Genomic DNA, 57671 nt, shown 5'->3' on the forward strand with positions numbered 1-57671 from the left:
GAAAAGCGCCGCCTTCGGCCGGGCGCATGTGGTTGGTGGAGATGAGGTTTTAAGAGGCAGCGAGAATGATCAAGCCGTCGCTCCATTCCAAATCGTCAAGGAAATCAGCGCAGCGAGAGCCGTCGGCCAAGGCGAGTTTGTGGTGAAACCATCATGAGCCAGCGCGACAATGACCTTCGTGTTCGCCCTGGCCGCATTCGCGACAGCGGACGTAGTTCCTCGCGTCCGAAGAGCTTTGTCGGCCAGGTCATGCGAGCGGCCAAGAAGGCCGGGCATGTCGGCGACGGTTTTGGGCGCGGTAAAGGTGGAGCGAGCCGGTCGCACTTCGACGAGGCCGGCGTGCCGCGCTATCCTTGTCACTCCGCTCGACCTCGCGGCGCGTGGTAATGAAGGCGCGCGTGGTCCGTCACCACGGCACGCGCTTTCGCTCGGCACCGCTGACCAAGCACATCACCTATTTGAAGCGCGAGGGCGTGACGCGTGACGGTACGGACGCCCGGATGTTCGATGCGACGTCGGATGCGGCGGAAGAGCGCGCCTTTGCTGAACGATGTGAGGACGACCGCCATCATTTTCGATTTATCATTTCTCCGGAGGATGCCGCCGAGCTCGGCGACCTCCGCACCTTTACCCGCGAGCTGATGACTGACGTCGCGCGGGATCTCGGAACCAAACTGGACTGGATTGCGGTCGACCACTGGAACACCGACAATCCACATATTCATGTCCTGATCCGCGGCCGCGCGGAGGACAGCCAGGATCTGGTCATCAGTCGGGATTACATCAGCCGCGGGTTTCGGGATCGCGCGGCCGAGCGCGTCACGCTCGAGCTCGGCCGCGCAGCGAGCGAGACATCCAGTCCGCCCTGGAACGGGAGGTTACGGCCGAACGCTGGACCAGCCTCGATCGGGCGCTGCGTGTCGCCGCCGACGAGGGCGCCGGCGTGGCGGACCTTCGGCCAAATGCGTCAGGCGAAGACTTAAGCCTCCGCCGCCTGATGGTCGGCCGGGCAGCCAGGTTGGAGCGTCTCGGTCTTGCCGATCAAGTTGCACCCGGCTGCTGGACGCTGAAGCCTGGTATCGAGGACAAGCTGCGTGACCTCTCGATTCGCGGCGATGTCATCAAGACCATGCATCGGGCGATGAGCGTTCGTGGCCGCGAGCCGGATGTCTCCGGCTTTACCTTGCACGGCGAGGTACCGACAGATCCGGTGCTCGGCCGGCTGGTCGAGCGCGGACTGCATGACGAACTGAAAGGCTCGGCCTATGCAATCGTCGAGGGAATCGATGGACGAACGCATCACGTCAGGTTCACCGATATCGAAATGACCGGCGATGCCGCGCCCGGCGCGATCGTGGAGGCACGGTCTTACGACGATGCGCAGGGCCGTAAACGTCTCTCGCTCGCCACCCGATCGGATCTCAGTATTGAGGCCCAGGTCACGGCGCCGGGAGCGACCTGGATTGACCGGCAATTACTCGCGCGGGATTCGATCTTCGCGAGCGGTGGTTTTGGATCCGAAGTGCGCGAAGCCATGGACCGTCGGGTTGACTATCTCGCAGGCGAGGGCCTTGCGCGGCGGCAGGGAGCCAGGGTCATCTTTGCCCGCGATCTCCTCAACACGCTAAGGCGGCGGGAGCTCGATGCTACGGTTGCAAGACTCTCGGCCGAGACGGCGTTACCGCATACTCCTTCGTCGGAGGGTGAACGCATCGTGGGCGTCTATCGTCAGCGCGTAACGCTGGCGTCAGGCCGGTTTGCCATGATTGACGACGGACTTGGATTCCAGCTCGTCCCCTGGCGGCCAGCATTGGAGCAGCATCTCGATCGACAGGTATTCGGGGTCGCGGCACGCGGAGGCGGGGTGACCTGGAGCTTTGGAAGGAAAATTGGCCTGGGAATCTGATTGGTGGGCTGCCCAGCACTTCCGCGCCAGCGGACGAGGCGCTTGATGTGAAATCGGTTGAACGCAATCGCACTTCGCGCTGCCGGTCAGATACCATGCAATCTCGATCGGCTTTTGTACGACAATCTATCCGAACACACGATGGTTGCGATTGAGCGGTTGCTCAGGGTCGCGAGGAACCCTTTGATGGCCAACGTTCAGCGCGTCGGGTCTGCTTCAGGGCCGCACTGCTGGAAGCAACGTTAGAAGGTCCAACGATGAAGCCCAGAATTGGCGTCTACCTCTCGGAGCAAATGGCCGCGCGGCTAGCGGCAGCTGCCAAGCGTCCCGGCGCCACCAAATCAGCGCTCGTTGAGGCCGCCCTCGCTCAGTTCCTCGGTTCGGATGATGAAACCAACAACATCCCGGTAGACCGTCGCCTTTCCCTTATGAGCCGCCAACTTGAAGAGCTCGATCGCGGTCTTAGAATCGTTAATGAGACTGTGGCCCTTCAGGCGCGCTTCCATCTCGCCGTAACGCCAGTGCTTCCCGCAGCGGACCAACGTGCTGCCTGCGTACTTGGGTCCGAGCGTTTCGACGAATTTGCCGCGCAGGTCGGGCGACGCGTTCGGTTGGGAACATCGCTCATGCAGGAGACGATGGATCGGCTCAGCACACCGAAACGCGAGGCTCATTCGCGTGGCCCGTGCGAGGGAACGTCGGAAAAGTGCTTCTCAACCCATGAGCCAGATTTCCGCGCATCAAACACGGTTGGCATCGAATTAGAGCACTCCAGTGCCGTCCGGGAGGGCGGCAGCCTGTTTAACTTTCCAGGGAAGGCAGGATTGCCTCTGCACTAGGCCTGTTGCAAGGCAGACAGCTGCTCACCAAGGATCGGTCGAACAGCAACTACGGTCTCGACCGCCCAGCCATGCGACTCGACGCCGACTTGCCGGCGACTTGACAGAAAGCTGGCGCCTGATTCTGCGGGTGTTCCTGCCGTTCGTTGCCGCTTACTATCTCTCATTTCTGTTCCGGACTATCAACGCGACGGTCGCCGGCTCCTTGACTGCGGAATTTGGCCTCGGCGCCGGCGATCTAGGTCTACTTACGTCTGTGTACTACCTGACCTTCGCGGCTGCTCAGATTCCGATCGGCATCCTGTTGGACCGATATGGTCCGGGCTTGATCCAGGGTACCGTGATGGTTGCCGCGGCTGTGGGTGCAGCGCTATTTGCCGTCTCGGACAATTTTTGGCTGCTCCTCGGCGGCCGAGCACTGATCGGCCTTGGTGTGGCCGCATCATTGACGGCCGGCTTGAAGGCCCTCGTGCTCTGGTTTCCCTGCGAACGTATCCCACTGCTCAACGGCCTGATGATTATGCTGGGAGCCCTGGGCGCGCTGACGGCAACTTTGCCTGCGGAATTTCTGCTGGTCTCGATGGGCTGGCGAGCATTATTTGAGCTGCTCGCGATCGTCTCGGCCGGATGCGCTCTTGTCATCTACCTTGCTGTCCCAGAGGTACCGGCAGTTATGTCGGTGGGGGGCAGACCAACCCCCATTAGTCTAAAGACGGTTTATGCCGATCCACACTTCTGGCGCCTGGCTCCACTTTCGGCCACCTGCATCGGGACGGCATGGGCGTTGCAGGGACTGTGGGCGGCGCCATGGCTCAGCGATGTTGAGGGCCTCGACCGGTCGGGACTACTCTGGCATTTGCTCATCATGGCTATCGCATTGAGTTTGGGCGGGCTTCTGTGGGGCATTGCGGTCGATCGGGCGCGCCGACGTGGGATTGGACCGCGGCCGCTGTTGGGTCTTGTCGCCGTGATGTTCATCGCGGCTCAGTTGGCATTGATCCTGCGATGGCCGCTCCCCTCGTATGTCCCGTGGATCGTCGTGGCGGCAGTCGGTGCTGGAACTGTCCTCAGTTACGCGATCCTGGCCGAGTATTTCCCCAAGGAGCTGGCGGGCAGGGCCAATGCAGCGCTGAACGTCTTCCACATCGGCGGCGCGTTTGTCGTGCAATATATGACGGGGTTATTGGTTCAGCTTTGGACTCCCACAAATGGGCACTATCCTGAGATAGCTTACCAGACTGCGTTTGCTTTCAACATCGGCCTCCAGATCGTAGCTGGAGTTTGGTTTGTGCTAACTTGGATTCTGACGCGACGAGGCGAGCGGCATGAACTTGATGCATTCTCCCTCAAGCCGCTGCACGCATTCGAACTTGGGGTAGGCGGCGTGCAGGATCGCGAGAGCACGCGATAAGAGAACGGTGCCGCCGAAAGTCTGAGCCGCATAAACGTAGCGGTTGCCTTTGTATGACGTGCCAGGAACGATGGGAATGCTAGAACCAATGCGCTTAAGACATGACGGGGCATCCTGAGCAGGTCCGTTCTTAAGGCCAAAGCAGATTCCGCCTATTTGGCCGTCGATGCCGCCTTCTGGCACTTCTCGGACCTGCCCGACCTCGCCGATGATGTCCGGTCATTGTGATAGAGAGGACATGATCTGGGACACTTAGCCCTCTGGCAGCCCCGCCAGACGCATGACCTGATAGGATCGCCCGCGGCTATGCCGAAGATGTTGGCTGACTGTGAAGTACTTACATCCGTGTGTTCTTGGCCCGGGCTAAGACGGCAAAGGCTTCTTACTTTGAAGGAGGCATCCGATGCTCGCGACAATCAAATGGAACTCCCGATACAGCGCTCGCGAATGGGTGATGATGGCTGGGGCGCTCGTCGTCCAACTCAGCGCGCTGAACGCAAAACGGCAGAAGGGTGAAAGCAAACCAAGGCGGCCACTTTGGAAACACTTCGACGACACCCATCATTGGGACTCAACCGCGGAGGAATGGGTCCCCAACCTTGATCGGTGATCGTGCAACGCATTGTGCGTCCCGCAGGCCGAATTTCGAGACTTCAAGATTCCTCTCGCTGGCGGGCCTGTCGAGCGGTGCGGTCGCGTACAAGTAGCTGGATCGGGATGTGAGTTCCTGCCGGCCGCTTAATAATAATCAAGCAATTGCTTTGGGCCGTTTGCCGACCGCTTCGGTAAACCATCTGGATGGCCGATCGTGGCACCTTTACGCGGGCCATGGGCTGATGTCCGTTGGCGGCGCTAAAGGGGACGTGCTGGGACGCCGTCGGGATCGACGCGAATGACCCTGACTGTGTGAAAGACCCACAGCGGACGTTTCATCACGTTTCAGGCATCAAAGGCTTTGCAGTGAAAATTCAGCTACAGAAGAGCCCATCTGTATTCTCAATAAAGGGCACATCAGAGCAATCGGTCAATGCTGCTGATTGATCTAAGAACTCGCGCGCCAGAAACTGATTGGTCGCAGCCTCAGCAAAAAGGGGGTGAAGGGTCAGCATGCCGATGGAACGCGCGCGTGAGCCCGACTCTTTCACCGCCCTCGAGGGGAGGGCCAGTCACCAGAGGAGCGCACCATGTCGTCGATCGCATCCGTTGACCGTGCCGCAGCCGAGCTCGCGGCCAACTTTGGGGGACAGCTCCAGAAACCTGCCGATGCCGGGTACGAGGAAGCCCGCAAGGTTCACAATGGCCTCGTCGACAAACGCCCCGCGTTGATAGTCAGATGTCGCGGCGTTGCCGACGTCGTTGACGCCGTCAACCTAACTCGCAGGCTTGGCTTGGAAGTGGCGGTTCGTGGCGGCGGCCACAACGTTGCGGGCCGCGCCACGATTGATGGCGGGGTGATGATCGACCTAAGCCCAATGAAGGGGATTCACGTTGACGCTAAGAGCCATCTGGCGCGCGCGCAAGCGGGCGTGACCTGGGCCGAATTCAATCGCGAGACGCAGCTGCATGGTTTAGCGGTCACGGGCGGGGTGGTCTCCAGCACGGGGATCGCAGGGCTCACGCTCGGTGGCGGGCTTGGCTGGCTTATGGGCAAGTATGGCCTTGCCCTCGACAATCTCAAGGCTGTCGACCTCGTGACAGCTGACGGCAAAATTCTCCGCGCTAGCCAGGAAGAAGAGCCCGACCTCTTTTGGGCTGTTCGTGGCGGGGGTGGAAACTTTGGCGTCGTGACCTCGTTCGAATATCAGCTGCATCCGGTGGGGCCAACCGTCACGGCCGGCCTCATCGTCCACGCGATTGATCGTGCGCGCGACCTGCTCGAGTTCTACCGCGACAAGACCCGATCGCTACCCGATGAGCACGCGCTGTTTGCAACCCTCGCGCATGCCCCGGATGGGTCTGGCACGGAAGTGGCGGCGCTGGTGACCTGTCATTGCGGTCCGCCTGCCGATGCCGAGAAGGCCGTGCGGCCGCTGAAGGAGTTCGGGTCGCCCGCGTTGGATGGAGTCGGTCCGATGCCCTACTGCCAGCTCAACAGCATGCTCGATGCCGGCTTTCCCAAGGGCGCCCTCAACTACTGGAAATCGAATTTCCTCACGGAGCTCAGTGACGCTGCAATCAGCGCGATGATCGACTGTTTCGCGCGCTGTCCCGCGCCCATGGGTCAATTGCTCCTCGAGCATATCCATGGTGCAGCGACTCGCGTCGGGGTCGGTGACACGGCGTTCCCACATCGCAGGGAAGGCTACAACTTCCTCGTGCTCGCGCAATGGATGCGGCCGGCCGACACGAGCCGCTGCGTCGCGTGGGCGCGAGAAACCTACGAACTGATGCAGCCCTTCTACGCCCCAGGCCGGTATGTGAACTATCTCGACGACGACGAGACAGCAGATGCTGTCGCCGCGGCGTATGGCGCCAACTACCGGCGGCTGCAGCGGATCAAGGAGAAGTACGATCCGAAAAACTTCTTCCGCATGAACCAGAACATTCGGCCCTTGGCCTAAGGGTGACCGGGTGCCGTCCATTGCCCTCGCGCTCGGGTTTACTAACGAGTGCAACCTCGCCCGCGCGGAGACGTCGAGAGCAACGTCGAGATGGCGGAGGTCATCGCTGCTCGCGTCAACGCCCTTCCAGGACACGACTTCGGTCCAATCTCGAATGACCGCTGTTGTGAAGGGTTTCGGATGCCGGCCGCTTGAAGGACGGCGCCGCGAGTTCGGCGGCCGGCGTCCGAAAGCCTCCAAAGGAGGAAACCGCGCTGGGGGGACGTAGGATGGTGCCGCGTGCGCGAGCTAAGTCGCGGCGCACCCGCAAACAACCTTCAGACGATCAGGAAGATCGCCCATGGGATTTAATGTTCCGTGGCATCCGTACTTTCAATGGCTTGGCCGTAGCAAAAATAACACACCACACAATCTAGACGTGAGTTCACCGATGTTTGGATCGCGGAGGCAAACTAATCTCTCGCGACCTGGAAAGCCCGGAGCTATGTGAGCCGAAACTGTTTCGAGCTGCTCGTCAAGAGCATCACCGCATTTGTAATTCTGCTTGCATCGAGATCTGGACTGGGTGCAATTAGCGCGACAGTGCGCACAATCGCGATCGAGAGTGCCCGGGGTTCGAGTTGGCTCTTGTGCAATGGTTGGTGCTCCGCCACGAACTCAAGAGTAGCACGTCTTCAATCATGGGATCATCGCGCGCAACGGGCAATTGCCCCGCTCGTCCGGATGCCTTGTCGCCTATTGCTTCGCCGTGGCGTCTGCCGCAGCGTCCTACCGCGCGAGCGGTTTAGTCCGTTGGCACCTTTGAGACATGCCGACCGACCCTGACGATGTCCGTTTCCAGGGGAAGACCGGAAGTAGTGGGCCGACGGCTAAAGTGACGCGATTGACCCCCAGCGGACATCAGGGCACAGGAATTACACCCGGCTCGGGCTTACTGCACTTCCAAAGCTTTACCAAGCTGTTACATTAAATGTCGCTTTAAATGTCGCTTTCGGCGAAACGCCATGCTTAGTGCAGATTTCAATCGAGTCCGTCAGAAGAAACGGTGGAGCAACACCAGTGCCAATTTTCCTCGACCGACACGATCTCTCGGGCCTGACAGCTTCCGATATCGCCGAGGCGCATCGAAAAGACCTGGAAGTGCAAGATCAATACGGAGTTCGTTTCTTGACGTATTGGTTTGATGAATCGCGCGGCACGGGCTTCTGTCTCATTGACGCACCGGATATCCAAACTGCGATGCGGGTTCATGACGAAGCTCACGGCGAGGTGGCGAAAGACGTGATCGAAGTGGACCTCTCAGCCGTCCAGGCATTTCTGGGGAGAGTGTCTGATCCGGAACCGAGCGGCGAGGCAAACAACGTCAGAATCGATTCGGCCCTGCGGGCCATTATGTTCACCGACATCGTTGGCTCTACCAGCATGACAGAGCGTCTTGGCGATGCTCGATCTGTAGAGATGGTTCGGGCACATGACGCGCTGGTTCGCCGCGCATTGAAGGACAAGGGTGGGCATGTGGTGAAGCACACTGGCGACGGCATCATGGCATCCTTCGCCGACGCGGCTGCCTCCGTGCAATGCGCCCGCTCCATCCAGAAAGCGTTTGAAGCCTTCAATCTGGCAAGCAAGGAGAAGCTTCAGGTGCGAATTGGTATTGACGTCGGAGAGCCGATTGCGGACAGCAACGACCTTTTTGGTGCGACGGTTCAACTGGCTGCTCGCTTGTGTCAGTTGGCCGAGCCCGATGCCATTCTTGTGTCAAGTGCCGTTCAGGATCGCATCCGGGATCGCTTGCATGTCACAAACATTGGTCCCTGCCATCTCAAAGGCTTCCTGCAGCCTGTTGACGTATACGGGATCGAATGGCGCTAACTGTCGCGACTCTGCCGACGACGTATCGATTGAGGCGACGATGTCCGCTGTTGTGAAGGGTTTCGGATGCCGGCCGCTTGAAGGACGGCGCCGCGAGTTCGGCGGCCGGCGTCCGAAAGCCTCCAAAGGAGGAAACCGCGCTGGGGGGACGTAGGATGGTGCCGCGTGCGCGAGCTAAGTCGCGGCGCACCCGCAAACAACCTTCAGACGATCAGGAAGATCGCCCATGGGGATTTAATGTTCCGTGGCATCCGTACTTTCAATGGCTTGGCCGTAGCAAAAATAACACACCACACAATCTAGACGTGAGTTCACCGATGTTTGGATCGCGGAGGCAAACTAATCTCTCGCGACCTGGAAAGCCCGGAGCTATGTGAGCCGAAACTGTTTCGAGCTGCTCGTCAAGAGCATCACCGCATTTGTAATTCTGCTTGCATCGAGATCCTGGACTGGGTGCAATTAGCGCGACAGTGCGCACAATCGCGATCGAGAGTGCCCGGGGTTCGAGTTGGCTCTTGTGCAATGGTTGGTGCTCCGCCACGAACTCAAGAGTAGCACGTCTTCAATCATGGGATCATCGCGCGCAATGGGCAATTGCCCCGCTCGTCCGGATGCCTTGTCGCCTATTGCTTCGCCGTGGCGTCTGCCGCAGCGTCCTACCGCGCGAGCGGTTTAGTCCTTTGGCACCAAACGGACATGGCTGGCCGTCCTGAGGATGTCCGCTCCTAGGGGGATAGTGTTGCAAAAGTCGAAAATCGAACGACACCGAAAATCGCGCAAAAGTTGATTTTCAGCCGACTCCGCCACGGCAATACTCCGTAGCGCCTTGCGAAGCGCCGGGGGTCGTTTTTGTGTGAAACGATGTGGTTCCCTCATATCGCCGCGCGCGAAACGCATCAGCGGCTCTTAAAATTTTCGTTCGTCACCCCAAAAGGACTTTTTCAACACTATCAGGGGTAAAGGAGACTTCGACTAATCGGCCGCCGATGTCGCCTTCTGACCCAGACTTCGGGCCGATCGCCGAACAAGCTGCAGTTTTGGACAAAGCCTATTTCGCCACTAGATGCTTAGTGGGCGTTATCGCGGTGGGGCGGTCGGGGAAATGGCGAAGGTCAGCAAAGTGTTCCAGCCATGGGCCCGGTTGGCCGTATCGAATTCGCCATAATTCCTGCTTGGGGTCGCCCGACATGTTACTGAAACGGTCAGCACGGCGAAGGAAGGTTTGTCGGGAGCGCTCGCGATGAATCCGGCCAAAGTGCTCGCGGTCGGAATTAGACCGCCATTCGACTGTCGCGCGAAAGCCGTCCCTTCGTAGTCACTCACGTTGACTGGGCTCAACTCGCCCCCAAACGACGGCGCCACCGCTTGAATAGCGCCGAATTGGCCAGTCCCTGCGGGCAGCGTGGCATCCCGAAGGATCGCCGCCCGGGTCACATCGGGTGCAACCTCGTTGAGCAACTCCAGCGATTTTCCACTCATACCATATTCGAAATCAATGAATCCTGTGATGTTGCTGCCGGGCCGCGGCCCGCTTTTCTGCCATTCCGCGCCGGACCAGTCGTAAAGGCGGTGCAGGATTCGCCGTTCCCCACCAGATGATGTTGGTTTCAGGATTGTAGCGTTTAGCTTTGCGCGACTGCTGAGAATAACAAGCCACCAACTGTTGGGACGCGGTCGTTCACGATCTGGCGCAAGCGCACAGAGTAGCGCGCTGTCAGCAATCGGCATCGACCCCGTCGGTCCGGTCCCCGTCGGCGGCCGCCGAGATTAACAAGTGCGACGCGGCCCCGCGGGATCGAAATAAATAAGCGACGGTTGTATGAGCGATCTAAAGGTCGCTTGGATCAAATGCCAATGGTGCAGCCATTTTTGAGGAGGACGAATGCAATCGGCGCTAAAATTGCAGTAGAGGCAAGCCTTTGCAGAACTTCGGCTCAGACCCTCGCCGCCCATTTAATTTTTATTTAATTTTTTATATTTTAAGTTTAATTCATACCTTTAATGTGGTATTTTAATGGCATTTAAAGGATCGGCTTCCAAGATTTTGACGAGCTCGTTTTGATGGCAGGAGGTGCCGGACGACAATCGATTTGCGCTCTGCGGGGTGAACCCTTTACTCGGAGAAAAACTATGGAGCAGAAAAGTTCTCATTCGACACGCATCCCAAAATCCGGCTCAATTAGCTTCGGCCGTTCGAAAGCAGATTGCTTGATTCGCAGCATCTCTGCATACGGTGCCGCCCTTGATATTGCTGGAGATGAAAAAGATTCCCGACGAATTCGCGCTGACTGTCATTCCGGACGGTGGCCCGCGTCGCTGTTCAGTCGTCTGGCGTAAAGAAAAACGTATCGCCGTCGCATTCTATTGATACGCCACCAACTCATGCGGATGCAGGTGGAAGATCTTAGGGCCATAAGCGCGCCGGGGGCTTTCTCGAACAGGAGCTGCGTGCACGGAAGACCGGTTTTAACATAACTAATCAACCCTACCTGCCGACCGTGCGTGTATCCAACCGCATCCGGTGAGATGTTAGTTTTCTTGGAAGTTACCCAAACGGCTCTGGTCAGGCCTGTCAACAGCAGGAGAGAGCTTTGGCCGACAAACGGATGCAGCCCACTTGGGATCCGACTGCCCTTGCGGTGCAACTGCGGAATATCGCGGAACAAAACCAGCTACTGATGCAGCGCTTCGCGTCTCATCAGCCGGGCGCGATCAATTTCGAAATGGGCGGCACGTCAACGCTCAAGTTCGATTTTTTCGAGCTCATGACCAGGATGATGACCGACCCGGTGGCAGTCGCCCGCGCCCAGATCGACCTATTCTACGACTCTCTAGGTATCTGGCAGAAAATGGCGGAACGCATGCTCATGCTGCGTGCACGCGAGGCCGATGCCCCGAAAGACAAACGCTTCAGGCATCCGGACTGGAGCGAGAATGCTATCTTCGACTTTGTGAAGGACAGTTATCTCGTTGCTGCCAAGTCGATTCTTTCTGCTATCCGCGAAGTCAAAGGCATGGACGAGGCCTCTGCTCGCAGGGTCGATTTCTACACGCGCCAGTTCGTTGATGCCTTGTCGCCTTCCAATTTCGTCACCACCAATCCGGAGGTCCTCACCGCAACCCTGGAATCCGGCGGACAGAACCTACTGCGTGGTTTGGAGAACCTTCTTGCCGATCTGGAGCGCGGCAATGGCCGGCTTGCGATTACAATGACCGACATGAAGGCTTTCCGCCTCGGCGAAAACATCGCAACGAGCCCAGGAAAAATCGTCTACCAGAACGAGCTCATGCAATTGATCCAGTATACACAGTCGACAAGAGAAGTCCGGAGGCGGCCACTGCTGATCGTCCCGCCATGGATCAACAAGTTCTATGTTCTCGATCTACAGCCGAAGAACTCCTTCATCAAATGGGCCGTCGATCAGGGACATACGGTGTTCGCCATCTCCTGGGTGAATCCCGATGAGAAGCTCGCTGAAAAGGGCTTTGAAAATTACATGCTCGAGGGACCTTTGGCGGCACTGGACGCGATCGAGTCCGCGACCGGTGAGCATAACGTCAACGCAATTGGCTATTGCCTCGGCGGAACCCTGCTCGCCTCGACGGCGGCATATTCGGCCGCGAAGGGCGACGACCGGATTGCAAGCGCCACCTACTTCGCGACGCTTGTCGATTTTACCGAAGTCGGGGATATGGCCGTCTTCATCGACGAAGGGCAGCTGGCGTCTCTCGAAAGACGAATGCGCGAGCGCGGCTATTTGGAAGCGCAGGATATGGCGGCGGCGTTCAATATGTTGCGCGCCAATGACCTGATCTGGTCCTTCGTCGTCAGCAATTACCTGCTCGGCAAGGAGCAAATTCCCGTTGATCTTTTGTTCTGGAATTCCGATTCGACGCGCATGCCAGCGGCGATGCATTCGTTTTATTTGCGTAGGATGTATCAGCAAAATCTCCTGGCAAAACCCGGCGGCATCACGTTGGCGGATGCGCCGATCGATCTATCGAAAATCAGGACTCCGACCTTCATTCTGGCTACGCGCGAAGACCACATTGCGCCGTGGAAATCGACCTATGCCGCGACACGCTTGTACTCCGGGCCGATCAAATTCGTTCTAAGCGATGCGGGCCATATGGCTGGCGTGATCAGCCCACCGGGCAGCAAATATGGACACTGGGCGAACGACAATTTGCCGCTCAGTCCCGACGAATGGTTCGCCGGCGCGACGTCTCATCAAGGGTCGTGGTGGCCGGTCTGGGACGAATGGGTAACGCAACTCGATTCGGGCCGCGTTCCTGCGCGTGAACCTGGCGGTGGCAAGCTCACGATTATCGAAGACGCGCCGGGCTCTTACGGGCGGGTGAGATGGGCAGCGTAGAAAACAAAGCCCTCAAGATAACCGCACTCGTGAGGGCGGCGCATGGCCGTTAGGTCGCCGGCTCCAACGAAGGACCGCCTCGGTGCGATTATGCGCGGAACATTTTCGCATGATACGCTGAAGATGCATTTTTATGGTGTTTTCCGAAAGGTTGAGCCTGACGGCAATCAACTTGTTGGGAAGGCCGAGCTTCAGCGCCTCGAGCACGTGGGTGTTCGCGTGGCGTAAGGTCGACCATCGTCCGCTCCGGCACAGGCTTGGTGGCGCCGTTGCCGTCGTGCATTCCGGATGGCTCGGGAACGTCGTCGTGTTCCGATATCGTCTTGAGGCTCGACGCCCCATTTTGCCCAACGATCGGTAAGGGTCGGTAGACCCCACCGGCAAGAACCAGGCGTAATCCGGCGATAGCAACTTCGACCGGGATCGATGTCGGAAAAAAGCCACGGACTCCCCGTTGCATCGCGGCCGAAGCCGTCGCCTCGTCGTCGCGATTTGACAACAGGGCAACCGCTGCGTTCGGACAGGATTTTGCGAGAAACGCGAGACTATCCTCAATCGAAGGGTCAGTGATCTCCTTGCCCCCGACATTTAACGCGATCAAGCGGATATCTCTGCCTGATAGCCAGTTCAGATCACTCGTCGTTGCCATTTCGACGATTTCAGATCCAGTGAGTTCTCTCTTGAGGATATTGAGGATGGAGGTACGCGCCAGCACATGTTGTGCGATGATCACGAGCACCGGCGAATTTTGTAGGCCCTGGGCTGGTTCTACAGGATGGGTAAAGTCGTCCATGATGTCCCCGAATTGAGAAGAATGCTGGGTTTCCACACCATTTCCATTTCCATTTCCAATTTCTATTTCTATGGAATAAAGCCTGCCTTACATGCACTGCAGCGAATTGCTGCTGATCGCTGCGTTGCTCTCGATTTTCGAGCGAGCCGGAGCGTGGCTCAGGGGACCTTCCGGTCGGTTGCAACGGATCCTGGCGGCGGTTCTGTCGTTCCAGGCTCGCTGCAAATATTGCGATACGCCGTGTCCGTCGCTGAACCAGCGGGTCCATAGACGACAAATCCGGCATCGTTCTTCACGAAATACAGAAACGGCCTATTTCCGGCTTCTTCGTCCGACGTAATTCTTGCTTTGACGCGGCCGCAAATGGTGTCGACGGGCTGTCCGACCATATTTTTTCGAATGGCTCGTTTCATCTCAATGAACTCGGCGGACGCCGGGTCCTTCAACTTCGCGGCAATCGTGGTCTTGGCCTTGACAATGACTGGGTCGGACGTCTCGGCAGGCCGACCTGATGCGGGAGCTTCGACTTTCGCTTCGATCACGGTGGACGTCGGCTTTTTTTCGGGGGCCCCGGCCTGTCGCGGACGGCGGCAGTCGACCGCTCTTCCGCCCTCGCCGCGATAGTGGACTTGACTTTTGTTGCCGCGGAATTGGCCTTGGACGACGCTGGCGCCGGTTCAATCGGCCGACTGGCCGCCATCTTGTTGAGACCGCCGAACCCGTTTGGGTCCGCGCATGCTTCCATGCTGGCTTGCGGCGATAAAGGGTTGCTACAGCCAACCAGGGTCGCAGCCAGAACACCAATGAGAAGCGTTCTCATGCTAATCCCTCATGAGGGGCCTGAGGGCCGCTCGCACTTCTTGCGGCGATCTAATAATGTTGCGCTGGTCGTCTATCATTTGCGCAAAACCATTAACTGCTTGCTAAACGCCCGGCCTTTCGCCGCGGCAAGCTTTGCATGGTTAATGTCGACGCAATTCCACCGTCCTCATCACGGCATTGCTGAACATCGTTGCGAAGCGTGCGCTCCGATCCCAAGAGACCGCTGGAGCGCCGGCGTCAATTCGTATGCCCCATGTCCGCCACTGTCAGGAACCGGCCCTGCCGGGGCGGCCTGGCGACGTCCGCTCTTGAGGGTACAACGGATGTGCGGTGCAAGCGGGGACACTTCCGAGTTTGACCCGAAGCGGACATATGGGGCGCTTGCAAGCGCGTACCTAGCTTATTTCAGCGACTTTGCGTTGTCGGCATGCGCTCGGGCGGCCATGTCACGCATTATTATTCGGACCGCCCCAGTTGCGAATTGTTGTAACGTGGCAAGCCCGATCGGTCCGCGGAATGCGATATGAATTGGTTCCTAAGATTTATCGCCATTGTCGCTGTACTTTCAGCATCAATCAGTTCTGCAACCGCTAATCCTAAGCGGATCATGATCCTTCAGTCGAGCGGTCAGAATTTCAAGCCCTGGAGCGAATACGTGAAAGGTTTCCGGCAAGAGCTGGAACGTCAGTCACCCATACCGATCGAAGTGCAGAGCTTCCCTGTAGTAATTGCTTCCGGTAGCGAAAGTGCTGAGAACCGACTTGCGGAGTATCTGAATGCGCTGTTCTCCAGCCATCCGCCCGACCTGATCGTAGCCTTTGGGGCGCCAGCCGCGGCGTTCGCGCAGCGGCATCGACGCGACCTATTTCCCTCTACACCAATGCTGCTTACGGCTATCGATCAGCGGCGTGTCCAGCAAATGAACGTCACCGAAAATGATACCGTGGTGGCCGTTTGGATAGACGTCCCGGCTCTCTTTGAGAACATTCTAAAGGTGCTGCCGAGGACGAAAACCATTGCTGTAGTGATCGGAAGCTCGCCGAACGAGCAGTTTTGGGTGCAGGAGATGAAGAACCAGCTCGAACCCCTGAAGGGTCGGGTTGACCTTCTCTTTTGGAATGAACTCTCGTTCGAGGAAATCTTGAAACAGGCGGCAACGCTTCCAAAGGACAGCGCTATCTTTTGGATTCAGCCTCAGATCGATGTGACTGGTGCCGTTCACGAGGGCGAGCGAGCTCTAAAAAGGCTTTATGCCGTGGCGAACTCGCCAATCTTTTCCCACGACGACTCATTCTTTGCTGGCGAGATTGTAGGCGGGCCGATGACGTCGGTCTCACAGGGTTCCCAAACTGCTGCCGCAGTCGCCGCCAAGATACTTGGAGGCACGAAGCCCCGAGCGATCGAGACGCCGGTTCTGCAATACGGTCCGGCAAAATATGATTGGCGTGAGCTCAGACGCTGGGCCATTCCTGAAAGTCGGTTGCCCAAAGGAAGTGAGATCCTCTTTCGCGAGCCAACCCTTTGGGAGCTTTACCGCTGGCAAATCCTTGCAATTTGCGCAGCAGTATTGTCGCAGGCGGCTATGATCACGGGCCTGCTTTATCAGAGGCGTCGGCGGTTTTTGGCCGAGGTTCAGGCACGCCAGCGGATGTCCGAACTGGCGCGTATCAACCGCTACTCTATGGCAGGCGAATTATGCACATCTATCGCACACGAGCTAAATCAACCGCTCGGTGCTATTCTGCTTAACGCAGAAACGATGGAGCAGATGTTGCGATCATCTCCGCTGTCAGATGCAACTGAACTGCTTGGAATTGTCTCTGAAATAAGAAGAGACGATGAACGAGCTGGCAAAGTGCTTCAGCACATTCGCAGCTTGGTCAGAAGGGTTCCCATTGATGTTAAGCCGCTTGATCTCAATGAGGTCGTCAGCGAAACGTTGGATTTCTTATCCAGCCTTGCAATCGCCCGAAAAGTGCAAATCCGCCACAGTCTTGCTGAGCTGCCCCTGCCCGTGAAAGGTGATTACACGCAACTTCAGCAGGTGCTTCTAAATCTCGTTGTGAACGCGTTAGATGCCACCGCCCACAAGGCGGTAAACGAGCGGGTCATTACTGTCCAAACGAAGCGCTCGGACAATTGGGCTGAATTTTCGACTGCAGATACCGGTCCCGGCGTACCCCCTGAACAATTGTCAAGAATATTCGAGCCGTTCTTCTCAACAAAGCCCAACGGGATGGGCATGGGCTTGTCGATCGCTCGAACGATTGTGGAATTTCACGGAGGGATAATAAATATTCAGAACCGATCGAGCGGCGGAGCTATCGTTATCGTGAGGCTGCCGCTCATCAGGTAACTCGGCAGATCTTGGTTAGAAAACACCTTCGTACCGGTTGCTAACGCAAAGCGAGGCGAAAGGGAAAGTCTGCTTGTGGCACCTTTGAGACATGCCGACGCACCCTGCGAATGTCTGCTTATCGGGGTAGATCGGAAGTGGTCAGTGCACCGGCAAATCGCCGCGAATGACCCACCGGATATCGTTGCGTCGCGAGACCCGCACTGCGTGGGGACGTCCTGTTACCCAAAGTGCGGACATCAAGAGCCAACGGTTAAGCTATATCATCCGTGGCTGGAGTCTGCCGCGCGGCTTTTTCTTGTGCGATAATTCCTTCTAGCCGCGAGATGTTCTCCAGCAGGCGCTGGCTGGTCAGCACGAGAAAGTAGTAACCGAATTGCGGATTTTGAAAGTAGATCTCGAGCAGCCTATCATAAGTTATAGTCATCACCTGCCCGTCTTCAATGCATTCGACGGTCGCGGTTCGCCGTTTATTGGGAGTAAGGAAACCAAGCTCGCCCATCAGTCGTCCCGGCGGAAGTTCGACGTCGATTTCCCTGACCAAAAACTTTCCTGTGACCGTCAAGAACATTTCGGTGGCCGCATCATCCTTCTTGAACAATTTATCGCCCCGGCGATATTTGCGCTCGGTCATGAAAGGTTTGAGCCATTCCAATGAGGTATCGCCCTCCGTCGCGATACGTGCCCTCTTGATCAGATTGAGCATTTGACGGAGGCGAATTGCATTGATAGGCAGCAACAGCAGATACAAGATAAAAGTCGCGACGTTTCCTGAAAGCGCGCCAAAGGCGACGAAGAATGTACAGCCGGCCATGTTCGCGACGCGCAGCGGCACCATTGTATGCATCAGCAAGGTAGCGACAAGAAAGATGGCGCCAACCAGAGCGAACATGTTGGCAAGCGTAATGTTGGCTAGCACAATTTCCAGCAGCCGATTGAATAGTGCGTCGTAGGTGATGCTGTTGGGATCGAGGCCCATCTGAACCAGAATCTTTGCGATCCTGAGGTTGTCCGCCGCCGTATCAAGAATGCGGTTTAGTATCGTCGAAAAATCTGCACTGCTCGACTCCATCGGATCTTCCCCCGCGCAAAAGCCGTCGGTATTTCGGTCGGATAACGCTTGCTGAGAACGCTGTTCAAAGAACGCAGCGCTTCCGACGAGGTGATCGATTAACCCTTAACGTTTCGCCTGCCATTTGGGCTCCTTCTGGAGCATTCGTTTGGCCTTCTTCTCCGCACGCTTCTTGAGATCGGCCTTAATCTTATCGATCAAAGTCCGTGTTCCCGGCGTCCAAACTTTGAGGGTCGAGTTCACTTTCGCCTCGACTTCATCGCTTCGTTTTCTTTGCAACCTTCTTAGCGGTCGTTGCTGACTTCTTGACGGTTTTCTTAGCCGCGTTCTTACCAGACTCTTTTTGGCGCGTTCTTCGAAGTTGATTTCTTTCGACGAGGAATTACCACAAATGGCGGCATCATAGGGTCGGCTAGTAAACCGTCACCGGCCATCGGCATATAGGTAACGGGTTGTTCGCCCGGCTTCACGGGGTCTGGCTCCATTGCATGTTGCACGGCGTCCGATACCGTGGTTGTTATGTTTTCGACGGCGTCGTTGATCTTATCGACCAACTTCTCGATTACGTTTTTATCCTTGTCGTCGTCCATCGCGCCCTCCAGGAGTGGAATGCGGGCATGACACTGTTGGCCGCCCGTCGGTAGCTATTGATTCTTTGCTGGTGCGCCCGGAAGCACGGCTGCCACACCTTCCGGATTGATGTTGAAGGCCAAGAATATCAACGGCTCGTCGCCTGGGTTTCCCCATTGGTGCACGAGGCCGTAGGGTTCATAGATCAAAGAACCCGGTCCCCTTGCTTCTGTCTTACCGTCGACCGTGTTGGCCCCGGTGCCGGAGATGATAAAATATAGAGCCGCGCCTGACCGATGGTGTGGAGGGTTGGAGGGCATCCGCGCCGGAAATGTGACTCGCGTGAGATTGAGATCATAACCGCCTGGCTTCAGGTCGGGGATCGGATTCGCTGTGCGATACAATCCTCTCACGGCGGCAGGTGCCGTCTCGGCAGGCCGACCCAAGTCCACGGCGGGCGCGAGGAAGAAGTGGAGGAAAGTCGATGGCCCTCCGCTGCCCGCCGTTAGCGCCGCGGTCTTTCCGCCGGCGATGAACAGCCCCTCTCCGGCGTTGAGCATTTTGGCCTCGCCATCGAGCGCGACCTCGGTCGATCCTGACATCTGGTAGAGGATGCCGTTGGCTCCCAAAACGCCGCTCTTCTCATCCGGCTGAAGAGTGACGCTCACTGCTTTGAAATGGAGCGGCACGTCTGTGACGGTCGGCAGTTTGGTTGCGGCGATCACTGTTCGTGTAATTGCCGGTGGAGCGGGGGTGATTTGTGCGGTCCCGGAGGCGGGAAGCGCCATCGCGCCGAGCAACAGTAGTCCGGTTGTCCTGAATTGCATGATTGCCTCCCAGGTTCAGCGGATAATCGGAGCACCATACGCTCTCCCAGCGCTTCTTGGAATGGGAGGCCGCTTCGAGCTGCTATTGGACGGAAACCGGGAGCAAAGGCCGAGCGAAACTGAGTTCGTGGCCGTCGGGGTCAATTAGGTGGAAGAAGCGCTCACCCCATTCGGCATCGCGGGGCACGGTAGCTGGCTGGCATCCCGCTGCGAGCGCACGGTCGTAAAGTGCGTCAACATCGGCAACGTAGAAGATTACCCGCCCCCACCAGGACCAGCGCCGCTCGGCTGGCTGGGCGATGAGGTTAAGAAAGCTCGCCCCTGCTCGAAAGCTGGTGAGGGACGACCCTTCGCCGCCATGCAGGACCTCAAACCCCAGCGCGCCGTAGAACCGGACAGCTCGTGGCATTTCGTGGGTGCCCAGTGTGACCGCGCTGATCCCCTCGATCATGGACAGAACTCTCCTGTTTCATTTCCCCGCGCCGCTTGTAGCCGACACTTCTCCACGTGTCAGAACAAAGCCAAGTGCGCGACGTACGGGCTGACCGTCGCCTCATGGATCGACTGGGGCAGGAATAACCGCAATGGACGAAGCCGGTTCATCGGATAACCTAAACGAACGGCGCTCAACAGCTAGTGGCCACGTCGTCGCTTGCGCAAGAGTTGGCGTCGAACAGCCAGCCTGCATCAAGGGTTCAGATCCTCAGTGGTCACTACAACACCGCGGTCAGAGTGCCCCTCCCGCTGCAACTTCGCGCGAGCGAGATGTTCGATCTCGGCTCGGTGCCTTACAAAGATAGCGATGAGTTGTGCATGGCCTGCGTCCCTTCTGCTCATACGCTCTCTGTTCAGAAGGGCAGTCTCCGTTACCCGGCACTTTTCGATTTTGCCGCCGTACTCCACCACGAAATGGACGTAATCGCCGCCAGCAACAACCATGAGAATGGTCCTCAGACGGGGGTAAGACTAACATATGGTGGTTTATCCGGCCTCCTACAAGCGAGGGCTGCATGAGCGCATCAATCTGCCAGCGCCCATCTTCCCTAGACCGCCGCGATAAGCGTTTGGGCAATGGCCAAGCCCGCTCGCGTCGGCATCGGATCAAGCCTGCCGTAGGTCCAATTCGGCCCCGTTCCTTTAGGGAACAGGCGAATTAACGCGCTAAATGCATCGCGTGTGCGGATCCATCGCCAGAAGCCGAAGGCACTCGGCCAAAAGTTCGGCTGCGGATTTATGCGGCGTCTCTCCATCAAGGTTCTCCGGCTTCGGGAGTGCTGCGGGGTGCCGTGGCGCGCCTTTTTCTTTGCAGTAATGGGTTGCTCCGGACTTGCCCGGACCGGAATCGCACCAATCTAATAGGCATCGCTTTATATGGAGTAGCAGCGATGGCAGGGCTCAAGACCCCGCGTCAGCTGGCGGACCGGATGCGCGATCATCGCGCGCAGCACCGCGCCCGCGATGGTTTCGTGCGAGAGACCTTCACCCAGCGCCGTGACGACGCCCGCCAAACGGTCAGGGAGTTCCTCGATCACTACCCGAAGCCGGCCTACATGAGCGAGGTCGAGCACTGGCGCGAGCTGCCAGGCGGGGAGATCGAGTTCACGATGAGGCGGCTGCGAACGGCAGTCTGAACGGGGACGACCCCGAAATCAGATAGTCGCATCGTGCATGAAGAGACCTGTGGAAATTGCCGCTGCTGCCGCAGCTCTAGCTTCGGCCGTCGTGACGCTTGCATCCTGCCGGCTTGCATCCTGCCGAATTCGGATCGTTCGTGGTCATGGTGAACCGCCCCGAAACTGCGGGACGATGGCGCCTGAGGCTGGTTGGCTGCGGCCGGCATGACGAAGGAAGCAGCGTTGCTGCTTTTTTGACTCAGTCCCTGTCACCGTAAGCACAATCTGCCGGATCAGCTTCGTGTGCGCCCAAGCTCGGATCGAAGCGGAATAGCGTAGAGCAATAGGGGCAGACGATCTCACTGGCATCGCCCATCTTGAGGAAGATGTGTGGGTGATCTTGTGACGGTTTATCCCCAATGCACTTGAACTCGCGGCAGCCAATGCGGACGATCGGCACCCCGACTTCGTTATGAAACGTCGGATAACTTTCCATCTGCAGTGCGCGGCTTAGGCGCCCGATCGATGATGCGAAGTGCCGTGCATGGATCGTCGAACGAGGGCTCGATCAGCACCCGGTGAGCGGCGCCCCTCTCGCGTCGTTCGGTTGCCGTAAAACGTACCCATAGCGACACGTCCATCGTCAGTTTCTCCCACCAAGGGAGAGGGTTGGAAGCTAACGCACCTGTAGAGACGCCGGGGTCGCCATCGCCGCGACGGGGTGCTTCACTGCGTTCTGCACCTTCTCGAAGGCGCTCACCTCGATCTGGCGCACGCGCTCGCGCGAGACGCCGAATTCCTCGGCCAGCTCCACAAGCGTGATCTGTTCCTCGGCGAGCCGGCGCGTCTCGAAGATGCGCCGCTCGCGCTTGTTGAGCACGGTGAGCGCATCGGACAGCGTCTTGCGGCGGTTATCGAACTCCTCGCCCGCGGCGAGCGTCGTCTCCTGGTCCGGGGATTCGTCCACCAGCCAGTCTTGCCACTCGCCGGAATCGCCGTCCTCGCGGATCGCAGCGTTGAGCGAGGCGTCGCCGCCGAGCCGCCGGTTCATGCAAATCACGTCCGTTTCGGTGACGCCGATCCGCCGGGCGATGATCTTCACCTGGTCCAGCCGCATATCGCCATCGTCGAGGATGGAGATTTTGCTCTGGGCCTTGCGGAGGTTGAAGAACACCTTCTTCTGGTTGGCCGTGGTGCCCATCTTCACCAGCGACCACGAGCGCAGGATGTATTCCTGGATCGCCGCCTTGATCCACCACACGGCGTACGTGGCGAACCGGAAGCCCTTCTCCGGCTCGAAGCGCTCGACCGCCTGCATCAGGCCGACATTGCCCTCGGAGATCGCCTCGGAGATCGGCAGGCCGTAGCCGCGATGGTCCCTGGCGATCTTGGTCACGAGCCGCAGATGGCTGGTAACCAGCTTGTGCGCCGCGTCGCGATCGCCGTGCTCGCGCCAGCGCTTGGCTAGCATGTATTCTTCCCGGCGTTCCAACATCGGGAACCGCCGGATTTCCTCAAGATAACGGGTGAGGCCGGGTTCGGCTGTAAGGATCGGCAGGGCCGCGTTGCGGGCCATGATCAAGCCCTCAAACTAGTTTCGAAACAAATTATCTGCATCCAGTCGGTTGTCAAGTTAATTTCGAAACGCTATTATATCTCGAAGAGGCAAACATGTCAGCGCGCGAAACGGCAGAGCTCCTGCTGCAGGCGGGACGGCTCGTACAAGCTGAGGGCTATGACGGCGAGCTCAGTCCGGCCCAATGGATGGCGCTCCGCTTCTTCGCCCGTGCCAACGCGTTCTCGCGGACCCCGTCGGCATTCGCGGAATTTCAAGCGACAACCCGCGGCACCGCAACACAAGCCATTAAGGCGCTTGAAGCGGGCGGGTACTTGGTCCGACAGCCATTCAAGACGGACGGGCGAAGCGTAAGTCTGCGACTGACGAGCAAGGGCAAAAAAGCCCTTGCACGCGATCCGTTCGAAGTTCTGGTGCGCGCCGTGGATTCGCTCGACGCGACAGAGCGAACTGCGATGCGTCGCGCCCTGCACCAAGTGTTGTCCACTCTAGCTACGAGTGGGGCGCATCGGCGCTTCGGTGTCTGCCAGGACTGCACGTACTTCGGCAGAGAGATGTGCGGCAACCTGCCGAGCACGGGCCCCTCGGCCGCTGAATGCCTGCTCCTCGGTGTTCCGATTCAGCCAGAGGACGTAGGTCTTCTGTGCGTCCATTTTCAACCAATGAACGAGCACCGCAAGGACGGACACCATGAATGAGTTCACCACTGCGATCTGCTGAAAGGACGCTTAATTGACCTTCGTCGTCAACGAGAGGGCGCAGAGCTTTGGGGTGATTTCTGTCGCTCATGCGCAAATCGCTTTCGGGAAATCTACTCTCTTCACGCGGGCCAATTCGGCGAGATCACAATCCCGCATTTTCTGTTCGCCGAAGTGATCGAATAATTTTAGTTGTTTGCTGCGGTGCATGAGTCTCCGAATCTGGCACGAGACGGACATCGCATCGGCTGTCGCCGATGTCCGTTCTTCGGGGTAGAGCGGAAATCGCTGGGATTTGCGCCGAAGTCCGAAGGTGACTGCGATAAAGCAGACATAGGAATGGAGCTAGCGGGCTTCCGATGATCGTTTGTTCCTGCAACGTCCTAAGCGACACCGAGGTGCGAACTGTCGCCAACACTGCGACGCGCCGAACCACCAGCTATGTCTATAGCTGCCTTGGCTGCAGAGCCCGCTGCGGTCGCTGCGCCCGCAACATCCGAGAAATCATGGACGAGGTTTTTGACGGAGCGAAAGTCGGTCGTGCGGATGGCGGCGCCGTACTCGCTGCGCCCGCGGACAAGCAGCCCTAGGCTTCAATGGTGCCGCCATCCAGTGGCATCGTTCAGACTAAATTTTCTAGAGTCTGAACCATGGCCAAAACAGGAGCGTGGTTATGAAGGGTGATGCAAAGGTCGTCGAATTTCTAAATAAGGCGCTGCGGCATGAATTGACCGCGGTCAACCAATATTTGGTTGCACTACCGGCTGCTCGACAATTGGGGTTACAAGGATCTTGCCAAGCAGTGGCGTAAGGAATCGATCGAAGAAATGGAGCACGCTGACAAGCTGGTCGTGCGAATCATTTTCCTCGAAGGTTTCCCGAACCTGCAACTGCTCGATCCCCTGCGCATCGGTCAGAACGTCAAAGAGGTGCTTGACTGCGACCTGGCGGCGGAGATTTCCGCCCGCACGCTCGACCAGGAAGCCGCAACGGGTTGAAATTCCGCAGCGCAGGGTCTCCTGCACCACCGAGGTGTGCTATCCTTTCCCTGGAGGACAAGAGGCCGACCAGGTGCGAATGAAACGACGCGCGTTCATCACGCTGCTCGACGGCGCTGCAGCCGCGCCGGATTGGCGTCATGATCGCCCTCCCGGAGGGAGATCCGGAATTGAAAAAGCGGCTCGCGGCGTTCCGGCAACGGCTCCGGTCAAACTGAGAAGACGCAGCACCACGACGGCACAGCGAGGAGCCTAGCAAGATGGTCTAGTAGGGGCCTCCATTCAAAGGCACTCGCGCTGAATGACTAGACTCTGCAACACAAGGAGGAAAAAATGAAAATGTTACCTCAAGTCTTGTTTTGGTTGGGACTAATTTCTATCCCGTTCGCATGGGTGGTATGGTACTTTGGGCCACAGCTTGAAGTCCTAAGGCCAGTCCTTGCCAGTATTAGCGATCCTGCTTTAAGAGCGGCTTTGCAAGAAGCCCACGCAGAGCGGTTGGGAATTTGGGTCGGTGTTTGGCCAGTATCACTCCTGGTATTGAGTCAAATCCTGGAAACGAAAATGCGGGGATAAAAACGCCGTCGCCGCTGCTGACGAACGATTGGCTCTCGATTGGTAGAGTTGAACGATCTTCGCGTATGCGCGGCAATATCCCGAGCACTTTGGAATCGAGCGCAATGTAGTTGCGTATACGTCTGCCCCAGCGTTGCGCGAACTCGATCGCTTTCGGAGGAGATGGAGAGCTAGACAAGCCGGTCGCCTTCCTCCACGACGACCTCCATCGCTTTCGTATCGACCATCCGCTCTTCAGCGCCAAGACCAATCGGCGGTTCCCGCCCGTCGCACTGCCCAGGCTCGATACCAGCACTATCTCTTTCCATCGAGCGTGACGCAGTAGAACAGCGCCGATCAGTATCGAGGCAAAAGGAATTGTCATCGATACTATGAAGATCAATGCGATGATCCCGACCGTGAAGAGCAGGTAAGTGCGCTCGGGCATCGCTTCCTGTAGATAAAACTTGCATCGCAGTCTCTAATTACGATGCGAGGACCAAATATTAATACGCCCCCAAGCACCAATAGAATTGACCTGGCTCAAAGTGCACATCGAGTAAAATCACTGCAATCCTACGCACGTCGTTTGCTGCGGTGCATGAGTCCGGAATTGGCACTTTTGAGACATGCCGACGGTCCGCGATTATGTCTGCTTGCGGGGTTAGACCGGAAGTGAGCTGCACGCGGTCAATGCGACGCGATTGACCCAACTCGGACATCACGCAGGGTCCAATTGGATATACAGGTAGCTGTTAAGCGGCTAAAACAGGCACCGGAAACCACGTTGGGCTTCGGGCAATTAAATGAATAGCCGCGCTTCATTGCTCTCAGGGACAAAGATGAAACGGCGTGAATTTCTCTTAAGCCTCGGCGGAGCCGTAATATGTCCCTTTGCTGCGTTTGGGCAGCAAATCAAAGTTCCGACAATCGGCGTACTCGTTTTGGGGAATCCTAATCCCGGTCCCTTTTTGAAAGCTCTTCGAGAAGCGCTGGGAAAAATTGGCTACATCGAAGGCCAGAGTTTTCGCCTAGAGCTGCGATCCGCGGGTGGCGATGCGGCAGCCCTTGGAGATTTGGCTAGTGAATTGGTTCGCCTCAAAGCCGACGTTATTGTCGCTTGGCAAACGCCATCTGCCATGGCGGCGAAGCAAGCCACGAACAGCATTCCCATCATCATGGCGGCAGTCGGCGATGCGGTTGCTACCGGACTTGTGAAGAACCTGGCACGGCCTGAAGGTAACATCACCGGAAATACGGCCATCGCTGCAGAAGTCATGGCTAAGAACGTCGAACTCATTCGTGAGACGTTGCCGGCCGCTCGCCGCGTTGCAGTTCTGGCGAACACGGTGGACCCCTTCAGCAAGCCCTTTCTCAGTCAGATCGAGCTCGCAGCACCGGCCCTTGGCATCGAGATCAATCGGGTAATGATGCATCCAACGGAGAATGCCGAGGGTCATTTTGAGGGAATGAGCCAAAGCAAGGTGGATGCAGTTATTATTCAACCAACCTTGGTACGGAGGGATGTCATCGAACTCACACTGAAGCATCAGATGCCTTCGTTCTCGATGGTTGGTTCGTTTCCTTCTTCGGGGGGTCTGATGTCGTACGGCGCCTCTGATCCCGACCAGTGGCGGGAAGTGGCCATATACGTGGACAAGATACTGAAGGGCTTACGCCCGGCCGATTTGCCAGTCGCGCAACCGACCCGGTTTGAGCTAATCGTGAATCTCAAGACCGCCAAAACGCTTGGCATCACCATTCCTCCGTCGCTGCTTACGCGCGCGGATGAGGTGATCGAATAGCGTTTTCTTGCTGTGGCGCATGAGTCCGGTTTTGGCACCTTTGAGACATGGGGACCGACCCTGACGATGTCCGTTTCCGGGGGGATAGTGTTGCAAAAGTCCCAGAAGGCGCTGCTGCTAATTTTCCGCCAAAGCACGAAACAAGCGATAGTCGCCGATCAATGCGGCCTAAAACCCGCTACCGGAATCGCCTGTGAGTTTGGCGCATGGAGGCGTGGTCCCCCACATCATTTTTTCAATCGCCGCGCCTACGGCTCGGAGAATTTGAGTCCCATCCCGCGAAAAGACTTTTGCAACAGTATCGGGGGAAGAGCGGCAGTGGTCGGCCGGCGACCAAAATTGCGCGATTGACCCGCAAGAGACATTTGGCGCGAGAGAAAAAGCCAAGGAGTGTCAATCCGAATTGGTCAGAACCGCGCATTCACCGTTCGACTGCAAAGATGCGCCAATCTCCGGGGACACCCTTGAGCGAATGATTGCCGCGATCACCAAAACGCAAGCCGGAACCCGCCACTAGGTCCTTGACCGTGCCCGACACCAACACCTCACTCGCGCCGGCGAGCGCTGCCACACGCGCTCCGATGTGAACGGCAATGCCGCCGATATCATCGCCGATCACTTCGCACTCGCCGGTATGAAGCCCGGCGCGGACTTCAATGCCCAGCGGCCTGATTTCGTCGGCGATGGCGCAAGCGCAGCGCACGCCGCGTGCCGGACCGTCGAAAGTGGCAAGAACGCCGTCGCCGGTCGTCTTGATTTCGTGGCCGCGGAAGCGTGAGAGGGTGCGCCGTATCGCGGTGTGATGGGTGTCAAGGAGGTTGTGCCAACGATGGTCGCCGAGCGCGGCGGCTTTCTCGGTCGAGCCAACGATGTCTGTGAAGAGCACCGTGGCAAGCACCCGGTCGACCGCGACGGGCGCAAGCGAGCCGGTCAGAAACTCCTCGATCGCATCAGCGATGTCGTCGGCATTGTCGCCGACGAAGGGGATGTGGTCGACCCCTGGGAACTCGAGATAGCGAGCACCTGGAGTATGCGTGGCCAGAAACCGGCCGCCCTCGACGCTGATGTTCCTGTCGTCCGTCCGATGGATGACGAGGGTCGGGACCCGGATCGTCGAGACGATGTCGCTGATGTCAATCAGACGGTTCATGCGCGCGTACGCGGCGGCGCCAGCAGGGCTATTGGACACTCGCTCGTTCTTGCCCCACCAGCGTTTGAACGCGCAGTCATTGACGCGGGAGGGCGCAAACCTTGCCACGCTACCGCCGCTGCCCCAGTCACGCTCGATATAGTCGAGAGACTGCGCCAGCGTCGACAGAGCAAATGTTGATGCGGGATAGGCGTTGCAGAGCACCAGCGCGCGGCAGCGACTGGGATAGGTCGCGGCGAACAGCGCCGACATCGTGCCGCCTTCTGAAATGCCGAGAAGCGCCGCCTGTTCCATGCCGGCGGCGTCCGTAACCGCACGCAGGTCGTCCATGCGCTGGTCTAGGCCCGGGTAGTCGGCGACCCGATCCGATAGGCCCGTGCCGCGCTTGTCGAACATCACCACCCGGCCGTAGCGCGCCAGGCGCAGCAGCCAACGACTCACCTCGGGTTCGTCCCACCAGTGCTCGACGTTGGTAAAGCCCGGCGGAGCGAAAACAACGTTGAGCGGACCCTCGCCGAACACTTGATAGGCGATGTGAACGTCGCCGCTCTTGGCGTACCGGGTGTCTGGCTGCATTGACGGACCACCCACGCTTGCCGGGACTTTCCGGCCGGCCGGAACTATAGCAGCAGCTTAGATTGTCGGGAACGGCTCAATGTCCCCTGTTGGGCACCTTTGAGACATGCCCGCCTATCCTGAGAATGTCCGTTCACCGGGGTTGACCGGAAGTCGCCGTGGTCCGGCCAAACCGACGCGAATGATCCATCTCGGACTCACGGTTATTTAGCCACTCACCCATTCAAAATTCCGAGTTACGGGTTCATAATGTGGCGGTAAGGCGCGCCGCGAGGTGACGAATGAATCGCCGCGATTTTGCCACGCTTCTCGGCGGCGCGGTGGTAGCGTGGCCACTCGCAACGCGCGCGCAGCAACTAGCGGTGCCACGGATCGGCTACGTCTGGAGCGGCGCCCGCGGGACGGACGTGTATACCCAGACCGGATTCCGTCAGGGACTTGCGGACCGGGGGTACGTCGTCGGGCGCAACCTGGTTTTAGAAGAACGCTACGCCGACGGAAAACCGGAGCGCGCACCTGCGCTGATCGCCGAACTTCTCACGCTCAATGTCGATGTTCTCGTGACTCCAGGCACGCCCACTTCGCTGGCTGCGCAACGTGCAACATCCACGGTGCCGATCGTCTGCATTAGCGGAGATCCCGTCAGAACCGGTCTTGTGGCAAGTCTTGCTCGACCAGGCGGCAACATCACTGGGCTGTCGCCGCTCTCCGGCGAATATGGCGTCAAGTGGTTGGAACTGCTGAAGGAGGCGGCACCGAAGGTGCATCGTGTCGCCGTGTTGTGGAATCCTGACAATCCGACGAATGCTAACCAAGTCGAACTTGTGCAGAAAGCGGCACCCGCGCTCGGTCTCGAGCTGACAGCGCTCTCGGTGCGGCTGGCGGACATCGAGAACAGCTTCGCCGCTCTGGCAGAGACGGGCCTCGACGGCCTCATCGTCACCGACGATCCATCTCTGTTACCCCTCATCCCCCGGCTGATCGCGCTCACCGCAGAGCGGCGCTTGCCGGCGATCTATCCATTCACCGACTCGGTCCGGCGAGGGGGACTAATGTCGTACTCGACCAACCTTTTCAAGCTATGGCAACGCGCCGCGGGCTATGTTGATCGCATCCTCAAAGGCGCGCGTCCGGCGGAGCTTCCCGTCGAGCAGGCGACGGACATTACCCTGAGTATCAACCTCAAGACCGCTAACGCTCTCGGCCTCGACATTCCAATTACGCTGCTCGGCCGCGCCGACGAGGTGATCGAATAGCAACGACAATTCCTGCGGTGCCTGAGTCCGTTCCTGGCACCTTTGAGGCATGCGGACGGACTTTGAAATTGTCTGCTTATCGGGGTAGACCGGAAGTCGTCGGCACCCAGTCAGAATGGCGCAATTGACCCAACTGAGACATTGGGCACCCCAAAGATATCATATTGGACCGGTCCCAAAGTCTTCCAAGTATCGGGTCTAGGTTGATACTCTGCCGCATTCTGATCCTCGGAGGCAGGCATGAAGCGACGAGACGTTATTGCGCTTTTCGCGGGTGCAACTTTCGCAGCCCCGTTTGTCGCTCACGCGCAGAATACCAACAAAGCTCGCAGACGGATCACCTTCCTGCCAGATCTCCACCCGGCAACGCTCGAAGCCTGGCGGGCAGAAATGCGCGTCCTCGGCTGGATCGAGGGGCAGGACTTCGTCATTATGCAGTCAGGGAAAGAGCTGGGAAGCCGCGGCTCATTAGATGAAGCCGCACAGCGCGTGGTAGAGAACAAGCCTGACCTCGTTTTCACTACCACAACCGCCTACGCGCTCGCTCTGCAACGCGCAACGGGGTCAATTCCTATTGTGATGCTGGGTTCTGGATACCCGGTCGAGGCTGGCGCGGCTGACAGCCTCGCCAAGCCCGGAAGGAATGTCACAGGCAACGCGATCTATACGGAGACGGGGGTCTGGGGCAAGATGTTGCAACTGCTCCGCGAGGCCAAGCCGGACATCAAACGAGTCGCCGCCTTGTGGAGTTACGTCATACCCGCGTTTCCTAAAGAGGAGATCGAGCCAGCCTACGCTGAGCTCAATAGCGCCGCACGCTCGCTTAACCTGGAGCTTCACATCGTCGAGGTCGCGAACTCCGATCAGCCACAGGCTGCGCTCGCCGAGATCGACGAATTGAAACCAGGCGGCCTACTGCTGACCTCTTTTTTTCCGAGAAGGCGAGGTCGGTCGTGATGCAGTTTGCCGTGGGCAAAGGCCTGCCCACTATCGCCGATGTTGATGTTTGGACACGCTTCGCCGCGCCACTCTATCCCCTTCTGTTTTACGGACCCACAAATCGAGAGCTTGTGCAGAATGCGGTCGCTTCGGTCGACAAAATTTTGCGGGGTTCTAGTCCGGGCGACCTGCCGATCCAGCGGCCTCGCCGATTTGAACTGATCGTCAACCTTAAAACCGCGAAAGCAATTGGCCTCGATCTTCCACCCGTCCTTGTCGCGCGAGCGGACCGTGTGATCGAATAGGGGCTCTTCGTCGCGGCGCACGAGTCTGAAATTGGCACGTCTCGGGCATGGCCCAATGACCGACTTGAGTCCGCTTTCGGGGGAAGAGCGAAAGTTGCATTTCGGGTCATCAGGTCCGTAGATTATCCAGCACGGACAATTGTGATCCGCCGGTGGGCCTGAAGCTGCTATAATTTAGACTTCTCGGGGCCAAGGCGCACGGCCTCGCGAGCGCGGGATCTTCCTGTACGAAGACACGGTGATCGAATGAGACGATCTGCCGCCACGGTTCTGATCCTTCGAGTTGTGCTGCTTGTTTTCGCGTCGGCTGCCGAAACCCAAGCAGCGCCGAGGGTGCCGCGTTTCGGAATGCTGTGCACCCACTCGTGCAGCGGCAACATTAATGACGCTTTTTTGGACGAGCTTCGTAAGCTCGGCTGGGTCGAGGGTAGCACCATCGTTATCGAGCGTAAGGGTGCGGGTGGTCGCTTCGATCAGCTACCGGCGCTTGCCGCCGATCTTGTGCGATCGAAACCCGATCTCTTGGTCGCCTTCGCTCCTCAGCCCGTGCGCGCCGCTAAGAACGCGACCTCCGAGATACCAATTGTGATGCTCTTCGTCGCCGATCCGGTCGGTTTGGGACTTGCGTCAAGCCTGGCTCGCCCTGGCGGAAATCTGACTGGTGTCGCCACGCTGGTTCCGGGCGGTTTCGGCGGGAAGGCCCTTGGCTTTCTTCGGGAACTCTTGCCACAAGCGAAGCGCGTGGCAGCTTTCATCAATCCTTCAAACGACATCCATCGGCTGACTTTCCCAAGAGAACACCTACCTGCGGCCGACCAGCTCGGCTTTCAGCTCGACATTATCGAGATGCGCGAAGCTGAGGAAATTCCTGGCGCAATTGCCGCCGCTAAAGCCCGAGGGGCGGAAGCTTTATACATAGCGGGTGACCCGATGCTGAACTCCCCAACGAGCCGCGTGTCCGAACTTGCGGCGCAAGCTAGGCTGCCGTCGATCTACTTGGCGGGCTCCCGAGAGAGGGTGGAAGCCGGTGGATTACTTTCTTTCGGCCCTGACTACGCGGCCTTGGCGCGGCGCGGCGCCTACTATGTCGATCGAATTCTCAAAGGCGCTAAACCGGCCGAGCTTCCTATTGAGCAGCCCACCAAATTCCTGCTTCTCATTAATCTCAAGACAGCGAAACTGCTCGGTATCGAGATTCCGGCGTCCGTTCTCGCCGGTGCTGACGAGGTGATCGAATAAGGCTTGTCACTTCCGGTTTTGGCACACCTTTCGGACCTGCCGATCCTCGCAGCGAACGTCGGCTATGAGGGTAAAGCGGAAGTGGCTCGGAAATCGCCAAACCGACGCGATTGACCCTTAGCGGTCATGGCGCAACGCAGAATGGCGAGCTGCCGCGCTCGACATCTTGCGCCTCCAACTCCCCGGACTCCCATGCTGCGATGTGGTATGCTTCAACTTGGATTTAGCGTGGTCCTGAGCCTCCTTGGAGGGCTGCATGAGACGGCGCGATTTCATCAGTCTTCTTGGCCGTGCGGCGATCGCGTGGCCGCTCGTTGCGGCGGCACAGCAGAGCGCCAATAGCAAGCGTCTTGCTATCTTCAGCCCATCAGAGCCAAGCGCGGACTTGCATGAGCATAGCGAAAGCAAAAAGTACCGAGCCTTTTTCGCCGACCTTCGGCGGTTGGGATGGATCGAGGGACACAACCTCAAGGTCGAAAGTTACGGCCGAGAGCAAAATGCGTCCGGCCCCGAAGCGCTGGCGACGGAAATCGTCCGGAGCAACCCGGATGTCGTCCACGTGGTTGGTCCTGGCGCAGTCATCTTCAAAAAGCTAACATCGCGTATTCCGATTGTAGCGATTACTACCGATCCCGTTAAGCAAGGGATCGCCGAAAGTCTGGCTCACCCGGGCGGCAATTTCACGGGAGCCAGCATCGACGCCGGTCTGTCCATTCATGGAAAACGGATTGCACTGTTGCGCGAGATGGTTCCGACGATGTCGAAACTTGGCTGTCTCGCTCTTCGATTCCAATGGAATGGGCCGAGCTTAGCTCCGGCGCTCCGCGCAGCTGCCGAAATGGCAGGCCTCCCTCTCGCGGTATCTTTACTGGAATTTGCTCCCAGCGAAGCAGACTATCGGGCGGCGATCGAGAGCATCTCCCGCGACGGTGCAAATGCAGTCATGGTCGTCGATTCGCCCGAGACCCATCAAAAGGGCCTTTTGATCGCTAGGTTGGTCGGCGAAGCGAAGCTTCCGGCGATTTTTACGAATGTTGAACCCGTCGAAGCCGGCGGCTTAATGGCCTATTCCTTCGATCTGATCGAGGTGCATAAGCGCGCCGCCAATAACATCGACGCAATTCTCCGAGGAGCAAAGCCCGGCGACATCCCGTTCTACCAAGTAACCAAATTCGAGTTGTCCATCAACCTCAAGACAGCCAAGCAGCTGGGGCTTTCCGTACCTCCTGGGCTCCTCGTGAGTGCCGATAAGGTAATTGAGTGAACAGGCAAAGGTCCGGTGTTGGCACTCAGCGGACCAACCGGGCCGGTTGACGAGGTCCGCTGTTAGGGGCCGACCGGGAAGTGGCTGGCAGAGCGTCAAAACGGCACTTTGACCCATCTGAGACATCAAGCCCTGATACCGTTTGATGCCGTTTGCTTGCCATTTTTGGTTCGCCGCTCATTCGCAAGGTGTTAGATTAGATTTTGAGATGAACTAAATGAGCGTGTCCGGATGCAGCGGCGCGAGTTCGTAGTAGTTCTTGGCGGTATGGTGGCAGCTTGGCCGCTTGCCGTGCGTGCGCAGAAATCGCTGCCTCGGATTGGGTGGTTAGTATTTGGCGACGCCAAGAAATTGGGACCAGTCGATCAGTCGTTGAAGGACGCACTCGCACAGGCCGGACTTCTCGATGGCCGCAACATCGAAATCGTCTTCCGCTATGCCAACGGTATGCCGGATCGACTTGCGGAATTGGCCACCGAACTGGTCGCGCAAAGGCCGAACCTCCTGCTCGCTGTTGGCGGCGATGTTATCAAGCCACTGTTTGAGGCAAGTAAAGGTAGCATACCCATCGTCGGTGGCGTTAGTGATAGCCCTATCCGGTCGGGAATTGCCGTGTCTCTTGCTCGACCAAGCAAGAGCTTCACTGGGATCACGTTTCTTACGGATGAAATGGCAGCGAAGCGGATGGAACTGCTCAAGGAAGTGGCGCCCAACGTCAGGAAGGTTGCGGTGATATTCAATCCGCAGCATTTCGATGACGAAGTGACTTTTGCACGGCGCGGAGCCGAATCGCTTGGCCTTGAGCTAACGACGCACCCGATAAACAAGATCGCCGATCTCGATGCAGCGCTGCAGGGGGTGGGTGCAAGTGGCGCCGATGGCCTGCTCGTCATCTCGTCGCGCCTTACTGGCATTGTTGCCGCTAAAATCGCACAACACGGCCAAGAGCGTCGTCTTCCGGTGATTACGTCGTGGCGGGAATTCGCAGACAGCGGTGCGTTGCTGTCCTACGGGCCGAGTCGGATTTTTGAGGCCAAACGTCTGGCGGGCTATGTGCAAAAGGTCTTGAACGGGGAGAAGCCGGCAGATTTGCCTATCGAGCAACCTGTGAAATTCGAACTTGTTATCAATCTCAAAACCGCCAAGGTCCTCGGGCTCACGGTACCGCCTTCATTACTCGGCCGCGCCGACGAAGTGATTGAATGAAGCGGGTGATTACTGCAACGCATGAGTCCGCATCCGGCGGCACTTTTCCGACCTGATGTTCGCGCTCAATGATGTCTGTTCGTCGGTGTTAAGCGGACGTCGCCTACCCATCCGCCAAGGTCCGGAAATGGACCCATAGCTGTTATGCGCCAAGCGCCGCGTTTGCGACGCAGCATCTACACGCGCACTGAGTGCGACGACCATCGAAACCTGATACTCTCACCCGCGTCTCCTCAAGCTGCGATGAGGATTGAATGAAGCGGCGGGAGTTCATAGCATCTGCTGCGGCGCTGCTCGTTTCGCCACGGCGTTCGTGGGCGCAGGAGACACGCCGTCGGCTTGGCTTTCTTGCTGTAGGTGATGGGAGCGGGCAGGCCATCAATCAAACCGAGCGTGCGTTGTTTGATGGACTGCAAAACTACGGCTGGATAGACGGAAGAAACCTGATTATCGAGTATCGTTTTTCCCAACCCCCGGATCGACTGCCAGCTTCAGTCGCCGACCTGATTGCTCTCAGCCCCGATGCGCTCATCGTCGCGGGACCGCAGGCAACCGCAGCCCTGAAATCGGCAACTGCCACCATTCCGATTGTGTTCGTGGCGGTCGGCGATCCCGTTGGGCTCGGCCTCGTGCAAAGTCTATCGCGACCAGGTGGCAATATAACGGGTCTTACGACCGTCGTACCTGAAGACTTCCTCGGGAAACGTATAGAAATCCTCCGGGAACTGGTTCCTGGCGCCTCGAAAATTGCGCTCCTGGTCAATCCGGGCAATCCAATGCACAGGCTGACATTAGCCGAGGAGTACCTGTCCCGCACAGCCCGCAAGCTGAGCATGGCTCTGCCGATAGTTGAGGCCACCACGGCCGAGGAACTCGACGTCGCCTTTGCCTCGGCCGCCGCTCAGCACGTCGATGCCATAGTTGATGTTGGCGATGTTCTGACCTGGGTCGAGGCTCCGCGAGTTATCGCGCTCGCGGCGAAGTATCATCTGCCGGCAAACTACTTCTTCCGACACTCCGCCAAAGGCGGCGGATTGTCGGTCTACGGCCCCGATATATCCGATCTGTTCCGTCGTGCAGCCGGCTACGTCGATAAGATCCTCAAGGGCGCCAAGCCTGCCGATCTACCGGTACAGCAGCCAACCAAATTCGAGTTAATCATCAATATGAAGACGGCCAAAGCGCTCGGCCTCACCATGCCGCCCTCATTACTCGTCCGCGCCGACGAGGTGATCGAATGAGTTCGGCACTTCCGGGTTTGTGAAGGTTTGCGGATGCCGGCCCCATGACGGTGGTGCCGCCACACGGCGCCGGCGTCCGCAAGCCTCCAAAGGAACCACCGGAGCATGAAAGTGGCGCGGCATAGGCTATGGGGATTCAGATCGGCGTAGCGACACAATTGCGACCGGTCTGGAGATTCAATCGACAAAGTCTTGGATTTCGTTACGGCTGAAGTGCGCACACATTCACATTGAAGGCTTGGATCGGACGGTGAAAGCCCTTGAGCACGAGCCCGCCGACGGGCTCGGTCTCTGCAAGCTCCTCGATCGCCGCGAACACCTTGCTGTCGATCAGGATCTGTCCATTTTTCGCCTCGGCGCACAGTCGCGCGGCGAGATTGACGACCGAGCCGGTGGCCGAATAGTCGTACCGGCCCTCGCAACCGATGCGGCCGAGCGTGGCGTAGCCGTGGGCGATGCCTACCCCGAACCCGAGTTCGTGACCTAACTTGCGCCAGTTGGCTGCAAGCGCGGCAGCGTGGTCGCGCATCGCGACGGCGAGCCGAACGGCGCGAAGCGCAGGATCGACACACGGCAGCGGATCATTGAACAAGACCATGATGCCATCGCCGGCAAAGCGGTGCAGCGTGCCTTCGAACTCGTGGATGAGCCCACCGAGGTCCGCGTGGTACTCGCGCAGAACCGCTATTACCTCCTCCGGCTCGGCCGTCTCCGCAAAGGCCGTGAACCCCCGCAGATCACAGAACAACACGGTCACATCTCGGCGGTGGCTGTCCAAGAGCTCTTCGCCCGAGGACAGAACGATCTCGGCAATCTGCGGCGCCAGGAAGCTCTTGAGCCGGCCCATGCGTTCGATCTCGGCGACTTGCTCCGTGACGCGCTGCTCGAGCGTGCGGTTCCAGTCGGCGAGTTCGTGCGCCTGCCCCTGCACCTTGTCATGAAGTTCCTTGAGGCGCAGGACCGACTTCACACGCGCTACCAGCGCGGACTGATCGATCGGCTTGGTCAGATATTCGTCGGCCCCGGCCTCGAGCCCTGTGACGACATCCCTGGTATCGGCCCTGGCCGTCACCAGAATGATGGGCATGAACGGCAGCTCGGCATCCTGCTTGAGCCGGCGGCAGACCTCGATGCCGTCGATCTTGGGCATCATGACGTCGAGCAGGATCAGATCCGGGGCCCTTTCTCTCGCGGCAGCGAGCGCTTCCTCTCCGTCGGCCGCTTGCATGAGCTCATAGCCGTGTGGCGCCAGCCGTGCGCTGAGAATGTCGCGGTTCGCCTCGCTGTCGTCGACGATTAGAATGCGGGGAGGATGGTGCATCGGAGCTCGGCTCGTTAGGGCACGTATTCCCGGATCTTGGCGAGCAGCTCACGCGGACTAAAGGGCTTGGTGACATAGCCCTCGCAGCCCGCAGCCCGCGCCTTGTCCTCGTCTCCGCTCAGGGCGTAGGAGGTCACCGCGATAATGGGGATTGCGGAGAGTGCCGATTGAGCCTTGATCCGACGTGTCGCCTCGTAGCCGTCCAGAAGCGGCAGCTGTATATCCATCAGGATGAGATCGGGCCGCTCCGCGGCGGCGGCCGCAACGCCGTCCTCGCCATTTTCGGCTTCGATCAGCTCGTAGCCGACGCTCGAAAGCAAATCCCGCAGGATTCGCCGGTTGTCCTCCTGATCTTCGATCACCAGGATGCGCTTGGTCATGGTTGCCTCGCCTGTTGCTCGACTCGCACCGGAACCGCAAAGGAAAATGTCGCGCCCTCGCCAGGGACCGAGTCCACCCAAATCCGCCCGTGGTGCAGTTCGATGATCCGCTTGGCAATCGACAGGCCGAGCCCCGTCCCGCCCTTCTTGCGGGTCGAGGATGTGTCGGCCTGCGCAAACTCCTCGAAGATCTTCGCTTGATGGTCTGCTGAAATTCCGGGCCCGGTATCACGAACGGCGACCGTAAACGTGCCATCCGCTGCCGAAGCCTTGATCGATACCGAGCCCCGGTCCGTGAACTTGATGGCATTGCCGACAAGGTTGAGCAGCACCTGCGCGAGGCGACGCTCATCGCCGCGGCCAATGGGCAGATCCGGGGCGACTTCAACATCGAGCGCCATATCCTTTTCGGTCGCGAGCGATTCGACCGCGACGACCACGGCGTGTACGATGTCTCTAAGTGAGTAGTCGGTCAGCGACAGGGTGAGCTGACCCGCCTCGATCTTGGACAGATCAAGGACGTCGTTGATCAGACCAAGAAGGTGCTTGCCGTTGCTCTGAACGCGCTCGAGCACCGCTCGCATCTTGTCGGGCATGTCACCATAGATGTTGTCCAGGATCAGCTCGGTGTAGCCGAGGATGGCATTGAGTGGCGTGCGCAGCTCGTGACTCATGTTGGCGAGGAACTGCGATTTGTGCTTGCTCGCAATCTCGAGCTGCCGGCTCTTGTCCTCGATCTCATGGAACAGCCTGGCGTTCTGGATCGCGAGCACCGATTGGGCCGCGAAGGTCTGCAGGAGGTCGATCTTGCCAGCCGCGAACGTACCGGTGTCGCGCCGCCGTACCACCAGGGCGCCGACGATGGTGTCGCGGCTGAACAACGGCACAGCCAGCAGCGATCGATAGCCGGCTTGCAGGAGGAGCTCCAGCGCCGGCGAGGAGGGCTCCTGACGCAGGTCGGGGACCTGCAGGGGTCCGCGAACCGAAACGGCCTGCTGCATCAGCCTCTCACCGGCGCCGATCCGTTGGTCGCGGATCGCTGCAATCAGCGCCTCGTCCATTCCGTAGGTGGCGCTCAGCCGGAATTGCTGTTGCGCCTCGTCGAACACGTAGATAGCGCCGGCATCGGTACCCGAGAGCTGCACCGCCTTGGCGACGATGGTCGCAAGCACGGTTTCGAGATCGAGCGTCGAGTTCACCGCCTGCGTGACGTCGCCGAGCGCTTTCAGCTCCTGGACCGAGCGCCCGAGCTCCTCCGTTCGCGCCTGAAGCTCATCGAGCAGCCGAACATTCTCGATCGCGATCACGGCCTGGTCGGCGAAAGTCCGAACCAGCTCGATCTGCCTGTCAGTAAAGGGTTGCACCCGCTGACGTCCGAGATTGATCGTACCGACCACGACCCCCTCGCGCAGTAGAGGCACGCCGAGCATGGTGCGAGTTTTTTCCAGCGTCACCGTCTCGGTTATGGAGTATTCCTCGTCGGAAGCGATGTCGGCGATGTGGACGACCTGTCCGTCAGATGCAACCCGTCCGGTCACGCTCCCACGCCCAACGGGCAAAACGCGACCTCGAATGAGCGCGTTGTATTCGGGCGCAAAGGAAAAGGACGCTACCACCCGATAAGCTTCTCCCTCAAGGCTGGAGATAAGCGCGGAATCGGCTTCGCACAGCCGTACGGCAGATTCGACCAGCGTATCGAGCACCGTCTGCAGGTCAAAGGCCGACCGGCTGATTACCTTGAGCACTTCCGCGGTCGCCGTCTGCTGCTGCAGGGACTCCCGCAATTCTGCGGTCCGCTGCTCGACCTTGTTTTCCAGGTCGGCATAAGATTCCTGCAGCCGCGCGCCCATTTCGTTGAACTGGTCAGCGAGGCTCTCCAGTTCGTCGCCAGTCTTGATTGAGATGCGCTGGCCGAGATCGCCGGCGCCGATGCGTGCGGCGCCCGCGCGCAGCGCCTGGATCGGGCCGACCATGCGTCGCGCCAGCAGGATTCCCGCAAGCACAGCAAACACTGATGCCGCAAGCAGCACGAACGCTAGCCGCTGCAAGGCGGTGTAGAGCGGGGCATAGGCTTCCTCGACCGGCAGTTCGACAAACATGGTCCAACCGAGCGGTAAGATCGGCGCCGATGCGGTCAACACCTCTTGCCCCTGGATGTTGCGGGCGCCCTGCAGCTCGTCGGCTGTGCCGCCCGCCTGCCCAGCTTGCGCCGCCTGCACCTGCGCGAGCTTGGACATGTCGGTGTTGCGCAGCACAAGGCTGATGTCGGGATGCGCAATCAGCCGGCCCTGAGCGGCAACGACATAAGCGCGGCCGTGCTCGCCAACCTTGATCTGGGACACCACGTCCCAGATCAGCTTCAAGTTGACCTCGGCGATGCTGACGCCGGCGTCCTTACGGGTGCCGGCCACCGCCAACGTCATATAGGGCTCGGATTCCCTGCGGAAGTAGACCGGCCCGTAGTAGACCTTGTGGGCGACGGCCTCGGTGAATTTCGGCTCCTTTGAAAGGTCAAGGCCACTGTCGATCACATTCATGGCCAAGCGCGAGACGCGCAGCCGCTCCTTGCCGGCAGAATCCACCAGCGCGAGTTCGGTGATCGCCGGCACCTGACGCTGCAATCGCAGCGCGTCAAAGCGGCGTTGTTCGATTGAATCCGCCGACCACGGTAATTGGGTGGTCCATCCGAGCTGGCTCTCGATTTCCTTGATGAACCGGCTGATCTTGGCCGCCGCAGCCACCGCCTGTTCCTGCTGAATCCGGATCAGAGAGGCCTTGTGCTCGCGGTAATAGAAGAAAAACTCGAAGCTTCCGTTGGCTAGCAGCGCGACGCCAACCACGGCAACAAACAGCGCAACGTACTTGATGAAGAGCCCGCCGCGGTTCCGTGCGTCGGATGATACCGCTGCCGTGCGTCGGATGATACCGCTGCCAACCCCGCGCTCGCTACCGGCGATCCCGCTAGCGTCCGACCCCGTGGCGTGTCCGGGTGGAGGGAGATGCTCATTGCTCAAATCTAGCAGCAATGCTGCAGCTTGTCTCAGCCTGCGGACCGGGAGCCGGCAGGCGGTGACGGGAACCCGAGGTTGCTCGCCCAGCTAAGAGTTACCGAAAGCTACAACCCCTGGCGGCCAACCACCAAGCTGCTAAGCCTCTATGCCACAGGCGCGGTCCTCGAGGGGAGGGCGCATGTGACGAAAGGAATTCATCTCATTCCTTGGCAGCACGGCGAGTGCTTGCCCGCGGCGAGTGCGGCAGCAATCCAATCTCGAAGCCAAACTCGGCCCGGAGGCTTCGTAATGTGGAGTCTCTGACAGCGCTCCACCTCGCGTCGCATGCGTTAGCTGCGTCGACGCGTGATCCAATGAGGGCGTAGTTTGCTGCAGTGCATGAGTCGGGAGTTGAGCCTTCGCGGTCATGGCGCAATGCAGATAGCGGATCGCCGCACTCGACATCTTGCGCCTCCAACACCCCCGGACTCTCATGCCGAGATGTGGTACGCTTCGACCTGGATTTAGCGTGGTCCTGAGCATCCTTGGAGGGCTGCATGAGACGGCGCGATTTCATCAGTCTTCTTGGCGGTGCGGCGGTCGTATGGCCGCTCGCGGCGGCGGCACAGCAGAGCACCAATCGCAAGCGTCTTGCTATCTTCAGCCCATCACAGCCGAGCGCGGACTTGCATGAGCATAGCGAAAGCAGAGTTTCCCAGCTCTATTCGCTGAACTTCGGCGGTTGGGGCAGATCGACGGACAAAACCTCAAGGTCGAACGTTACGGCCGAGAGCAAAACACGGCTGGACCTGAAGCCCTGGCGACGGAAATCGTTCGCAGCAACCCGGATGTTATCTTCGTCGTTGGCCCTGGCGCATTGATTTTCAAAAAGCTGACATCGCGTATACCGATTGTCGTGATAACTGGCGACCCCGTTATGTCAGGGATCGCCGAAAGTCTGGCTCACCCGGGCGGCAATTTCACGGGAGTTAGCATCGACGCCGGTCCATCCATTCATGGAAAACGGATTGCACTGTTGCGCGAGATAATTCCGACGATGTCGAAACTTGGCTGTCTCGCTCTTCGATTGTCATGGAATGGGCCAGTCTCAGGTCCCGCAATCCGCGCAGCGGCCGAAACGGCAGGCCTCCCTCTCGCGGTGTCGTTAGTGGAATTTGGTGCCAGCGAAGCAGACTATCGGGCGGCGATCGAGAGCTTCTCCCGCGACGGTGCAAATGCAGTCATGGTCGTCGATTCGCCTGAGGTCGATCAAAACAGCACGTTGATCGCTAAGTTGGTCGGCGACGCGAAGCTTCCGGCGATTTTTACGCATCCTGCCCCCGTCGAGGCCGGGGGCTTAATGGCCTACTCCTTCGACCTGATCGAATTGTATAAGCGCGTCGCCGACACTATCGCCGCAATTCTCCGGGGAGCAAAGCCCGGTGACATCCCGTTCTACCAGGTAACCAAATTCGAGTTGTCCATCAACCTCAAGACAGCCAAGCAGCTGGGGCTTTCCGTACCTCCTGCGCTCGTCGCGAGTGCCGATAAGGTAATTGAGTGAACAAGCAAAGGTCCGGTTATCGCGGACGTCACAACCGGATGCAGGAATGTCTGTTGTTGGGAGATGAGCGGAAGTCGCGATTGCGTCGCCTGACTTCCGAGTCTGACCCACTTCGGACATGGGCCGCCTTGGGTTAAGCTACATCGCACAATTGGGAGAACTATAATGACCAAGGGCTACTGGGTTGCATTCGCGGATGTAAATGACCCCGAAGGATACAAAGCGTACATCGCCGAAAACGCGAAGGCGTTCCGCAAATACGGGAGGCGCTTTCTGACCCGCGGAGGAAAGTCGGAGGCTCCTGAGGGAAAGCCTCGCTCACGGGCAGTCGTAATCGAGTTTCCAAACTACACTGCTGCGCTTGAATGCTACCGGTCGCCCGAGTACGCAACTGCTATGGCCCTCAGACAGGGCAAGTCGGTCATGGATTTGGCTATCGTCGAAGGTTACGCCGGTCCTCAGCCTACCGATAGCTAAGCGGCGTCGCTGCTTCCCGGGCCGCGCCTCACGATGTCCGTTGACGGGGGTAGAGGGAAAGTCGGCGGTGCGCAGTCAAACCGACGCGATTGACCCCCAGCGGACATCAGGGCACAGGAATTACACCCGGCTCGAGCTTACTGCACTTCCAAAGCTTTACCAAGCTGTTACGTTAAATGTCGCTTTCGGCGAAACGCCATGCTTGGTGCAGATTTCAATCGAGTCCGTCAGAAGAAACGGTGGAGCAACACCAGTGCCAATTTTCCTCGACCGACACGATCTCTCGGGCCTGACAGCTTCCGATATCGCCGAGGCGCATCGAAAAGACCTGGAAGTGCAAGATCAATACGGAGTTCGTTTCTTGACGTATTGGTTTGATGAATCGCGCGGCACGGGCTTCTGTCTCATTGACGCACCGGATATCCAAACTGCGATGCGGGTTCATGACGAAGCTCACGGCGAGGTGGCGAAAGACGTGATCGAAGTGGACCTCTCAGCCGTCCAGGCATTTCTGGGGAGAGTGTCTGATCCGGAACCGAGCGGCGAGGCAAACAACGTCACAATCGATTCGGCCCTGCGGGCCATTATGTTCACCGACATCGTTGGCTCTACCAGCATGACAGAGCGTCTTGGCGATGCTCGATCTGTAGAGATGGTTCGGGCACATGACGCGCTGGTTCGCCGCGCATTGAAGGACAAGGGTGGGCATGTGGTGAAGCACACTGGCGACGGCATCATGGCATCCTTCGCCGACGCGGCCGCCTCCGTGCAATGCGCCCGCTCCATCCAGCAAGCGTTTGAAGCCTTCAATCTGGCAAGCAAGGAGAAGCTTCAGGTGCGAATTGGTATTGACGTCGGAGAGCCGATTGCGGACAGCAACGACCTTTTTGGTGCGACCGTTCAACTGGCTGCTCGTTTGTGTCAGTTGGCCGAGCCCGATGCCATTCTTGTGTCAAGTGCCGTTCAGGATCGCATCCGGGATCGCTTGCATGTCACAAACATTGGTCCGTGCCATCTCAAAGGCTTCCTGCAGCCTGTTGACGTATACGGGATCGAATGGCGCTAACTGTCGCGACTCTGCCGACGACGTATCGATTGAGGCGACGATGTCCGCTGTTGGCACCTTTGAGACATACCCGCCTATCCTGAGAATGTCCGTTCACCGGTGTAGACCGGAAGTCGCCGTGTCCGGCCAAACCGATGCGAATGACCCCGAGCTGACACCAAGGCTCAGGTTGAGCTCTCAGACAGGCACAGCTTCCAGAATAGTGACATCTGACCCCGTCGATATCGTTCACGAGCCTGAAGCGCGCCCGTTCAAGCACGGCGGCGTATTGTTCGGGTTCGCCCGCCAAGGAGGACGAAAAACACCAAATCCATTGCATGAGCTAAATCCCGCTGGTTGGATGGCACTTCAATAATGAGCAGGCGCGCGTCGTCGCTCATTGTTAGCGAAGCCGCAGGTAGACATGCAGTTGCTCAACGACATACATCACCTGACGTTTATCACCGCCGACATGAACCGATTGATCTGTTTCTACGAACGTATCTTCGGAGCGCGCGTCACGGTCGATCTCGAGGAGGAGGGGCTGCGCCACGCCTTCATCGAAGTGGGTCCGCACAATGTCCTGCACCCATTTCAGGTCCCTGGAATTGAACCTCCTGGCCACCAGCCCATGTTCAAGCGCGGGCGTCTCGACCACTTTGCGCTCAATGCCGCAAGCGAGGAGGCGTTCCGGGAAGTACGGCGTCGCCTCGTTGCCGAGGGCGTAAGCGATGGAGCCGTTACAGACATGGGCTCGCTCCTCCTTCTTAACTTCACTGACCCCGACGGAGGCGGCCACGAGGTAGTTTGGGTCAAGCCTGGTGTCCCTGTCGCTCAAGCGCTCCGAGTGGACGAAAGTCCAGCTGGATTAACATGCATGCAAGATGTGTCCCCTGGGTCATATGACTGCCAAGGCGTTGTCTCTTAATGGCTCTATTGAGACATGCTCACTGGCTCCGACGAAGTCCGTTTACAAGGAAAGACCGGAAGTGGTCGGCCGATGGCCAAGTAACGCGATTGACTCGGAGGACTTGGCCGGAGATCAGGGCTCCCCTGTCTCGTCCCTAAGATGCGATTTTAGCCTATCTGAGCGCACTTCATCATCTGGACGCCAACCTTCACAGGGTTGAGGTCACTCTCGAAGTGCATCGGCAACTCCCGGACCGATCCGCCGTCGCCAACATAAACAAGAGTCAGTACGTGGCCTAGCACCAACGCGCCAAATAATGGCGCGCAAAATTCTCCCTGAGGAGGTTAAGATCCTGCATGACCATACTCCTCGGCCGAGTTACGGAGCACGAGAAGCACGCGTCAGGGGTTACATTGGAACGGGCCGCTGTCCGAAGCGGACTTCGCCTATGGCCTGGCGGCAAACACCTTATAGCGACTGACCGAAGCGAACCTAGCGCGGTTGCCCCGAGATGCAGCGCGAAGCGGCCAGCTCCCAAAGCCGCCCGTGTCAGTGTTACTGATCAGGCCTCGCCGCCAGCGAAGATATCCTTCTTGATAACCGCGTGAACGCCCCAATTTCCATCTACCACTTGGGTGATGCCGAAGTCGACGCCAATCGTAATCAAAGAGATCGCCTCATCCTCGGTCAGCTTCTTGGTTGTCATCAAAAATTTGCGCATCTTCCGAAACGCATCGCGCAAAGCAAGGTCAACGGACGATTTCGAGTAAATGTCCGATTGCGCCTTGTCTCCCAATTCGCTGAGATAATTGGCGAAGCTGAAGCCGTGCACCAGCCACTCATCCCTGGTTTCCAGCATCGGATAGTCGAGAGCCTCGAGAGCCGTCCCAACGAGATCGGCTTTCTTGTGCAGAATGATCTGGAAGGTGCCATTCAGCGAGCTTTCGATGGCCGTGCCGCACAGCTCGGAATCTCCCTGCGAAGCGTGCGGGTCGCCAGCAGACAGCAGGCCGCCTTCGACCGCGACCGGATAATACATCGTGGCGCCCTTGCCGATCCGCCAATTGTCGATGTTGCCGCCGGTATAGCTTGGCGGAATTGAGTCGACGATATCGGCTTCTTTTGGCGCCAGGCCGATAACGCCGAAATGCGGACGTATCGGAATGCGCACATTCTTCAGGATGCCGTGGTTCTCCTTGATCGTGGAGTGATCGACTGGAACGCCGGGATAGTCGATGGTTTTGTGCACCACCCCCGAAGGATCGGTCTGTGGAGTCCATCGGAAATTGTACACGGCCTTCGCCCAGTTGCGCTCGCCAGACGCGTCAACCTCGTAGATCGTGATCACTTCGCGCGGTTTAGGCTCGGTCAACAAGTCCTTGTAGTGGAAACCCCACCATGCGGCCGCGTTGCTGCCGAAAGCCTTCCCGGGATACTGCGGATTGGCGCAAGGCCGGGGCGCGACGTCGATTATGCGCAACTCGATCACATCACCTTCCTGGGCGCCGCGTACGTAGACCGGGCCAGTGCAGATGTGTACGCCAAGGCCTTCACCTGCACCACGCCCGAACAGCGACGCATCCATCGGTCCTGCGCCGCGTCGGTTGACGCCCTTCTTCTCCTTGGTCCACAGGAACACGCTCTCGGCGCCGGGATCGCCCTTCACCATGCGCTCGGCGTCGTCGTTGGCATGGTGGGTTAATGCCTCAATGGTGATGAGGTCGCCGGAATCGATCTCGACCTGCGGTTTCAACTTCTTGCTGAAATAGCCCCAATGCACTGTGTCGGCGTTCGCAGGCAAATGGTGATAGGACCGCTTGGCTGGTTGGTTCCTCTGGGCGGCAGCCGCCATCTGCGGCGTCACAAGAGAAATGCCGCCCGCGGTCATCGCCGCCGCGCCTCCGGCCGCGGCGAAGCTGGACCTCAAGAACGACCGGCGTTCCCGATCGAGCGTTTCCTTGAACTTGCGATGATGCAATTCGAATTCCGGACAGTTCTTGTCGTCACCCGCGCACATCGGATCTCTCCTGGCTTGAACGTGCATTCTACGCGCACCTTCATCCCATCGCAGTTCATCGGAACAGTCAAACCCCTATATGATGTCAGTTTGATGTGGGACGGCGAACGCCGCGTAGCCGCATAACAAAGCCCTGAGATAAGTAGGCCCCGCCCATTGCTTAAGCATTACGTGCTCAAACTTTGAGAAACACGGACACTATTTGAGCGCAGATGCTCAAGGCCGCAATGACATAGATTCTTAGCAACGGTCACTCTGAGACGGTCAAAAAGGATTGGTGCTGAAGTGCTGACATCAACACTACTGCGTGCCGGACGTGGTGCTCCGCGAAATCTGTCGTTGACGCGACGAGGACATTGAACAAAGCCGGAAGTCCGAAAGGACCAAGCGATGAGAAAGATCGGTCATGCCGTACCCGCGCCTCCCCGCAGCACCGCCTCGGCATCGTAGCCATAGAGTCGCATTTGCTCGAGCGGGAAGCTTGCCGACTCCGGGCTGCGATTGGTCCGCATGCGGGCGTTGCGGGCGGCGATCGCAGCCGCATCGGTCATCTGATAAAGTTCCTCCTCGCGGCGCGATAAATCCTGCATCCATGCGGTGCGCGGCTGACGAAGCTGCACGTAGCGTTGTAACGCGGCCTCCGGTTCGGCCGGGTTCGCCGCGAGACAGCCCGCCAGCACGTAAGCATCCTCGATGCTCTGAGCGGCGCCCTGGGCGTAGAACGGCATCATCGGGTGCGCGGCATCGCCCAGCAGCACGACACGTCCGACCTGCCAGTCCAGCAGCTCGCGGTCGTACAGAGCTTGCCGCAGCACGCGCGGCGTCGCGGCGATAATGGAGCGAATGGTCCTATTCCAGCCCGAATACTCGGCGAGCGCATCCTCGATTCGCCCTTCGGCGAGCCAGGATTCACGCGCCGGCTGCTCTGAGCGGCTGATGCCGATCCAGTTGAACGTGCGTCCGGCTGCCACGAAATACTGCACGATGCTACGGTTCGGCCCCATCCAGACGCCGGTGACGCGGCCGAGGTCGAGATGAGCCACCCGCTCGGCCGGCACCAGCCCACGCCAGGCGACATTGCCTGTGTAGCGGGGCAGTTCCTTCCCGAAAAGCTGCCCGCGCACCGTCGAGTGGATGCCGTCGGCGCCGATCAATACGTCGCCCGTGAGCTTTGTGCCGTCCGCCAGCCTGACGGTGACCTGGTCCGCGGTCTGCGCAGATCCCTCGACGCGCGCATAGAGCCTGAAGCCTTTATTAGCGATCCCACCGAGCAGAACGTCGAGCAGATCGGCGCGGTGGGCGTGATAGTACGGCGCGCCGAACTGTGCCTCCGCACGTGCGCCCAGCGGGGTATAATAGAGGCGGTCGCCATCATCCCAGGCGCGATAGTCACGTCCTTCCGGATACACGCAGACGCGCGCCAAGGCCTCGCCGAGTCCGAGCGCGCGCAGGATGCGGGTGGCGTTGGAGCTGAGCTGGATGCCGGCCCCGACTTGGCGGAACGCTTCGGTCTGCTCGAAAAGTTGAGCATCGATGCCGCGAGCCCGCACCGCCAACAGGGTCGTGAGGCCACCGATGCCGCCGCCGGCGATAAGCACCTTGAGATTGTTGGTTCGAAGCATAGTTGCGCCTCTCAACCGAGAGAGCCAGACGAACACAAAATTTAAGGCATACGGTAGTGATTTTCGGAGCTTTCCGGAAGAGCCGCTCGTGTTGAGTTGGCTCCACCGGAGTCTGACATTTTGCAATTCTGGCCTTACTTCGGCTTTTGGCCCTTCGCGTCGTTCACCGCGCTGCACGCCAATGACCGCAATTGAGGGCGAACCGGACTTCAATAAGGCATCGCACAGCGGAACCCTACCAACGAATCGTGATCGATCTTCGTTCGTTCATTGCGGCCAGCTCTTGACACACGCGTGCCGGACCTGCTCGTGAGGAAGCGGTAGCGCCTTGCGTCGGAAAGGGACAAATCGGGTGCGACAGAATGCGAGACTAGCGTGACTTCTCAGTGGCAGTACCAGGTTAGGTTCGATCTGAACGATTCTGCCACGGCGGAATCGGTACGCCGAAAACTCCGTGTTCCGGCACTGGCGCCGCTGTTCGATATCCTCGCCGAGCATCGCGCTGCGCTGAAATGCCAGTTCGACGCCTTTGCGGAGTATGTCGCCGCAGCCGAAGAGCACGGCGTCGAAAACTATCCGCTCTACCAGTGGACGAAGGCGACGATCGAAAATCCGGCGAAGAAGGAAAAGTATTTGAGATCCTTTACAGTCTACGTGGACGACCGGGAGGTCTATGCCAAGGAGATTGCTGACGCGCTGGAGGCGGACTTGCAGCCGCTCGCCACTAGCGGGCTCATCACGCGAATATCCAAGTACGATACCAATCCCGCCAACAATCCTGAGCCGCCGCAGGGCCCCCGCGAGCGGAGCTAGCCCATCCGCGCGAGCGAACTGAATGCCCGCTCCTGGCACTTTTCGGACCTGATGGATGGACCCGACTGATGATGTCTGTTCTTGAGGGGTCAAGCGGAGTGCCGAGTTGAACACCCGGACTTCCGAATTTGACCCAACGCAGACTACGGCGTCAATGTTTGCTCAGAAACGTAAGGACAGCCTGATCGTAAGCGTCAGGAGCTTCGGCAGGCACGGTATGCGAACTTTTGGCAATGACAATCCTCTCGCGATTTGGCAGGCATACCTCTAACTGGTCGACAATTAGATGGAAAAATTTTGGACTCCGCTCTCCGTTGGATAAAAGCGTCGGCGCAACGATCGCCTTGGCCATATCGCACGTGAAAACCGGCCTCGGGCGCTTCGTCGTTGCATCGGCCTGATGGGATGCCGCATTGTCCAAGTTCATCTTTTTGTCGGCATCGGAGCGACGTTCATAACCGCCCGGGCCGGCGACTGCGTTCACGAACAGCGGTATCCCAGCCTTGACGTCGCCTGCCTTGAACGCTTCTCTCGCCGGCGCCATGCCATTGCCCCACTCCTTCAGCATATCAGCGGCGCCGGGGATGCCGGCCAAGATTCCGGTCGCGGGCGGTTCATTTAGCGTCAGGCTGACCACCATTTCTGGATGTGCGGCGGCAAAAAACAGCGCGGTATGCGCGCCCGACGAATGCGCAACGACCCGCACTTTTGACAAGCCTAAAGCCCGTACAAAAGCGGCAAGATCCTCGCCATGCGCATCCGCGGCTCCATCCGGCGTCCCCTCGGGGCTTGCCTCGTTTGGAAAGTGGTTGCGGCGGCTGTAGGCTATTGCGCGGTAGCGCTCGGCGAATTTTGGAAGATGCGCCAGCCACATGCGGTAATCCTGAAGGCCGCCGTGAACAAATATGACCGGTTCGCCCTGGCCAACTTCCACGTAGGAAAGCTCAGTCCCGTTCGCAGAGACGCGCTTTATGTCGTCTGCATGGGCGGCGGTGACCTCGACCAAAATACACGAGGCTGCGGCAAGACTAACGAGGAGGCGGAACATTGCAGTCTCCTTTTGTGCTCGGATCATTTTGATCAGGCACCTCAGCAGCTTAGGTTGGCTCCTCACAAAGCTCATGTTCGCGGATCGCCTGCCTTTGATCCCCTTTGAGAGTAGGTCTAGCTGGGCGAACTTGGGTTCAACGTCTCGTTAGTCAACTTGATGACAGCACGCGATAATTGAGTGATGTCCGGGTGTGTGAAGGGTTTCGGATGCCGGCCGCTTGAAGGACGGCGCCGCGAGTTCGGCGGCCGGCGTCCGAAAGCCTCCAAAGGAGGAAACCGCGCTGGGGGGACGTAGGATGGTGCCGCGTGCGCGAGCTAAGTCGCGGCGCACCCGCAAACAACCTTCAGACGATCAGGAAGATCGCCCATGGGGATTTAATGTTCCGTGGCATCCGTACTTTCAATGGCTTGGCCGTAGCAAAAATAACACACCACACAATCTAGACGTGAGTTCACCGATGTTTGGATCGCGGAGGCAAACTAATCTCTCGCGACCTGGAAAGCCCGGAGCTATGTGAGCCGAAACTGTTTCGAGCTGCTCGTCAAGAGCATCACCGCATTTGTAATTCTGCTTGCATCGAGATCCTGGACTGGGTGCAATTAGCGCGACAGTGCGCACAATCGCGATCGAGAGTGCCCGGGGTTCGAGTTGGCTCTTGTGCAATGGTTGGTGCTCCGCCACGAACTCAAGAGTAGCACGTCTTCAATCATGGGATCATCGCGCGCAACGGGCAATTGCCCCGCTCGTCCGGATGCCTTGTCGCCTATTGCTTCGCCGTGGCGTCTGCCGCAGCGTCCTACCGCGCGAGCGGTTTAGTCCTCTGGCACGAAGCGGACAGTCCAACACCCTGTTGGACTGTCCGCTACTGGAAGTGAAGCCGACATCAGCTCTTCGATTATCGGCGAGCTTTGCTTCACGCCGCCAGTCTGTTGGAGCTGCCCGATCAACCTGCCGACCGCAAGGAACTAAGTGCTGCGTCCCAGGCCACCGGCAGGCGACAGGGGGACAACTATCTCGTCCGATGCCAGGGCTAAGTCCGCTTTCACACCTTTCGCGATACGTGCGGGCTGCGATTTCTACGACGCTCGGCGACTGACGCACCAATCTGCTCGCCTGGATATCCGAAAATACTCGCAACCAGCAGGATGGCTTGTCTGAGGATTACGGACTCATTTGATATTCCATCCCATGTCCGCAACCAGAATACTTTGGGGCCAGGTCGCCCTGCTCTTGACTATCGTGCTGATCACGATGTGGGCCGCGACGCAGTGGACAGCATGGCGGCTCGGCTTTCAACTCCAACTCGGACAGCCCTGGTTTGAGCTCGCGCCGGGCGTTCCCATCTATCTGCCTCCGGCCTTCTTCTGGTGGTGGTACGCCTATGATGCCTATGCACCTGGAGTGTTCGTCGAAGGGGCGTGTGTCGCTGCGTCCGGCGGGATCATCTCGATCATAGTCGCGTTCGCGATGTCGGTGTGGCGGGCGCGGGAGGCGGAGACGGCGGCGACATACGGTTCCGCGCGCTGGGCCAGCCAACTTGAGATTCGAAGTGCCGGCCTTGCCGGGGCAGACGGCGTGATCCTCGGGCGGTTCGAGGGACTTTATCTGCGGCACGATGGACCTGAGCATGTGCTGTGCTTCGCCCCCACCAGATCCGGAAAGGGCGTCGGACTTGTTGTCCCGACCCTTCTAACCTGGCCGGGAAGTTGCATCGTCCATGACATCAAGGGTGAAAACTGGACCCTGACGTCCAGCTTTCGTGCCCAACACGGCCGGGTGCTGTTGTTTGATCCAACCAACTCAAGGAGTGCAGCCTACAACCCTCTGTTGGAAGTGAGGCGAGGGGAGTGGGAAGTTCGTGACGTGCAAAATGTGGCCGACGTGTTGGTCGATCCCGAGGGCTCGCTGGAACGGCGCAATCACTGGGAGAAGACCAGCCACGCGCTACTGGTCGGAGCCATCCTTCACGTCCTCTATGCGGAGCAGGACAAGACGCTCGCCGGTGTTGCGAGTTTCCTGTCCGATCCGAAACGGCCAATCGAAACCACGCTCCGCGCCATGATGACCACGCCGCACCTCGGCGAAGCCGGGACCCATCCAGTGATCGCGTCCGCAGCGAGAGAGTTATTGAACAAGAGCGAGAACGAACGGTCCGGCGTGCTTTCGACCGCGATGTCTTTCCTCGGCCTCTACCGCGACCCTGTTGTTGCCGAGGTGACGCGCCGCTGCGACTGGCGCATCCGGGATCTTATTGAGGACGAACGGCCAACGACGCTCTATCTCGTCGTACCTCCATCGGACATCAGCCGTACCAAGCCGCTGGTGCGGTTGATCCTCAACCAGATCGGTCGCCGCCTCACCGAGGAACTCCAGGCCAAGGGCCGCCGGCATCGATTGCTGCTCATGCTCGACGAGTTTCCGGCGCTGGGAAGGCTTGATTTCTTCGAGTCGGCGCTCGCCTTCATGGCGGGCTATGGGCTTAAGAGTTTCCTTATTGCGCAGTCGCTCAATCAGATCGAAAGAGCATACGGGCCGAATAACGCGATCCTCGATAATTGTCATGTGCGCGTTTCCTTTGCGACCAACGACGAGCGTACCGCCAGGCGGGTTTCGGATGCGCTTGGGACTGCCACGGAATTAAGGGCGATGAAGAACTATGCCGGTCACAGGCTTAGCCCGTGGCTCGGCCATCTCATGGTTTCGCGACAGGAGACCGCGCGGCCATTGCTAACGCCCGGCGAGGTGATGCAGCTTCCGCCCGAGGACGAGCTGGTGCTGGTTTCCGGCGTGCCACCGATCCGCGCCAAGAAGGCGAGGTATTTTGAGGATCCACGTTTGACCGAGCGCGTGCTACCACCGCCAAACTCAAGCTCCCTCGACCGCGACGGTAGGGCAGCGACAGACGATTGGAGCCGGCAGCCAGCTCCGCCAAATTCAAATGTTGCCGAGCCGGTAAGCTTGTCGGGTGCTCGGCAATCTACCGCAAATTCCGGCATTCGCCGCGAGCCGGAGTTTCCCGAGCATGAAAATATCGCGCCAGAGGCCTTGAAGCCTCCACCGGAGTTCGACTTCACGGAAGACGAGGGCGACGGTGACGCCGTACGGGCGCGTGTGCTGCGCATGAACGTTCCCGGTCTGGCGCGTCAGGCCGCGATGGATCCAGACGACGGCCTCGACCTCTAGGATGAGATAATGCGAACCAAGCACACGTTTCGTCTGCCTCCTGACCTAGCGGGCAAGCTCGCTGACCACGCCAGCCGCAAGCGGGTGCCGCAGGCGCTCATTGTCGAAACTGCGCTGGCCTCATTCCTGTCGCCGGATAATTCGGAGCGGATGGAAGCGGCGCTCGGCCGTCGCCTTGACCGGCTGACCCGGCACGTCGAGCGGCTGGAGCGTCACATCACCATTTCAAATGAGGCACTGGCCTTGTTCGTGCGGTTCTGGCTGACGGCAACGCCGCCGCTGCCTGATACGGCGCAGCCCGCTGCGCAGGCCAAGGGCCGGGAGCGGTATGAGGGGTTTGTCGAGGCCCTCGGGCGCCGGCTGGCCAGGGGCCAGACCCTGGCCCAGGAGATCTCGCTCGACATCGATCCGGCACAACCGTCGCCAACCGTTCCTCGTGAGTGATCCCGCCATCTTTTCTTTTGCTACGCCACGGCACGCCGCCTGATTTGAGCTTGTTGCACGAGCGCGTAACCTGCCTTTTCTACTGATCCCCACCGCCGAGCTCATATCTCTCGGCGACCTTGGGGACAAGCGTGGCAGTTCATTCCTTTCAGTCCGAGGCGGCCTCGCGTGGTGCACGCATGTTGCGCACCGCGCTCGGACCGACGATAGCGGCCTGGCTCGAAGACGCTGGGATCGTCGAGGTCATGCTCAATCCCGATGGCCGGCTCTGGGTCGATCGGTTGTCGGGGGGCATGACAGATACCGGCGAGCGTCTCGCCGCAGCCGACGGCGAGCGCATCGTGCGGCTCGTTGCCCATCACGTCGGCGCGGAGGTTCATCCGGCAAGTCCCCGCGTCTCGGCCGAGTTGCCCGAGACGGGAGAGCGTTTTGAGGGGTTGCTGCCGCCCGTGGTGACCGCTCCGGCCTTTGCCATTCGCAAGCCGGCGGTGGCCGTCTTCACGCTCGACGACTATGTCGCCGCCGGCATCCTGACAGTCGCTCAGGCTGAAGGGCTGCGGAACGCTGTCCGGGACCGTCAAAACATCCTCGTGGCCGGCGGTACCTCGACCGGCAAGACCACGCTGACCAATGCCCTGCTGGCCGAGATTGCAAGAACAGCTGATCGCGTCGTGCTGATCGAGGATACGCGCGAACTCCAATGCAAGTCGGCTAATCTCGTGGCGCTGCGCACCAAGGACGGTGTCGCCTCGCTGTCCGACCTCGTGCGCTCCTCGCTCCGGCTACGCCCGGACCGAATCCCAATCGGTGAGGTGCGAGGGGCCGAGGCGCTCGACCTACTCAAGGCCTGGGGCACTGGCCACCCCGGGGGCGTCGGTACCATTCATGCCGGTACGGCGTTAGGTGCGCTTCGCCGCCTCGAACAGCTTATCCAGGAAGCCGTCATCACTGTGCCGCGGGCGCTGATCGCGGAGACCATCGACGTGATTGCCGTTCTCTCCGGCCGCGGCGCAGACCGTCGGCTGACAGAACTCGCGCGTGTCGATGGCCTGACGACCGAGGGCGACTACCTCATTTCACCCGCAGGAGACCAATCATGAACGGCGTCACATTGAGAAGCGGGATGATAGCTGTTGCGGTAGCTCTCAGCTCCGTGGCGATCTCGCCTACTGCAGAGGCCGCTGGCTCCAACATGCCGTGGGAGCAGCCGCTTAACCAGATCCTACAGTCGGTCGAGGGGCCCGTCGCCAAGATTCTGGCCGTCATCATCATCATCGTCACGGGCCTTACGCTCGCCTTCGGCGACACTTCGGGCGGTTTTCGGCGCCTGATCCAGATCGTTTTCGGTCTGTCGATTGCGTTCGCAGCCTCGAGCTTCTTCCTGGCATTTTTCTCATTCGGCGGCGGAGTGCTGATCTGATGGACGGGCCGGTCGAGGGTTTTGCAATTCCGGTGCACCGCGCGCTGACCGAACCGATCCTGCTCGGCGGCGCGCCGCGTGCGATCGCCATCGTCAACGGCACCGTCGCCGCTGCGCTCGGCCTCGGCCTGCGGTTGTGGATCGCGGGCCTCCTGATGTGGGCAATCGGTCATGCCGCTGCCGTCTGGGCCGCGAAGCGCGATCCGCTCTTTGTCGAAACTGCAAGACGCCATCTGCGCATCCCAACCCATCTGAATGTGTGAGCAACCAATGATGAACCTTGCCGAATACCGCCGCTCCACTACATGTCTTGCGGATTTCCTGCCATGGGCCGCACTGGTCGACGAAGGCGTCGTCCTCAACAAGGACGGATCGTTTCAGAGGACCGCGCGTTTTCGCGGCCCCGATCTTGATTCTTCCGTTCCGGCGGAGCTCGTTGCGGTTGCCGGCCGCCTCAGTAACGCCTTAAGGCGCCTCGGATCCGGCTGGGCGGTGTTTATGGAGGCGCAGAGGTATTCATCGAACGCCTATCCGCCGAGCAGTTGCCCGGATGTGGCATCGGCCCTGGTCGATGCCGAGCGCCGGGCGCAATTCGAGGAAGAGGGAGCTCACTACGAGTCAGCCTATTTCCTCACCTTCCTGTATCTGCCGCCGGCTGAGGATGAGGCGCGCGCCGAGCGTCTCCTTTATGAGGGACCTGAGCGCGGGGAGGCTGCCGGCGCCCACCAGGTATTGCGCGGCTTTGTCGATCGGACCGACCGCGTGCTGCAACTGGTCGAAGGGTTTATGCCGGAGTGCCGATGGCTCGATGACGGCGAGACCCTGACGTACCTGCATGCTTGCGTCTCGACCAAGATACATCGCGTCCGCGTTCCCGAGATTCCCATGTATCTCGATGCGCTGTTGGCGGACGAGCCCCTGACGGGTGGGCTCGAGCCGATGCTGGGCGACCAACACCTGCGGGTGCTCACGATTGTCGGGTTTCCGACGGCAACCACGCCGGGGATCCTGGACGATCTCAATCGGCTTGCCTTCCCTTATCGTTGGTCGACCCGGGCGATCATGCTCGACAAGGCAGACGCAACGAAGCTCCTGACCAGGATCCGGCGGCAATGGTTCGCCAAACGGAAATCGGTTGCCGCGATCCTGAAGGAGGTGATGACGAACGAGACTTCGTTGCTGATCGACACTGACGCAGCCAACAAGGCCATCGACGCCGACGCCGCGTTGCAGGAGCTCGGCTCCGATCTGATCGGAGAGGCGTTTGTTACCGCCACGATCTCGGTCTGGGACGAGAATCCGCGCATCGCGGACGAACGGTTGCGCTTGGTCGAGAAGGTCATTCAGGGACGCGACTTCACGTGCATGGTGGAGTCCATCAATGCCGTCGATGCCTGGCTGGGCTCGTTGCCCGGCCACGTTTATGCCAACGTCCGCCAGCCCCCGGTTTCGACCCTGAACATCGCCCATATGATCCCGTTGTCCGCGGTTTGGGCAGGGCCGGCGAGGGACGCGCATCTCGGTGCGCCGCCGCTGTTCTTTGCACGCACGGAAGGATCCAGCCCGTTTCGTTTTTCCCTCCACGTCGGCGACGTCGGGCACACGCTGGTGGTCGGTCCGACCGGTGCCGGCAAGTCCGTGCTGCTTGCGCTGATGGCGCTGCAGTTCCGCCGCTATCCAAGCTCCCAGATCTTTGCCTTCGATTTCGGCGGGTCGATCAGGGCCGCGGCGCTCGCCATGAAGGGCGATTGGCACGATCTTGGCGGTGCGCTGTCCGATAGCGCCTCCGAACCGGTCGCCCTGCAGCCGCTAGCCATGATTGACGATGCGGCCGAGCGCGGCTGGGCGGCGGAATGGATCGCAGCCATTCTCGCCCGCGAAAAGATCGACATGACGCCCGAAGCCAAGGAGCATCTTTGGTCGGCGCTGTCTTCGCTGGCTTCGGCGCCTATTGGCGAACGGACGTTGACCGGTTTGTCCGTGCTGCTGCAGTCCCAGGGCCTGAAAAGGGCGCTTCAACCCTATTGCCTCGGTGGCCCTTTTGGACGGTTGCTCGATGCTGAAGCCGAGCGGTTAGGCTCCGCTCCGGTCCAGGTGTTCGAAACCGAGGGGCTGATCGGCACCGGTGCCGCACCTGCGGTCCTGTCCTATCTCTATCACCGAATTGAGGGGCAGCTCGACGGAAGGCCCACGCTACTCATTGTCGACGAAGGTTGGCTCGCACTCGATGATGAAGGGTTTGCCGGCCAGGTCCGCGAATGGCTGAAGACGCTGCGGAAGAAGAATGCCTCCGTCATCTTTGCCACCCAGTCGCTCTCGGATATCGACGGCTCCGCGATTGCGCCTGCCATCATCGAGAGTTGCCCAACGCGGCTGTTCCTTCCGAACGAACGGGCGATCGAGCCGCAGATCTCGGCCATCTATCGACGCTTCGGCCTCAACGACCGGCAGATCGAGATCCTCGCGCGCGCCACGCCAAAGCGCGACTACTACTGCCAGTCCCGGCGCGGCAATCGCCTGTTCGAACTCGGTCTTGAAGAATTCGCACTCGCCTTTACGGCCGCTTCATCAAAGTCCGATCAGGCAATGATCGAGCGCGTGCTGGCCG

45 protein-coding genes and 4 pseudogenes (1 of these 49 running past the window's edge) are annotated in these 57671 nt (G+C 59.1%); 29 read left to right on the top strand and 20 right to left on the bottom strand.

What is annotated here, in order from left to right; all coding sequences use genetic code 11:
• The first annotated feature begins 153 nt into the window (after positions 1–153).
• Positions 154–1906, top strand: a pseudogene (locus tag ACFXS9_RS08295) (relaxase/mobilization nuclease domain-containing protein).
• Between the two features lie 341 nt (positions 1907–2247).
• On the opposite strand, the gene ACFXS9_RS08300 reads toward ACFXS9_RS08295, so the two are convergent.
• The gene (locus ACFXS9_RS08300; protein WP_392687485.1) at positions 2248–2580 is read right to left on the bottom strand and encodes a hypothetical protein; all 333 of its coding nucleotides are present in this window, start codon (positions 2578–2580) and stop codon (positions 2248–2250) included.
• Positions 2581–2845: 265 nt separating this feature from the next.
• On the opposite strand from ACFXS9_RS08300, the gene ACFXS9_RS08305 reads away from it, so the two are divergent.
• The 4 genes from ACFXS9_RS08305 to ACFXS9_RS08320 all read left to right on the top strand — a co-directional run bounded on the left by ACFXS9_RS08305 (position 2846) and on the right by ACFXS9_RS08320 (position 8589).
• Positions 2846–4156, top strand: coding sequence for a nitrate/nitrite transporter (locus tag ACFXS9_RS08305; RefSeq protein WP_392687367.1), 1311 nt, complete (start codon positions 2846–2848; stop codon positions 4154–4156).
• Positions 4157–4559: 403 nt separating this feature from the next.
• Complete coding sequence (locus ACFXS9_RS08310) at positions 4560–4766, top strand: hypothetical protein (protein ID WP_392687370.1); 207 nt, start codon at positions 4560–4562, stop codon at positions 4764–4766.
• 574 nt (positions 4767–5340) lie between these two features.
• On the top strand, positions 5341–6717 hold the full coding sequence (locus tag ACFXS9_RS08315; protein ID WP_392687373.1) for an FAD-binding oxidoreductase: 1377 nt from the start codon (positions 5341–5343) through the stop codon (positions 6715–6717).
• Positions 6718–7776: 1059 nt separating this feature from the next.
• Positions 7777–8589 carry a nickel-binding protein gene (locus ACFXS9_RS08320; protein WP_392687376.1) on the top strand — a complete coding sequence of 271 codons (813 nt, stop codon included), beginning with the start codon at positions 7777–7779 and terminating at the stop codon, positions 8587–8589.
• A 1077-nt stretch (positions 8590–9666) separates the two neighbouring features.
• Here the strand turns inward: ACFXS9_RS08320 and ACFXS9_RS08325 are convergent.
• Positions 9667–10317 (bottom strand): hypothetical protein, encoded by a 651-nt coding sequence (locus ACFXS9_RS08325; protein WP_392687379.1) that lies wholly within the window; start codon positions 10315–10317, stop codon positions 9667–9669.
• Positions 10318–11180: 863 nt separating this feature from the next.
• Between ACFXS9_RS08325 and ACFXS9_RS08330 the strand changes: the two genes are divergently transcribed.
• Entirely contained in the window at positions 11181–12965 is a 1785-nt protein-coding gene (locus tag ACFXS9_RS08330; protein ID WP_392687382.1) for a PHA/PHB synthase family protein, read from the top strand.
• A 12-nt stretch (positions 12966–12977) separates the two neighbouring features.
• Here ACFXS9_RS08330 and ACFXS9_RS08335 read toward each other — a convergent pair.
• From ACFXS9_RS08335 to ACFXS9_RS08345, 3 genes and pseudogenes are all read right to left on the bottom strand, one after another.
• A pseudogene (locus ACFXS9_RS08335) lies at positions 12978–13115 on the bottom strand (LuxR C-terminal-related transcriptional regulator); the annotation flags it as partial.
• Positions 13054–13758, bottom strand: coding sequence for a DNA-binding response regulator (locus ACFXS9_RS08340; RefSeq protein ID WP_392687385.1), 705 nt, complete (start codon positions 13756–13758; stop codon positions 13054–13056). The pseudogene ACFXS9_RS08335 and the gene ACFXS9_RS08340, both read right to left, overlap by 62 nt.
• Before the next feature lie 158 nt (positions 13759–13916).
• Positions 13917–14300 (bottom strand): hypothetical protein, encoded by a 384-nt coding sequence (locus ACFXS9_RS08345; RefSeq protein WP_392687388.1) that lies wholly within the window; start codon positions 14298–14300, stop codon positions 13917–13919.
• An 803-nt stretch (positions 14301–15103) separates the two neighbouring features.
• Here ACFXS9_RS08345 and ACFXS9_RS08350 point away from each other — a divergent pair.
• Positions 15104–16936 carry an ABC transporter substrate binding protein gene (locus tag ACFXS9_RS08350; RefSeq protein WP_392687391.1) on the top strand — a complete coding sequence of 611 codons (1833 nt, stop codon included), beginning with the start codon at positions 15104–15106 and terminating at the stop codon, positions 16934–16936.
• 253 nt (positions 16937–17189) lie between these two features.
• On the opposite strand, the gene ACFXS9_RS08355 is transcribed toward ACFXS9_RS08350, so the two are convergent.
• The 5 genes from ACFXS9_RS08355 to ACFXS9_RS08375 all read right to left on the bottom strand — a co-directional run bounded on the left by ACFXS9_RS08355 (position 17190) and on the right by ACFXS9_RS08375 (position 20344).
• Positions 17190–18008, bottom strand: a complete 819-nt coding sequence (locus ACFXS9_RS08355; RefSeq protein WP_334485680.1) for a cyclic nucleotide-binding domain-containing protein — start codon at positions 18006–18008, stop codon at positions 17190–17192.
• Positions 18009–18337: 329 nt separating this feature from the next.
• On the bottom strand, positions 18338–18598 hold the full coding sequence (locus tag ACFXS9_RS08360; RefSeq protein ID WP_392687395.1) for a hypothetical protein: 261 nt from the start codon (positions 18596–18598) through the stop codon (positions 18338–18340).
• Positions 18599–18652: 54 nt separating this feature from the next.
• Entirely contained in the window at positions 18653–19303 is a 651-nt protein-coding gene (locus ACFXS9_RS08365) for a cupin domain-containing protein (RefSeq protein ID WP_392683874.1), read from the bottom strand.
• Between the two features lie 184 nt (positions 19304–19487).
• Positions 19488–19856 (bottom strand): VOC family protein, encoded by a 369-nt coding sequence (locus ACFXS9_RS08370; RefSeq protein WP_392687398.1) that lies wholly within the window; start codon positions 19854–19856, stop codon positions 19488–19490.
• Between the two features lie 236 nt (positions 19857–20092).
• Positions 20093–20344 (bottom strand): DUF1488 family protein, encoded by a 252-nt coding sequence (locus tag ACFXS9_RS08375; protein WP_057902425.1) that lies wholly within the window; start codon positions 20342–20344, stop codon positions 20093–20095.
• A 446-nt stretch (positions 20345–20790) separates the two neighbouring features.
• On the opposite strand from ACFXS9_RS08375, the gene ACFXS9_RS08380 reads away from it, so the two are divergent.
• Positions 20791–21036 (top strand): hypothetical protein, encoded by a 246-nt coding sequence (locus ACFXS9_RS08380; RefSeq protein WP_392687401.1) that lies wholly within the window; start codon positions 20791–20793, stop codon positions 21034–21036.
• 241 nt (positions 21037–21277) lie between these two features.
• On the opposite strand, the gene ACFXS9_RS08385 is transcribed toward ACFXS9_RS08380, so the two are convergent.
• Both ACFXS9_RS08385 and rpoH read right to left on the bottom strand, forming a co-directional pair.
• Entirely contained in the window at positions 21278–21514 is a 237-nt protein-coding gene (locus tag ACFXS9_RS08385; RefSeq protein ID WP_392687404.1) for a zinc-finger domain-containing protein, read from the bottom strand.
• A 180-nt stretch (positions 21515–21694) separates the two neighbouring features.
• Positions 21695–22594: an RNA polymerase sigma factor RpoH gene (gene rpoH / locus ACFXS9_RS08390; protein WP_334485674.1), complete on the bottom strand. Its 900-nt coding sequence runs from the start codon at positions 22592–22594 to the stop codon at positions 21695–21697.
• A 95-nt stretch (positions 22595–22689) separates the two neighbouring features.
• Between rpoH and ACFXS9_RS08395 the strand changes: the two genes are divergently transcribed.
• The 3 genes and pseudogenes from ACFXS9_RS08395 to ACFXS9_RS08405 all read left to right on the top strand — a co-directional run bounded on the left by ACFXS9_RS08395 (position 22690) and on the right by ACFXS9_RS08405 (position 26650).
• A complete protein-coding gene (locus ACFXS9_RS08395; RefSeq protein WP_392687408.1) occupies positions 22690–23292 on the top strand; it encodes a MarR family winged helix-turn-helix transcriptional regulator in 603 nt (200 codons plus the stop codon).
• A gap of 673 nt (positions 23293–23965) precedes the next feature.
• Positions 23966–24284 (top strand): annotated as a pseudogene (gene bfr, locus ACFXS9_RS08400) (bacterioferritin); the annotation flags it as partial.
• 1403 nt (positions 24285–25687) lie between these two features.
• Positions 25688–26650 (top strand): ABC transporter substrate-binding protein, encoded by a 963-nt coding sequence (locus ACFXS9_RS08405; protein ID WP_334412024.1) that lies wholly within the window; start codon positions 25688–25690, stop codon positions 26648–26650.
• 421 nt (positions 26651–27071) lie between these two features.
• On the opposite strand, the gene ACFXS9_RS08410 is transcribed toward ACFXS9_RS08405, so the two are convergent.
• On the bottom strand, positions 27072–28376 hold the full coding sequence (locus ACFXS9_RS08410; protein WP_392687411.1) for an adenylate/guanylate cyclase domain-containing protein: 1305 nt from the start codon (positions 28374–28376) through the stop codon (positions 27072–27074).
• Positions 28377–28657: 281 nt separating this feature from the next.
• On the opposite strand from ACFXS9_RS08410, the gene ACFXS9_RS08415 reads away from it, so the two are divergent.
• The 7 genes from ACFXS9_RS08415 (at position 28658) to ACFXS9_RS08445 (ending at position 35826) form a co-directional block, all read left to right on the top strand.
• Positions 28658–29632, top strand: coding sequence for an ABC transporter substrate-binding protein (locus tag ACFXS9_RS08415; protein ID WP_392687414.1), 975 nt, complete (start codon positions 28658–28660; stop codon positions 29630–29632).
• A gap of 240 nt (positions 29633–29872) precedes the next feature.
• Positions 29873–30589 carry an ABC transporter substrate binding protein gene (locus ACFXS9_RS08420; protein ID WP_392687417.1) on the top strand — a complete coding sequence of 239 codons (717 nt, stop codon included), beginning with the start codon at positions 29873–29875 and terminating at the stop codon, positions 30587–30589.
• Positions 30589–30876, top strand: coding sequence for an ABC transporter substrate binding protein (locus ACFXS9_RS08425; RefSeq protein WP_392687472.1), 288 nt, complete (start codon positions 30589–30591; stop codon positions 30874–30876). Before ACFXS9_RS08420 ends, ACFXS9_RS08425 begins: the two co-directional genes overlap by 1 nt.
• A gap of 246 nt (positions 30877–31122) precedes the next feature.
• Positions 31123–32115 (top strand): ABC transporter substrate-binding protein, encoded by a 993-nt coding sequence (locus ACFXS9_RS08430; RefSeq protein WP_392687420.1) that lies wholly within the window; start codon positions 31123–31125, stop codon positions 32113–32115.
• Between the two features lie 256 nt (positions 32116–32371).
• Positions 32372–33379, top strand: a complete 1008-nt coding sequence (locus ACFXS9_RS08435) for an ABC transporter substrate-binding protein (RefSeq protein WP_392687423.1) — start codon at positions 32372–32374, stop codon at positions 33377–33379.
• Positions 33380–33610: 231 nt separating this feature from the next.
• Entirely contained in the window at positions 33611–34585 is a 975-nt protein-coding gene (locus ACFXS9_RS08440; protein ID WP_392687426.1) for an ABC transporter substrate-binding protein, read from the top strand.
• A 254-nt stretch (positions 34586–34839) separates the two neighbouring features.
• A complete protein-coding gene (locus ACFXS9_RS08445; RefSeq protein WP_392687429.1) occupies positions 34840–35826 on the top strand; it encodes an ABC transporter substrate-binding protein in 987 nt (328 codons plus the stop codon).
• 202 nt (positions 35827–36028) lie between these two features.
• On the opposite strand, the gene ACFXS9_RS08450 is transcribed toward ACFXS9_RS08445, so the two are convergent.
• The 4 genes and pseudogenes from ACFXS9_RS08450 to ACFXS9_RS08465 form a co-directional block, all read right to left on the bottom strand.
• Positions 36029–37147, bottom strand: a complete 1119-nt coding sequence (locus tag ACFXS9_RS08450) for an adenylate/guanylate cyclase domain-containing protein (protein ID WP_392687432.1) — start codon at positions 37145–37147, stop codon at positions 36029–36031.
• 14 nt (positions 37148–37161) lie between these two features.
• Positions 37162–37527, bottom strand: a complete 366-nt coding sequence (locus ACFXS9_RS08455) for a response regulator (RefSeq protein ID WP_392687435.1) — start codon at positions 37525–37527, stop codon at positions 37162–37164.
• Positions 37524–38726, bottom strand: a complete 1203-nt coding sequence (locus ACFXS9_RS08460) for a sensor histidine kinase (protein ID WP_392687475.1) — start codon at positions 38724–38726, stop codon at positions 37524–37526. Before ACFXS9_RS08460 ends, ACFXS9_RS08455 begins: the two co-directional genes overlap by 4 nt.
• Positions 38727–38738: 12 nt before the next feature.
• A pseudogene (locus ACFXS9_RS08465) lies at positions 38739–40534 on the bottom strand (cache domain-containing protein); the annotation flags it as partial.
• A 725-nt stretch (positions 40535–41259) separates the two neighbouring features.
• Between ACFXS9_RS08465 and ACFXS9_RS08470 the strand changes: the two are divergent.
• From ACFXS9_RS08470 to ACFXS9_RS08485, 4 genes are all read left to right on the top strand, one after another.
• On the top strand, positions 41260–42081 hold the full coding sequence (locus ACFXS9_RS08470; protein WP_392687438.1) for an ABC transporter substrate-binding protein: 822 nt from the start codon (positions 41260–41262) through the stop codon (positions 42079–42081).
• Positions 42082–42246: 165 nt separating this feature from the next.
• Positions 42247–42558 (top strand): DUF1330 domain-containing protein, encoded by a 312-nt coding sequence (locus ACFXS9_RS08475; RefSeq protein ID WP_392687441.1) that lies wholly within the window; start codon positions 42247–42249, stop codon positions 42556–42558.
• A 253-nt stretch (positions 42559–42811) separates the two neighbouring features.
• Positions 42812–43624 carry a nickel-binding protein gene (locus tag ACFXS9_RS08480; RefSeq protein ID WP_392687478.1) on the top strand — a complete coding sequence of 271 codons (813 nt, stop codon included), beginning with the start codon at positions 42812–42814 and terminating at the stop codon, positions 43622–43624.
• 451 nt (positions 43625–44075) lie between these two features.
• Positions 44076–44531: a VOC family protein gene (locus tag ACFXS9_RS08485; RefSeq protein WP_392687481.1), complete on the top strand. Its 456-nt coding sequence runs from the start codon at positions 44076–44078 to the stop codon at positions 44529–44531.
• Between the two features lie 544 nt (positions 44532–45075).
• On the opposite strand, the gene ACFXS9_RS08490 is transcribed toward ACFXS9_RS08485, so the two are convergent.
• Together ACFXS9_RS08490 and ACFXS9_RS08495 are read right to left on the bottom strand one after the other, a co-directional pair.
• Complete coding sequence (locus tag ACFXS9_RS08490; protein WP_392687443.1) at positions 45076–46530, bottom strand: acetamidase/formamidase family protein; 1455 nt, start codon at positions 46528–46530, stop codon at positions 45076–45078.
• Between the two features lie 404 nt (positions 46531–46934).
• Complete coding sequence (locus ACFXS9_RS08495; protein WP_392687446.1) at positions 46935–48152, bottom strand: FAD-dependent monooxygenase; 1218 nt, start codon at positions 48150–48152, stop codon at positions 46935–46937.
• A 375-nt stretch (positions 48153–48527) separates the two neighbouring features.
• On the opposite strand from ACFXS9_RS08495, the gene ACFXS9_RS08500 reads away from it, so the two are divergent.
• Entirely contained in the window at positions 48528–48965 is a 438-nt protein-coding gene (locus ACFXS9_RS08500) for a hypothetical protein (RefSeq protein ID WP_392687449.1), read from the top strand.
• A 151-nt stretch (positions 48966–49116) separates the two neighbouring features.
• Here the strand turns inward: ACFXS9_RS08500 and ACFXS9_RS08505 are convergent, their stop codons facing one another.
• Positions 49117–50013, bottom strand: a complete 897-nt coding sequence (locus ACFXS9_RS08505) for an alpha/beta fold hydrolase (protein WP_392687452.1) — start codon at positions 50011–50013, stop codon at positions 49117–49119.
• 1191 nt (positions 50014–51204) lie between these two features.
• Here ACFXS9_RS08505 and ACFXS9_RS08510 point away from each other — a divergent pair.
• From ACFXS9_RS08510 to trbE, 6 genes are all read left to right on the top strand, one after another.
• Positions 51205–53199, top strand: coding sequence for a conjugal transfer protein TraG (locus ACFXS9_RS08510; RefSeq protein WP_392687455.1), 1995 nt, complete (start codon positions 51205–51207; stop codon positions 53197–53199).
• 9 nt (positions 53200–53208) lie between these two features.
• Positions 53209–53643, top strand: a complete 435-nt coding sequence (locus ACFXS9_RS08515) for a CopG family transcriptional regulator (protein WP_392687458.1) — start codon at positions 53209–53211, stop codon at positions 53641–53643.
• A 131-nt stretch (positions 53644–53774) separates the two neighbouring features.
• Positions 53775–54743: a P-type conjugative transfer ATPase TrbB gene (trbB, locus tag ACFXS9_RS08520; protein ID WP_392687461.1), complete on the top strand. Its 969-nt coding sequence runs from the start codon at positions 53775–53777 to the stop codon at positions 54741–54743.
• Between the two features lie 23 nt (positions 54744–54766).
• Positions 54767–55063, top strand: a complete 297-nt coding sequence (locus ACFXS9_RS08525; protein WP_247786674.1) for a TrbC/VirB2 family protein — start codon at positions 54767–54769, stop codon at positions 55061–55063.
• A complete protein-coding gene (locus ACFXS9_RS08530) occupies positions 55063–55326 on the top strand; it encodes a VirB3 family type IV secretion system protein (protein ID WP_392687141.1) in 264 nt (87 codons plus the stop codon). The genes ACFXS9_RS08525 and ACFXS9_RS08530 overlap by 1 nt, the downstream gene beginning before the upstream one ends.
• Before the next feature lie 7 nt (positions 55327–55333).
• A protein-coding gene (gene trbE, locus ACFXS9_RS08535; RefSeq protein WP_392687463.1) for a conjugal transfer protein TrbE crosses the window boundary here: on the top strand, positions 55334–57671 show its 5' portion. The gene runs 104 nt beyond the window's last position; only the first 2338 of its 2442 coding nucleotides appear in the window; the start codon lies at positions 55334–55336; its stop codon lies beyond the right edge, outside the window.

The organism is Bradyrhizobium sp. RDI18 (assembly GCF_043203335.1).
Classification (GTDB): Bacteria; Pseudomonadota; Alphaproteobacteria; order Rhizobiales; family Xanthobacteraceae; genus Bradyrhizobium; species Bradyrhizobium retamae.

Bases quoted from the DNA above. Each gene is read 5' to 3' on its own strand.
- ACFXS9_RS08300 (WP_392687485.1), bottom strand. From the start codon at position 2,580: ATGAGCCTCGCGTTTCGGTGTGCTGAGCCGATCCATCGTCTCCTGCAT.
- ACFXS9_RS08310 (WP_392687370.1), top strand. From the start codon at position 4,560: ATGCTCGCGACAATCAAATGGAACTCCCGATACAGCGCTCGCGAATGG.
- ACFXS9_RS08315 (WP_392687373.1), top strand. From the start codon at position 5,341: ATGTCGTCGATCGCATCCGTTGACCGTGCCGCAGCCGAGCTCGCGGCC.
- ACFXS9_RS08325 (WP_392687379.1), bottom strand. From the start codon at position 10,317: ATGCCGATTGCTGACAGCGCGCTACTCTGTGCGCTTGCGCCAGATCGT.
- ACFXS9_RS08340 (WP_392687385.1), bottom strand. From the start codon at position 13,758: ATGGACGACTTTACCCATCCTGTAGAACCAGCCCAGGGCCTACAAAAT.
- ACFXS9_RS08350 (WP_392687391.1), top strand. From the start codon at position 15,104: ATGAATTGGTTCCTAAGATTTATCGCCATTGTCGCTGTACTTTCAGCA.
- ACFXS9_RS08355 (WP_334485680.1), bottom strand. From the start codon at position 18,008: ATGGAGTCGAGCAGTGCAGATTTTTCGACGATACTAAACCGCATTCTT.
- ACFXS9_RS08360 (WP_392687395.1), bottom strand. From the start codon at position 18,598: ATGGACGACGACAAGGATAAAAACGTAATCGAGAAGTTGGTCGATAAG.
- ACFXS9_RS08370 (WP_392687398.1), bottom strand. From the start codon at position 19,856: ATGATCGAGGGGATCAGCGCGGTCACACTGGGCACCCACGAAATGCCA.
- ACFXS9_RS08375 (WP_057902425.1), bottom strand. From the start codon at position 20,344: ATGGTTGTTGCTGGCGGCGATTACGTCCATTTCGTGGTGGAGTACGGC.
- ACFXS9_RS08380 (WP_392687401.1), top strand. From the start codon at position 20,791: ATGGCAGGGCTCAAGACCCCGCGTCAGCTGGCGGACCGGATGCGCGAT.
- ACFXS9_RS08385 (WP_392687404.1), bottom strand. From the start codon at position 21,514: ATGGAAAGTTATCCGACGTTTCATAACGAAGTCGGGGTGCCGATCGTC.
- rpoH (WP_334485674.1), bottom strand. From the start codon at position 22,594: ATGGCCCGCAACGCGGCCCTGCCGATCCTTACAGCCGAACCCGGCCTC.
- ACFXS9_RS08395 (WP_392687408.1), top strand. From the start codon at position 22,690: ATGTCAGCGCGCGAAACGGCAGAGCTCCTGCTGCAGGCGGGACGGCTC.
- ACFXS9_RS08405 (WP_334412024.1), top strand. From the start codon at position 25,688: ATGAAACGGCGTGAATTTCTCTTAAGCCTCGGCGGAGCCGTAATATGT.
- ACFXS9_RS08410 (WP_392687411.1), bottom strand. From the start codon at position 28,376: ATGCAGCCAGACACCCGGTACGCCAAGAGCGGCGACGTTCACATCGCC.
- ACFXS9_RS08415 (WP_392687414.1), top strand. From the start codon at position 28,658: ATGAATCGCCGCGATTTTGCCACGCTTCTCGGCGGCGCGGTGGTAGCG.
- ACFXS9_RS08420 (WP_392687417.1), top strand. From the start codon at position 29,873: ATGAAGCGACGAGACGTTATTGCGCTTTTCGCGGGTGCAACTTTCGCA.
- ACFXS9_RS08425 (WP_392687472.1), top strand. From the start codon at position 30,589: ATGCAGTTTGCCGTGGGCAAAGGCCTGCCCACTATCGCCGATGTTGAT.
- ACFXS9_RS08430 (WP_392687420.1), top strand. From the start codon at position 31,123: ATGAGACGATCTGCCGCCACGGTTCTGATCCTTCGAGTTGTGCTGCTT.
- ACFXS9_RS08435 (WP_392687423.1), top strand. From the start codon at position 32,372: ATGAGACGGCGCGATTTCATCAGTCTTCTTGGCCGTGCGGCGATCGCG.
- ACFXS9_RS08440 (WP_392687426.1), top strand. From the start codon at position 33,611: ATGCAGCGGCGCGAGTTCGTAGTAGTTCTTGGCGGTATGGTGGCAGCT.
- ACFXS9_RS08445 (WP_392687429.1), top strand. From the start codon at position 34,840: ATGAAGCGGCGGGAGTTCATAGCATCTGCTGCGGCGCTGCTCGTTTCG.
- ACFXS9_RS08450 (WP_392687432.1), bottom strand. From the start codon at position 37,147: ATGCACCATCCTCCCCGCATTCTAATCGTCGACGACAGCGAGGCGAAC.
- ACFXS9_RS08455 (WP_392687435.1), bottom strand. From the start codon at position 37,527: ATGACCAAGCGCATCCTGGTGATCGAAGATCAGGAGGACAACCGGCGA.
- ACFXS9_RS08475 (WP_392687441.1), top strand. From the start codon at position 42,247: ATGACCAAGGGCTACTGGGTTGCATTCGCGGATGTAAATGACCCCGAA.
- ACFXS9_RS08485 (WP_392687481.1), top strand. From the start codon at position 44,076: ATGAACCGATTGATCTGTTTCTACGAACGTATCTTCGGAGCGCGCGTC.
- ACFXS9_RS08490 (WP_392687443.1), bottom strand. From the start codon at position 46,530: ATGTGCGCGGGTGACGACAAGAACTGTCCGGAATTCGAATTGCATCAT.
- ACFXS9_RS08495 (WP_392687446.1), bottom strand. From the start codon at position 48,152: ATGCTTCGAACCAACAATCTCAAGGTGCTTATCGCCGGCGGCGGCATC.
- ACFXS9_RS08505 (WP_392687452.1), bottom strand. From the start codon at position 50,013: ATGTTCCGCCTCCTCGTTAGTCTTGCCGCAGCCTCGTGTATTTTGGTC.
- ACFXS9_RS08510 (WP_392687455.1), top strand. From the start codon at position 51,205: ATGTCCGCAACCAGAATACTTTGGGGCCAGGTCGCCCTGCTCTTGACT.
- ACFXS9_RS08515 (WP_392687458.1), top strand. From the start codon at position 53,209: ATGCGAACCAAGCACACGTTTCGTCTGCCTCCTGACCTAGCGGGCAAG.
- ACFXS9_RS08525 (WP_247786674.1), top strand. From the start codon at position 54,767: ATGATAGCTGTTGCGGTAGCTCTCAGCTCCGTGGCGATCTCGCCTACT.
- ACFXS9_RS08530 (WP_392687141.1), top strand. From the start codon at position 55,063: ATGGACGGGCCGGTCGAGGGTTTTGCAATTCCGGTGCACCGCGCGCTG.